Source organism: Streptococcus sp. VTCC 12886 (assembly GCF_049893425.1).
In the GTDB taxonomy this organism is placed as follows: Bacteria; Bacillota; Bacilli; order Lactobacillales; family Streptococcaceae; genus Streptococcus; species Streptococcus suis_AA.
The window spans coordinates 1-47,730 of record NZ_JBMVJB010000017.1 but is presented as its reverse complement, the minus strand read 5'-3'; the positions used below and the strand labels follow the sequence as shown (position 1 = coordinate 47,730).

Here is a 47,730-nt window from a genome sequence, read left to right as displayed (position 1 = left end):
ACATAATAAAACTCCCCTTATAGTTTCTAGTGAAAATTTTTATTTTTTCACTGTCCACTATAAGGGGAGTATATCAGATTAGGCGGTTGTTTGTGTTTGAAATTGAAGCCATTGTCTTTTGGATGTTTCTTGAGACATCAGTTGGCTTTACAAGATAATAATCTTGAGCCAGTTGGTCGGCAATATAGGAGTGGAGGTAGGTTGCTACAAGGATTCTCTCATATAGTTGAACATGGGGAAATTGTACAGCAAATCCTGCAATCATACCTGCAAGAGTATCTCCCATACCTCCTGTTGCTTGGTAGGGACCACCAGCTCCTATTGGAGTGACTTGGTTTGGCTGGGCTTTTAGGATTTGTGTAGCAGAACTTTTAGCTACAAGGATTGTATTTTCTTGAAAAGATTGCAAGGCTTCAAGATTTTTTTGGCTTGTTTGGTCAGCAACCGGAATGGCTGATAACCGTTCCCATTCTTTCTGGTGGGGTGTCAGGATGACTTGTTTACACGGGAAGTTCTTTCTGTTTTGCTTTGCGACTAAGGTAAGGGCTGAGCCGTCAAGAACTAAAATCTGCTGGTCAGATAAATGTTCAAGAACAAAGTCTAATAACTGTTCAGCTCTGCTATTTTCCCCCAAACCTGGACCAATCAATACCAAGTCAGCATTTTCTAAGCTACTTATCAGCAAGGCTTGATCGTCAAATGAAAATGCCATGGCTTCAGGCAGATGACTATATAAGGCTGGTATGTTGTCTTTTTCAGTGGCAACAGTTACCAAGCCTGCTCCACTGTTGACGGTTGCTAGTGCGGCCATGATAATCGCTCCACCATAAGGATACAGTCCACCAATCAGCAAGACTCGACCATAGCTTCTCTTATGGCTATTGCGTGGTCTTGCTTGAATAACCTTTCTACAGAGTTCTTGTAAGTCCATACTTATTCCCCCTTTTCTTCTTATTATATCACGAGGAATGAGGTTTATGACAATCCAGATTTTAGATAAATCCAAGTTTTCATGCTATAATGAATTCATGGTATTATCAAAAAAACGTGCTAGAAAAGTTATTGAAGAAATTATTGCACTCTATCCTGATGCCAAACCTAGTTTGGATTTTCATAATCATTTCGAGCTGTTGTGCGCTGTGTTACTTTCTGCTCAAACGACTGATGCTGCAGTAAATAAAGCTACTCCAGGTTTGTTTGCTGCTTTTCCAACCCCTCAAGCAATGGCAGCTGCGAATGTGGAGGATATTGAACCCTTTATTTCCCGCTTGGGTTTGTATCGAAATAAGGCTAAGTTCTTAAAAGAATGTGCCCAGCAGTTGATGGATTGTCATGATGGGATAGTCCCTCAAACACGTGAGGAATTGGAGGCGCTGACAGGTGTGGGCCGAAAAACTGCTAACGTAGTATTGAGTGTCGGATTTGGGATTCCAGCGTTTGCTGTCGATACCCATGTAGGACGTATCTGCAAACATCATGATATTGTGAAAAAATCTGCAACACCTTTGGAAACAGAAAACCGGGTTATGGAGGTTTTGCCACCTGAACGATGGCTTCCAGCTCATCAGGCGATGATTTATTTTGGAAGAGAAGTATGCCATCCAAAGAATCCTGAGTGTCACAAGTATCCGCAATTATATAAATTTGATTAAAAATCTTCAGTTTTTGGAGATTTTTTTGTTTTTGAGACAGAAATATATGGTAAATTCAGAATATTTATTTGAAAATACTAGAAATCTTTCTTAAATTCTGAACAATCACAATATTTGTTTATCAGAAAAATAAAAAACAATCCAATATACGAATGATTTTATAATATTCTTAATCTTCATTGACAAAAACCTAACAATAAACTATAATAATACATATGAATTCGTTTAATTACGAAAATTTATTGTTTTTTCTGAAAATTATATGAAAATAGAGGTGCGATTATGATTAACGAGACTCCAATTTTTGACTACGAAGATATTCAGCTTATCCCAAATAAATGTATTATCAATAGTCGTTCAGAGGCAGATACAAGTGTAATTCTGGGAAAGTACAGCTTTAAGTTACCTGTAGTTCCGGCCAATATGCAGACGATAATAGATGAAGATGTTGCAGAGATGTTAGCAAAGGATGGTTATTTCTATATTATGCACCGTTTCGATGAAGCCGGCCGTCTTCCATTTATCAAACGCATGCATGAACAAGGTTTGATAGCTTCTATCTCCGTTGGTGTAAAAGAATATGAATATGACTTTGTATCAAGTTTGAAAGCAGATGCTCCTGAGTTTATTACCATTGATATTGCTCATGGTCATGCTGATAGTGTGATAAATATGATTCAGCATATTAAAAAAGAATTGCCAGAAACATTTGTGATTGCTGGAAATGTTGGCACACCAGAAGCGGTCCGTGAATTGGAGAATGCTGGTGCAGATGCCACGAAAGTTGGTATCGGACCAGGGAAAGTATGTATAACTAAAGTAAAAACAGGTTTTGGTACAGGTGGTTGGCAATTGGCTGCGCTACGTTGGTGTGCAAAAGCAGCTCGTAAACCAATCATTGCGGACGGTGGTATCCGTACCCACGGAGATATTGCTAAATCCATTCGTTTCGGGGCAAGCATGGTTATGATTGGTTCGCTTTTTGCAGGACATATTGAAAGCCCAGGAAAAACAGTAGAAGTAGATGGTGAGAAGTTTAAAGAGTACTATGGTTCTGCATCTGAATACCAAAAAGGTGATTATAAAAACGTTGAGGGTAAGAAAATTTTATTGCCTACTAAAGGTCACTTGAAAGATACTCTGATTGAAATGGAGCAAGATTTGCAATCTTCTATTTCTTATGCTGGTGGGCGTGATCTCACAAGCTTAAAACATGTGGATTATGTTGTAGTAAAAAATTCAATTTGGAACGGTGATTCCTTATAATTCCATTGGACTTGCATTGCAGGTCCTTTCTTTGTTTGCAGAATGCTTTCAGTCCTGATACAATAATAGAGGCCCCCTTTGACAGTTAGAAAATAATAGTCAATGAGAATCAAAAGTAGCCTAGCTTCACCTATCTGGGAGATAGTTGAAGGCTGGAAAATATAGAGAATTGTGTTGGCGTCATTTAGCAGAAGACATAACTCTGTTACTTTCTTGTTTCAAGGTAACAGGTTTAAAAGCTTCTGCTGGAGCTTTTCACTCATCAAGGCTCTAGACAACAGATAATTTTGATTTTCCGAGAGTTTAATTCGATTGTTTTCGATAAAAAGGTACCTTAGAATAAAAAGGAATGATTATGTATCCAACTCACACTCGAAAAGAAAAGTTTCTGCTTTTTTTAAAGATTTTTCTCCCCATTCTCATTTATCAATTTGCAAATTTTTCTGCATCTTTTATTGATACAATGATGACTGGTCAATATCGGACCCTTGATTTAGCAGGAGTTTCTATGGCAACAAGTCTTTGGAATCCGTTTTTCTCTTTTCTAACAGGAATTGTTTCCGCTATGATTCCTATTATTGGTCATCATTTAGGGCGGGGAAACCGTGATAAAATCAGAGAGGAATTCCACCAATTTGTTTATCTAGCTCTTGGTTTGGCAGTCATCTTGTTTGTATTGGTAAAGGTTGTTGCGGGCCCGGTCCTTGGTCTGTTGCACTTGGACGCTGAGGTAGAGTCTATAGCAAAATCGTATCTTAACTACATTTCTATTGGAATTTTGCCTCTTTTACTCTTTAGTGTCTGCCGTTCATTTTTCGATGCTTTAGGGATGACACGCTTGTCCATGAATTTAATGTTATTGCTAGTTCCCTTTAATAGCTTATTCAATTATCTATTTATTTATGGTAAGCTGGGATTCCCGACTTTGGGTGGGGCAGGAGCTGGGTTGGGAACTGCTTTAGCCTATTGGGCTGTCCTAGTGGTCATTATCTTAGTCATGCTTAAAAATAAGCGTATCGCCTCGTATCAACTATGGCAATGGAGCCCTGTTCAATTCTCCCTCTTAAAAGCTGGGTTAAAATTGGGCCTTCCAATTGGTTTGCAAGTCTTTGCTGAAGTTGCTATTTTTGCAGTTGTCAGTTTACAAATGGCAAAATTTTCTTCTCAGGTCATTGCTGCTCACCAGTCTGCAATGAATTTTGCTACCTTGTTATATGCTTTCCCAGTTAGCGTTTCTATGGCCTTACCGATTGTGATTTCATATGAAATCGGTGCAAACCGACCTCAAGCGGCGCGTCAGTATGCAATTATCGGCCGTTTGACCGCCATTCTATTTGCTGGTTTAACCCTAACATTTCTCTATTTTAATCGGCAAATGGTGGCGGGTTGGTATGGTCAAAATCCGGTGTTTATCCGTTTGACGGCAGATTTTTTAGTTTTTGCATTATTCTTCCAGTTAGCAGATGCGTTTACAGCTCCGATACAGGGAATCCTACGCGGGTACAAAGACACAACTGTCCCATTTTTACTAGGTCTCATTTCTTTTTGGTCATTGACGTTTCCAATTGCATTTTTATTAGAAGGAACGACAGATTTAGGTCCTAAGGCTTACTGGGTTGGTTTGATTGTTGGTATTTTTGCCTGTGGTATTACCTTAAACATTCGTATGCATATTGTAGAAAAACGAACGGTTCAGTAGGGAAATTTTATCAGTTATTTGTTTGTATCTATCATTGGCACTATTCGAAGAGTATCATAGTAACTGTCGAGAATTTTCTTTCAGGGCCTGAGGCTTTATAACGAACCAAAGTATGTGATAGGTTCAAAACAATAGAAAGTAGGAGAAAATGAGCTTATTTAGAATAGATATAGAAAATTTAGAACCCTATAAATTGCCGGGTCAGGCAAAATACAATTTAGGTGATAATGAGAATCGACTGATTGATTGGTCTTTTCTCTTACAGGAGGCCTTAGAGGCTGTTACAGCTGGCGAGTTATCTTTCTACGGAGATAATCGGTATGCTGAATTGATTGAGACTTATGCGGCCTATCTTGGAGTGCAGCCTCAGCAATTGACGGTTGGGGTTGGATCAGATTTCATCATCCATATGCTAATTACAGGGGTTCTGAAAGTGGATGAAGTCTTTTTAACCATCGATCCTGATTTCTTTATGTACGAAGTATACAATCAGTTACATGGTAGCCGATTCAAACAATATGAATTGCCTAGTGATGGAGAAACACTTCGCCTGAAAGCTGATGATATACTAGCTTATGCGAATCTTGTAGGAGCGAAAATGATTATGTTTTCTAATCCGAATAATCCTTCTTCAGTGGCATTTGATGAAAAAGAGGTCGAAGAACTCATACGCAATTTTGATGGCTTAGTCGTGATCGATGAAGCCTACATAGAATTTTCTGACACAACTAGTTTTGTTAATCAAATCAATCAATATAAGAATCTGATAGTACTGCGAACCTTATCAAAAGCATTTGGTCTAGCTGGTATCCGTCTGGGATTTGCAGTTGCAGACGAGCAACTTATTTTTGAATTAGATCGGGTTATTCCTCCTTACAGTTTGCCAAACCTAACAGCTAAAATAGGGACAATGGCCCTTGGATATACTGACTTGGTTCAAGAAAAAATCCTGGAAATAAAAAGTAGTCGTGCAACATTTGTTGAATTTTTGGAAACAATGCCAAACTGTCGTGTTCTGCCAAGTCAGACTAACTTTGTAACTTTTTCTGCACCATGGGCTCAAGAATTGCATCATTATGCCTTGGAAAAAGACTGGAATTTTAAGTATTATCCAAGTGGAAAATTGTCCAACCATATTCGAATGGCTATTGGCAGAAAAGAAGAGATGGAAATGATGAAAGAAATGATACGTAACATTGCCACTGCCGAATAGTAGATCTTCTGTTTAATATTTAATGGTACAGAGAAAAAGTATAAGACTGATTCATCGTTTGATGGATCGGTTTTTTCGTCATTATAAAATAATAGGAACCATTTATACTCTTCTAAAATGAAAAAATATCCGTTGTCAAGAGCCTTGATGAGTGAAAAGCTCAAGTGGAGCTTTTCATCCTGCCACCTTAAAATGGGAAAGTGAAAAAATTTTAAAATTGAAGTTTTTCGACGGTATTTGATAGAAAATGATTGACAGGATAAATTTTTCGTGTATAATAGATTTTGTAAACGATTGCAGGAGGTGTTGAACATACTCAAATCAGAGCGAAAACAACTCATTTTGGAGCGAATACAGGCACAACAGTATGTTCGTTTAGAAGAGTTAGTTGAGATTCTTGAAACGTCTGAGTCCACTGTTCGTAGGGATTTAGATGAATTAGAAAATGAGGGAAAACTGAAACGTGTGCATGGAGGGGCTGAATCAACAGGCAATTTACAGTTAGAAGAATCGATACTGGAAAAATCTGTCAAAAACGTTCAAGAAAAACGAGAGATTGCTGAACGAGCGAATCAGCTAATTGAAGATGGGGATGTAATCTTTTTAGACGCCGGAACCACTACAGGACTGCTGATTGACTATCTTCATCAAGAGAATCTTACAGTTGTGACAAATTCGGTTCATCACGCGGTTAAGTTGGTTGAACGCAAGATAAAAACCATTATTATTGGTGGGTTTGTCAAGCAATCAACAGATGCTTCCGTTGGTGCGGTAGCAATAGATCAAATACGGCAACTCAATTTTGACAAGGCATTTCTTGGTATGAATGGTATTGATAAACACTACTTGACAACACCAGACGTTGAGGAGGCAACTATAAAAAGGACTGTTATTGATAACGCAAAAGAAAGTTATGTACTTGTGGATGCATCTAAAATTGGACAATTTTCCTTTGTGAAGGTTGCTGCAACCGAAAAAGCCAACATTATCTGCCAAACATCAGAAAGCAGTTTATTGGATATAATAAAAAAGAAAACGAGGGTTATTGAGGTATGATTTATACAGTTACGCTCAATCCAGCTATTGACTATATTGTTCGTTTAGAACATGTCGAAATAGGCAGTGTCAATCGTATGGAGAGCGATGATAAGTATGCTGGTGGTAAAGGAATTAATGTTAGCCGTGTCTTAAAGCGTTTGGGGTATTCCAATACAGCAACTGGCTTTCTTGGAGGCTTTACGGGTCAATTTATTAAGGATGGATTGGTAGCCGAAGGGATTGAAACTGATTTTGTTCAAGTAGATCAAGATACAAGGATAAACGTGAAAATCAAGGCTGATCAAGAAACTGAAATCAATGGATTGGGACCAGTCGTGACGGATTTACAGTTGGCAGAATTAGAGATGATTCTTGCAGGTCTTACCAAAGACAACATTGTTGTATTTGCAGGTTCTGCACCGGCAAGCCTTGGTAACGAAGTTTATAACCGATTAATTCCAGTGGTGAGAGAAACAGGGGCACAGGTTGTCTGTGACTTTGAAGGTAAAACACTTCTTGACTCACTAGCACACCAACCATTATTGGTCAAGCCAAACAACCATGAACTTGAAGCAATCTTCAATGTCGAATTGAATGGCATTGCAGACATCGAGACCTATGCTAAGAAAATCTTAGAAATGGGTGCTCAGAATGTAATCATTTCTATGGCTGGTGATGGTGCTTTGATGGTCACTCCAGCAGCTACTTACTTTGCTAAACCAATCAAGGGTACAGTGAAAAACTCTGTCGGAGCTGGAGATTCCATGGTGGCAGGTTTTACAGGTGAATACGTTCGCTCACAAGACCCAATCGAAGCCCTCAAATGGGGAGTTGCTTGCGGTACGGCAACAGCCTTTTCAGATGATCTGGCAAGTATCGAATTTATTAAGGAAATTTATGAAAAAGTTGAGGTAGAAACACTATGAAAATTCAAGACGTTTTGAAAAAAGATGTCATGTTGCTTGATTTGCAAGCGACAAGCAAGGAAGCAGTCATTGATGAAATGATTACCAGCTTGGTAGATAAGGGATACGTTACTGATTTTGAAGTTTTTAAAACAGGAATCCTCAATCGTGAAGCACAGACTACAACAGGCCTTGGTGACGGGATTGCAATGCCACACGCTAAGAATGCTGCTGTGAAAGAAGCAACTGTTCTCTTTGCAAAATCAAATAAAGGCGTTGACTATGCAAGTCTTGATGGTCAACCTACTGACTTGTTCTTTATGATTGCAGCGCCAGAAGGTGCTAATGATACTCACTTGGCTGCTCTTGCTGAATTGTCAAAATACTTGATGAAACCAGGTTTTGCTGACAAACTTCGTAGTGTATCTAGTCCAGAAGAAGTCATTGCAGTCTTTGACGAAGCCGAAGCAGCAGATAAGGTTGCAGAAGAAGTGGTTGTAGCTCCAAGTGGTGACCGTCCATTTATTGTTGCTGTTACTGCATGTACAACAGGGATTGCACACACATATATGGCGGAAGAAGCCCTGAAGAAGCAAGCAGCAGAAATGGGAGTTGACATCAAAGTTGAAACAAATGGTGCCTCAGGTGTGGGTAATAAATTGACTGCTGAAGATATTAAGAATGCTGCAGGTGTCATCATCGCAGCAGATAAGGCTGTCGATATGTCACGTTTCAATGGTAAGCCATTGGTATCTCGTCCAGTTGCAGCTGGTATCAAACAGCCAGAAGAATTGATTAAACTTATCTTGGAAGGTAAAGCATCAACTTATACAGCGTAAGAAGGAGCAGCTACTGTGGAATCTTCTGAAAAACTTAGTCTTGGTAAAGCTTTCTATAAGCACTTGATGAGCGGTGTATCTCAAATGTTGCCATTCGTTATCGGTGGTGGTATCCTGATTGCTTTAGCCTTTTTAGTCGATAACTTACTTGGTGTTCCTAATGATAGCTTAAGTAGTCTTGGTTCTTACAATGAATTAGCTTCCATGTTTATGAAGATTGGTGGAGCAGCCTTCGGCTTCATGTTGCCACTTCTTGCAGGTTATATTGCTTACTCAATCGCTGAAAAACCAGGTTTGGTTGCGGGTTTCGTAGCTGGTGCTATTGCCAATAGTGGCCTTGCTTTCGGTAAAATTCCTTATGCAGCTGGTGGTGAAGAAACCCTTGCTCTTGCTGGTGTATCATCCGGTTTCTTGGGTGCCCTTGTCGGTGGTTTCCTTGCTGGTGGTGTAGTGCTCGTTCTTCGCAACGCTTTGCGCAACCTTCCAAAATCCCTTCAAGGTTTGAATGCTATCTTGCTCTTGCCACTTTTAGGTACAGCACTCACAGGTTTCTTGATGTTCTTCGTCAATATTCCGATGGCAGCTATCAACACAGGTATGAACAATTTCTTATCTGGTCTTGAAGGTAGTTCAGCTGTTTTACTTGGACTTGTCCTTGGTGGAATGATGGCAGTTGACATGGGTGGACCTGTCAATAAAGCAGCTTATGTTTTCGGTACTGGTACACTTGCAGCAACTGTCGCAAATGGTGGTTCAGTTGCAATGGCTGCCGTTATGGCTGGTGGTATGGTTCCACCATTGGCAGTATTCGTTGCTACCTTGCTTTACAAAAATAAATTTACTCAAGAAGAGCGCAATTCAGGTTTGACTAACATCGTTATGGGGCTTTCATTCATCACTGAAGGTGCAATTCCGTTTGGTGCTGCTGACCCAGCTCGTGCAATTCCAAGCTTTATCGCAGGTTCTGCCCTTGCAGGTGCCTTGGTTGGTTTGTCAGGCATCCAATTGATTGCTCCACACGGTGGTATCTTCGTAATTGCTCTTACATCTAATCCACTTCTCTACCTTGCTTATGTTGCAATCGGTGCAGTAGTTTCAGGTGTCCTTTACGGAGCACTACGTCAACCTAAATAAGAATATAAAAACCTTGTCTGTTGGCAAGGTTTTTTTCATTTTCACCACAAACTATGGTATAATAATTCTATAACTGTGTATTGGAGAAAAAAGATGGAAATTATTCGCGAAAAAGAATTTGTTAATCAATATCATTTTGATGCTCGTAATCACGAATGGGAAAAAGAAAATGGAGTCCCAGTGACAAAATTGAACGTTGATTTTCAATTGCTCAAGCATAGTCGTGAGGAAAATAAAACATCTATGATTACAATTCTCCGATTTATGATTGTATTGAATCAACATGTTATTTCTGGAGCGATGAGCCAGGCTGTTCACTTGCAAAACCGTTTTGTTGAAGAACCAACTGAATTTACAAACGAAGATAAGCGTGTCTTGGCTGAACCACTTCTGGATATCTTAAAGAGAATGACATATGACGTAACCGAGATTGCATTTGATGCACCTGGTGTAAATTTGGAGATTTAAATGAAAATAGCAGTTATTACGGACAGCTCGGCTGTTTTAAGCGAAACGATTATTTCTGATGAGCGTGTCTTTGTTCTACCCATTCCTGTTACGATTGATGGGGAGTCTTATATAGAAGGACAGAATTTAACAGTATCAGAATTCTATCAAAAAATGGCTGCTTCAGCAGAATTACCAAAAACGAGTCAGCCAAGTTTGATGAAATTGGAAGAAATCCTGTCTCAAGTATCGAAACAAGGATTTACTCATGCAATTGGTCTGTTTTTATCGTCAGGAATTTCAGGTTTTTATCAAAATATTCAGTATTTAGTTGATGAATTTGAAAATATAACCATTGCAATCCCAGATTCAAAAATTACTTCTGCACCGCTTGGCATGATGGTAGAGAATGTTCTTAGATGGGCTGATGCAGGTCAGGATTTTGAAACGATTTGTGAAAAACTTAACTGTCAAATTGAACAAACCTCTGCTTTTATTATGGTAGATGATTTAGATCATTTGGTAAAAGGGGGACGCTTGTCGAATGCTGCTGCGATTCTGGGAAACCTTTTGAGTATCAAACCAATTCTTTATTTTACTTCCGAAGGGAAGATTGAAGTATACGAAAAAGTTCGTACAGAGAAAAAAGCTGTGAAACGACTTCTTGAAATTTTACAGGAAAAAACTGCGGATGGACACTATCAATTAGCTATTATTCATGCGAATGCACCTGAAAAAGCAGATAATTTCAAGGATTTGTTGGAAGAAGCTGGGCTTACTAGCGAGTTACCAATCGTCACATTTGGATCTGTAATTGGTACTCATTTAGGCGAAGGTGCCATAGCCTTTGGTATTTCACCCATTATTGAATAGGAGTTCTTATGACAATTAATGTGATTATTGCTGGTTTTAAAGGGAAAATGGGATCAACAGCCGTAGAAATGGTCAATGGTGATACAGACCTCTCGTTGGCTGCCTTAGTGGATCCATTTGCAACCGAGACCGAAGTTGGTGGTGTTCCTGTTTTCAAAAACAAGGAAGAAGTTGCGGGCGTGGAAGCGGATGTTTGGGTTGACTTTACAACACCAAAATTTGCTTACGAAAATACTCGTTTTGCTTTAGAAAATGGGTTCGCACCTGTCGTTGGGACGACTGGATTTACTTCGGAAGAAATTGAAGAATTGACAGCTTTGTCTGCCGAAAAAGGTTTAGGTGGATTGATTGCACCAAACTTTGCGATCGGAGCGATCTTGTTAATGCAATTTGCCGCACAAGCAGCTAAGTATTTCCCTAATCTTGAAATTATTGAACTTCACCATGATAAGAAGAAAGATGCGCCAAGTGGTACAGCTGTAAAAACAGCCGAGCTGATTTCTCAAGTACGGCCAACCCTGCTTCAAGGTGTTGCAGATGAAGAAGAATTAATTGCTGGAGCTCGTGGCGCAGCATTCGATGGGTTCCGCATTCATTCCGTTCGCTTGCCAGGCTTGGTCGCTCACCAAGAGGTCATCTTTGGTGCACAAGGTGAGGGTCTGACAATTCGACATGATTCATATGATCGTATTTCTTTTATGAGTGGTGTTAACCTTGGCATTAAAGAGGTTGTTCATCGCTCACAACTCGTTTATGGTTTGGAACACTTATTATGAAATTAACCAATCTGCCTTCTGAATTTCAGGAGGCTTTGCCGATTTTAGAGAAAATTAAATCAGCTGGATATGAGGCCTATTTTGTAGGAGGGTCTGTTCGTGACGCAATTCTTGGAAGGCAAATTCATGATGTAGATATTGCCACATCCAGTTATCCACAAGAAACCAAGCAAATTTTTCCACGCACATTTGACGTTGGCATTGAACATGGAACAGTCTTGGTTTTGGAAGGACAAAAAGAGTATGAAATTACCACCTTTCGGACGGAAGAGGACTATGTTGACTTCCGACGACCGAGTCAGGTTTCTTTTGTGCGCTCCCTGGAAGAAGATTTGAAACGACGTGATTTCACAGTGAATGCGTTTGCACTTGATGAGGAGTCAACAATCATTGACCTATTTCAAGGGCTTTCTGACCTAGAAAATCATACACTTCGGGCTGTTGGTATTCCGTCCGAACGTTTTAATGAGGATGCCTTACGAATCATGCGGGGCTTTCGTTTTGCAGCAACATTGAACTTTAAAATCGAGGAAGTGACTTTTAAAGCAATGGCAGATACTGCACCGCTCTTGGAAAAAATATCTGTAGAACGGAGTTTTATAGAATTTGATAAGCTCCTGGTCGCTGAATATTGGCAAAATGGCTTGCGTGCGATGATAGATTCTAAGGCTTATCAGTTCTTGCCTGATTTGGCAGGAAAAGGTGAACAGTTAGAGACCATGTTGACTCGTTTAGATGAGGCTTTCCGATTTTCAACTTCTGAACAAGCTTGGGCCATGCTTGTTGTTTGCCTGGAAATTGAAAATATCAAATCTTTCCTGAAAAAATGGAAGACCAGTAATGATTTTCAACGGACGGTTATTCAATTAGTAGAAATATACCATATGCGGCATGCAGGAACTGTCACAAAACAAATTTGTTTCAAGTATGGCAAAGAATTGCTCTATTTGGTTGAGGAATTGCGTCAAGCTCAAGGTTTCTCTACAGATTTCAAAGCAATAGAAAGAGTTGATCAATCTTTAACAATACATGATAGACACGAAATTGTTGCTAATGGTGGTCATCTCATGCAAGCCTTTGGTCTTAAACCAGGGCCAGTTCTAGGTGAATTATTAAAAGAAATTGAATTCCAGATTGTTGAGGGGACCTTGGCTAATTCATCTGTAGAAATTATGAAATTTGTGAAAGGAATCTTAGATAATGAGTGATTTTATCGTTGAGCATCTTACCAAGTCAGTAGGAGATAAGACGGTCTTTTCTGACCTTTCTTTCATTATTCACCAAGGAGATCGCATTGGGATAATCGGTGTCAATGGAACGGGAAAAACAACTCTCTTGGATGTTTTATCAGGTCGAATTGGATTTGATGGGGATGTATCTCCATTTCGTACAAAAAATACATATAAAATTTCATATTTGACTCAGGAGCCTGTTTTTGATGAGAGTAAAACAGTTTTAGATACGGTTTTATCTTCGGATTTACGCGAAATGCAGTTGATTCGTGAGTACGAGTTGCTCATGTCGAATTATGATGAAGCAAGTCAATCAAAGTTAGAAACTATAATGACTGAAATGGATGCATTAAATGCTTGGGAAATCGAAAGTCAGGTCAAAACGGTTCTTTCAAAGCTAGGCCTTACTGAGTTAAATATGACTGTTTCTGAACTCTCAGGTGGTTTGCGTAGACGTGTTCAATTGGCCCAGGTCCTTCTTGGTCATGCAGACCTTTTATTACTCGATGAACCTACCAACCACTTAGATATTGATACGATTGAATGGTTGACAACGTTTTTAAAAAATACTAAAAAGTCTGTCCTCTTTATTACCCATGATCGCTATTTCTTGGACAATGTTGCAACACGGATTTTTGAGCTAGACCGTGCAAATTTAACTGAATATCAGGGAAATTACCAAGATTATGTGCGCTTAAAAGCTGATCAGGATGAGCGCGATGCAGCTCTTCGTCATAAGAAAGAGCAATTGTACAAGCAGGAACTTGCATGGATGCGAAGACAGCCACAAGCGCGTGCAACAAAGCAACAAGCTCGTATCAATCGTTTTCATGACCTAAAGGGTGACTTAGCTCAGTCAATAGATGACAGTGAGCTGGAAATAAATTTTGAAACCTCACGTATTGGTAAAAAAGTCATCAAGTTTGATCACGTCAGCTTTTCGTATCCAGATAAGCCCATTTTATCAGATTTTAATTTACTCATTCAAAATAAGGATCGCATTGGGATTGTCGGAGAAAATGGTAAAGGAAAATCCACCCTTTTGAATCTGATTGCTGGTGAGTTACAAGCAGATAGCGGAAAAGTGGACATTGGGGAAACTATCCGAATCGGCTATTTCTCGCAAACTATCAAAGGATTAGATGAAAGCAAGCGTGTTATCAATTTCTTACAAGAAGTGGCTGATGAAGCTAAGACAAGTTCTGGCATGGTCTCAATTGCGGAGTTATTAGAACAATTTCTCTTTCCGCGGAATATGCATGGCACGCTGATCGAAAAGTTGTCAGGCGGGGAGAAGAAGCGGCTTTATTTACTCAAAATTCTTTTGCAACGACCAAATGTACTTCTCTTAGATGAGCCAACAAATGATTTGGATATTGCAACCTTGACAGTACTCGAACATTTCTTACAAGGTTTTTCTGGTCCAGTGATTATCGTTAGCCATGATCGGTATTTCCTAGATAAGGTAGCAAATAAAATTTTGGCATTCGAAGATAGCGGTATCGAGACCTTCTTTGGCAACTACACAGACTATTTGGATGAGAAGGCCTTTCTAGCTTCCAGATCTGCTATTTCGCTAGAAATGCCAAAGGAAAAAACAGAAAAGATCAAGGCAAGCAAGAAGCGGATGTCCTATTTTGAGAAGCAGGAATGGGCAAGTATTGAAGATGAAATCACTAGTTTAGAAGATCGAATTCAGGTGATTGAATCGGAAATGCTCACTTGCGGAAGTGATTTTACAAAGTTGTCCGACTTGCAAAAGGAGTTGGAAGAGAAAAATAAATCTCTATTGGAAAAATATGAGCGTTATGAATACTTAAGCGAATTGGAGGGCTAGATGAAAATTCTTGTCATTTCCTATATGGTCATTTATCTGCTAGTTACGTTGGTTTCAGCCTTATTTAGTTATTTTAAAACAAGAAGGATGAATGGACTCAGACTTGTTTTGACAGTCTTGTCTATGATATTACTAGCCATAACCCTTTATTTTTATGCTCAATCCTATCATGATTTGCAAATGCTCGGGTTTGCATTAGGATTTACCTTTATCTCGACCTTATTTTTATATAATGGTACCAAAGAAGGCAGTCAATTTGCGACTGTGATGCTATTTTCCGTGGGTCGATTTATTTTGCATATTCAATTTATTATCTTGCTCTATCTTTTTCGATAGGGCTCCTTATTTTTAGAATATTTTAAATACGGTTCTTTGGAATAAAAGCTATTGTAAAAAATGATAATCTTGAACAAAGGATTATTTTATCTATGAAAAGGCTTTACGCAAATGTTTGCATTGTGGTATAATTGTAAAAAAAGATTTTAGGAGTATCTTATGTCTAAAAAAATCATCGGAATTGACCTTGGGGGAACTTCTGTTAAATTAGCGATTTTGACTACCGAAGGTGAAATTCAAGAAAAGTGGTCTATCAAAACAAATATTTTAGATGAGGGAAGCCATATTGTTCCTGATATCATTGACAGCATCAAACATCGTTTTGAAACATATGGTTTAACGAAAGAAGATTTTCTTGGTATTGGCATGGGGTCTCCAGGTGTCGTTGATAGCGAAGCTGGTACTGTTATCGGTGCCTATAACCTCAATTGGAAAACCTTACAATTGGTTAAAGATCAGTTTGAATCTGCCCTCGGCTTACCTTTTTTCATTGACAATGATGCCAACGTAGCGGCTCTTGGTGAACAATGGGTTGGTGCAGGTAATAACAATCCGAATGTTGTCTTCATGACTCTTGGTACAGGTGTCGGTGGCGGTGTCATTGCTGCAGGAAACTTGATTCGTGGAGTCAAAGGTGCTGGTGGTGAATTGGGCCATATCACAGTTGACTTTGATGCACCATTTGCATGTACTTGTGGTAAAAAAGGTTGTTTGGAAACTGTTGCTTCAGCAACAGGTATTGTGAATTTGACACGTCGTTATGCTGAAGAATACGCAGGTGATGCCAAACTGAAACAACTGATTGACGATGGAGAAGAGCTTACTGCAAAAGATGTGTTCGACTTAGCTAAAGAAGGTGACGATTTGGCACTAATTGTTTACCGTCATTTTTCAAATTACCTTGGTATTGCTTGTGCAAATATTGCAGCAGTTTTAAATCCAGCCTACATTGTTCTTGGTGGTGGTGTTTCAGCTGCAGGTGAATTCCTATTAGATGGTGTTCGTAATGTATTTGCCGACAATAGCTTCCCACAAATTAAGGAAAGTACACAAATCGTCTTGGCAACACGTGGCAATGATGCAGGTGTATTAGGCGCAGCATCACTTGTATTAAAATAATTGTTAGAAGCAGGGGAAACTCTGCTTTTTTTAATCTGCTGTGACAATTTCCTTATATACATATATTATATACATATATTGAAAAACGTAGTATTTAAGCGTACAATGAAAGTGTAAAGAGAAAGGAGTGTCACCTTATGAAACAGGTAAATATGTCTAAAATAATCAACTATCTGACTATTCTTGGTTTATTGATTTTGTTATCTGCCTTTTTCCTTGATAACTGGATTCGAGACTGGTTATTCCTGTCTAGCTGGGGAAACGTAGCAACCATGTTGATTCTCCCTCTGCTGGGTACTCTAATTCTTATACTATCTATCTACTATAAAATTTACACTAAAAATATTCGCAAGATATTATTGAGTACCGTCTTGGTTGTTTTGTATTTTATATTGTTCAGTCTAGTAACTGCCCTTTCTGGTCTATTTCAGCTCAATCTCTACCCCTTGCTGTATAAATGAGGACTCCTGTTCAAAACTGGAGTTTTTTGTTAAGATTTGCTATACTAAAACTATGACAAAAGCAGATAGTATTTTTAAAGAAAACATTCGTAAGATTATGGAAGAGGGCGTTTTTTCAGAAAATGCTCGCCCCCGTTACAAGGATGGAAATGTAGCCAATTCCAAATACATTACTGGTTGCTTTGCAGAGTATGACTTGGCCAAGGGCGAGTTCCCTATTACTACATTAAGACCTATCCCAATCAAGTCAGCCATTAAAGAAATTCTCTGGATTTACCAAGACCAGACCAATGACTTGTCTGTTTTACAAGAAAAGTACGGTGTCCAGTATTGGAATGACTGGGAAGTGGAAGGAACTGGCACGATTGGCGAACGCTATGGTGCTATTGTTAAGAAGCATGACATCATTTCCAAGATTCTCAAACAATTGGAAGAAAATCCTTGGAATCGCCGCAATGTCATTTCGTTATGGGACTATGAGGCTTTTGACCAATCTGCAGGTCTGTTGCCATGTGCCTTTCAGACCATGTTTGACGTTCGACGAGTGGATGGGGACATTTATCTGGACGCAACCCTTACTCAACGTTCAAATGATATGTTGGTTGCCCATCATATCAATGCGATGCAGTATGTAGCCCTTCAGATGATGATTGCTAAACATTTCGGCTGGAAGGTTGGGAAGTTTTTCTATTTCATCAACAATCTTCATATCTATGACAACCAGTTTAAACAAGCTGAAGAATTGCTACGTCGGACTCCTTCAGAAGTTGAGCCTCGTTTAGTACTCAACGTCCCAGACGGAACAAATTTTTTCGATATTAAAGCAGAAGATTTTGAGTTGGTGGACTATAATCCAGTTAAACCGCAGTTAAAATTCGATTTAGCAATTTAACGGGATTAGCAGTGAAGACTTCGATCTTTACCTCGCTTCTTTATTTTTAGACTCGGGCTGAAACAGTCTATACTCAGACTGTTTCACTCTCCAAGTATTCTTTGAGTACTGCTACATTTTTAGAGCTATAAAAATTTGCACTAGACTTACTTGGAAAGTGCATTTTTTGTGAATTTTTGATAGAATGATAGGACGGAAAGTGAGAGAAAATGACAAAAAAGATTGTTGCTATTTGGGCTCAAGATGAAAATGGATTGATTGGAAAAGGCGATAAACTACCTTGGTCCTTGCCCGCTGACTTAGCTCATTTTAAAGAAACGACTACTGGTCACACGATGGCGATGGGACGTATAACTTTTGATGGTATGGGCAAGCGTGCACTTCCTAATCGTCACACTATCGTTTTGACAAAGGATCAATCATATGTAGCGGAAAATGATCGGGTTACAGTTGTTCATAGTGTGGAGGAAGTGTTGGATTGGTATGCACATCAAGAGCGGACTTTATTTGTAATTGGTGGGAGTCAGATTTTTATGGCATTTGCGGCATATATCGACCAATTGATTGTGACAGATATTCATGGTCAATTTGATGGAGATACTTTCTTTCCGAAAGATTTTCCGATGGAACAATTTTGCCTGCAGAAGAAAACACTCCGATTAAAAGATGAGGAAAATCCATTTGATTTTACTATAAAAACCTACGAAAGAAGAGAAAGTTAGGCATGGAGAGAAGTTTATTCGGTTTATTTACAGCGTTTCTCTGCGGAATATGCGTTCTTTGTGCTGTTCAAGCCTGTAGAAAGAAACGTTTTGGTCTGGCTATTTTATTTTTACTGAATGCTTTTACCAATTTGGTTAATAGTATTCATGCAATTTATGGCTTTTTATTCAGATAAGATATATGAAAGAGGAAACACATGGCTATCAAGCATACACAAGAGCTTATCTATTGCTCATTTTGTGGTAAAAACCAAGAAGAAGTTAAAAAAATTATTGCAGGAAATAATGTTTTCATTTGTAATGAGTGTGTTGAGTTAGCTCAAGAAATCATTCGTGAAGAATTGGCTGAAGAAGTACTGACAGATTTGGCAGACACACCAAAGCCACAAGAATTACTCAATATTTTAAACAATTATGTCATTGGACAAGATCGTGCTAAACGTGCGTTGGCAGTGGCTGTTTATAATCACTACAAACGTATTAATTTCCAAGATAGTCGCGATGAAAATGATGTTGATTTGCAAAAATCTAACATCTTGATGATTGGCCCGACTGGTTCAGGAAAAACCTTCCTAGCTCAGACCTTGGCTAAAAGTTTGAATGTCCCGTTTGCTATTGCTGATGCGACCGCTCTTACTGAGGCTGGTTATGTGGGTGAAGATGTTGAAAATATTTTACTTAAATTATTGCAGGCAGCAGATTTTAACATTGACCGTGCTGAAAGAGGTATCATCTATGTGGATGAAATTGATAAAATTGCCAAAAAAGGTGAAAATGTGTCCATTACCCGTGACGTCTCGGGTGAAGGTGTCCAACAAGCTCTCTTAAAAATTATTGAAGGAACCGTTGCCAGTGTACCTCCACAAGGTGGACGAAAACACCCTAATCAAGAAATGATTCAAGTCGATACGAAAAACATTCTTTTCATCGTTGGCGGTGCGTTTGATGGTATCGAGGAAATTGTTAAGCAACGATTAGGAGAGAAAATCATTGGTTTTGGTCAAAACAATCGTGCTATTGATGAAAAAGAATCATATATGCAACATATCATTGCTGATGATATTCAAAAATTTGGTATTATTCCTGAGTTGATTGGACGATTACCTGTTTTGGCAGCCTTAGATCAATTAACGACAGAGGATTTGATTCGTATTTTGACTGAGCCGAAGAATGCTTTGGTAAAACAGTACCAAACTCTTTTATCCTACGATAATGTGGAGTTAGAATTTGACCAGGATGCCTTGGAGGAAATTGCCAAAAAGGCTATTGAACGGAAAACAGGTGCACGGGGACTTCGTTCGATTATTGAAGAAACCATGATGGATGTGATGTTTGAAGTTCCTAGTCAAGAGAATGTAAAACGGGTTCGTGTTACAAAAGATGCAGTAGATGGTAAGGAAAAACCTTTGCTAGAAACTGCTTAAATAAGTACAATAAGGGGTGATAGGTTTTGACTTTCTCCCCTTCTTTATGAAAGGTACAAAATGGAAATCAATACACATAATGCTGAAATTCTGCTTAGTGCGGTTTCGAAAGCCCAGTATCCAGAAGACGACCTTCCGGAAATCGCCCTTGCTGGACGATCAAACGTTGGGAAGTCTTCCTTTATTAATACCCTCTTAGGTAGAAAAAATCTTGCTCGTACATCAGGAAAGCCTGGAAAAACTCAACAACTTAATTTTTATAACATAGATGATAAAATTCGTTTTGTGGATGTTCCAGGTTATGGTTATGCAAAAGTTTCAAAAACGGAGCGTGCCAAGTGGGGCAAAATGATTGAAGAATATTTGACAACAAGAGAGAATTTACGGGTTGTTGTTAGCTTAGTGGATATGCGCCATGAACCTTCAGCTGATGACGTTCAGATGTATGATTTCTTGAAATATTATGACATTCCTGTTATTATTGTGGCAACGAAGGCTGATAAAATACCGCGTGGCAAGTGGAACAAACACGAATCAATGATCAAGAAAAAGTTGGACTTTGATATGAAGGATCAATTTATTGTGTTCTCTTCTGAAACTCGTCATGGCTATGATCAGGCTTGGGATGCAATCTTGAAAAATATCTAATTTATAGACAGGAGAAAAGCCATGGAACGTACATTCTTCATTATCAAACCGGATGCTCTTGAGCGAGGATTGGTAGGACAAATTCTTACACGAATTGAACGTAGAGGATTCAAGATTCGTGATTTGAAGATGCTGACTGCAACAGAAGCATTAATTGCGAAACATTATGATCATTTGACTGACAAACCTTTCTTTCCGCAATTGGTTCAATATATGACTAGTGGTCCTGTCATTGCTGGGGTTTTGGAAGGTCCAGAAGTGATCAAATCATGGAGAGATATGATGGGTGCTACTAATCCGGTCAATGCACTTCCAGGAACTATTCGTGGGGATTTTGCAACGGCACCAGTTGGTGGAATGGTAGAGAATGTTGTACATGGATCAGATTGCTCAGAAGCAGCTGAACGTGAAATTTCTTTATGGTTAGGACAATAGCAGAGTAGGCACCTATATTTCTAGGTGTTTTTCTTATGGAAAGTTCTAGCCAAATCTGATATAATGAAGAGTATTATACCCTTGTAAAGGATGAAACATGAATTTAGAAGAATTAAAAAAACGACAGGAGAAAATCCGTAATTTCTCCATTATTGCCCACATTGACCATGGGAAATCAACCTTGGCTGACCGCATACTCGAAAAGACAGAAACAGTTTCTAGTCGTGAAATGCAGGCTCAATTGTTAGATAGCATGGATTTAGAGCGTGAACGTGGCATAACCATTAAGCTAAATGCTATTGAGCTTAACTATACTGCCAAAGATGGAGAAACCTATATCTTCCATTTGATAGACACTCCAGGACACGTTGACTTTACCTATGAAGTTTCTCGTTCGCTTGCTGCCTGTGAAGGAGCAATTCTGGTAGTTGATGCAGCCCAAGGCATTGAAGCACAAACACTTGCAAATGTTTATTTGGCTCTGGATAATGACCTTGAAATCTTGCCAGTCATTAATAAGATTGATCTACCAGCTGCAGATCCTGAGCGTGTTCGTCAAGAAATTGAAGATGTCATTGGTTTGGACGCTTCGGAAGCGGTTCCGGCTTCAGCTAAATCAGGAATTGGTATTGAGGAGATTCTTGAACAAATCGTAGAGAAAGTTCCCGCTCCAACAGGTGATGTTGAAGCCCCATTGCAGGCCTTAATTTTTGACTCTGTCTATGATCCCTATCGTGGGGTCATCCTCCAAGTCCGTATTGTTAATGGGGTTGTAAAGCCCGGTGATACCATCCAAATGATGAGCAATGGCAAGACCTTCGATGTTACGGAAGTCGGAATTTTTGCACCAAAAGCTATTGGCCGTGATTTCCTAGCAGTTGGAGATGTTGGTTATATCGCAGCTTCTATCAAGACCGTGGCAGATACCCGTGTCGGTGATACGGTGACCTTAGCGGAAAATCCTGCTAGCGAACCACTAGCAGGCTACAAGCAGATGAACCCAATGGTCTTCGCTGGGATCTATCCAATTGACTCCAACAAGTACAACGACCTCCGTGAAGCCCTGGAAAAGCTCCAGCTCAACGATGCCAGCTTGCAGTTCGAACCTGAAACATCGCAGGCTCTCGGATTTGGTTTCCGTTGTGGCTTCTTAGGTCTCTTGCACATGGATGTTATTCAAGAACGGATAGAGCGTGAATTTAACATTGACCTCATCATGACAGCACCGTCGGTAGTTTATCATGTTAACATGACGGACGGTGAAACGATTGATGTAGCCAACCCCTCAGAATTCCCAGATCCTACAAAAATTGCAAGTATTGAGGAGCCTTATGTTAAGGCACAAATCATGGTGCCACAGGAATATGTCGGTGCGGTCATGGAATTGACCCAACGCAAACGTGGTGACTTTGTGACAATGGATTATATCGATGATAACCGTGTAAATGTCATCTACCAAATTCCACTTGCGGAGATTGTCTTTGATTTCTTTGATAAACTCAAGTCATCTACTCGTGGATACGCTAGCTTTGACTATGAAATTTCTGAATATCGTACATCTAAGTTAGTGAAAATGGATATTCTCTTGAACGGTGACAAGGTAGATGCCCTCAGCTTTATCGTCCACAAGGAATTTGCTTACGAACGTGGGAAAATCATCGTGGACAAACTCAAGAAAATCATCCCTCGTCAACAGTTTGAAGTGCCAATCCAAGCTGCAATCGGTCAAAAAATTGTTGCCCGTAGCGACATCAAGGCTCTTCGGAAGAACGTTTTGGCCAAGTGTTATGGTGGTGACGTTTCCCGTAAACGCAAACTCCTAGAAAAACAAAAAGCCGGTAAAAAACGGATGAAAGCCATCGGCTCTGTCGAAGTTCCACAAGAAGCCTTCCTCAGTGTTCTCAGTATGGATGAAGACGATAAGAGATAATCTTGATATAAAGAAACACTCCTGCATTTTGTTGCAAGAGTGTTTTCTCTTATTTACGTTTCATTTCACCTTGTGGGTAGTAAGTCCCTTCAGGCATATCATTGATGAAAACATGAATGGCTTCTTTTGGTGCGTTGGTATTACGAGATACAACCTCAGTTACTTCACGTGCAAGAGCAATTTTTTGTTCTTCTGTGCGTCCTTCAAACAAATCAATACGAACAAATGGCATATATTTCCTCCTTTATTTTTCGTTTATTGTACCATAGTTTTTAGGATTCTCCAAAGATATTTCTACAAATTATTGTAAATAAGTTTGCTAATTTTATATAATATCATTAGGAATATTCATGGAGAAGGAGTATGTCTAAGAGTAAAAATTTACAAGCAAGTATTGATTTTACAACAAACAAAAAACGTAAATTTTTTAATCGTAAAACAGGTGCCATTTTAGGTGGTGTAGTCGTGACACCCTTAGGAGGATCATACCTTACAACTGCCAAACTTCCAACTAAAGAACAGATTTTTGAAAAAAATATTGAAACTGTTTTGCAAGAATATAGTGATGCTGGTTTTGAAAATGTTCAAACTGTGTAGATAAGCGATATAGAGTATGGAGAAGTTTCTGAAAAAACTTTTGTTGAAACCGTATCAGTCGATGGCGAGGAATGGAAAGAAGGAAGTGTAGCAAAAGATACTCCGATTGAAATTAATTACCATAGTGCTATGAAAGATGCTATGGAACCTCAGCTTACTGAAAATGGTAATATAAAGGATGTTGAAAAAGAATTTATTCAACTAGGATTTGAAAATATCACATTAACACCAATATTATTGGTTGCTGAAGGAAACGAAAAAAAGAAAGATATTGTGGATAGTATCAAGATTGGCTCATATGACTATCAGCTTGGCTATTTTTATTCAAAGAGTTTACCAGTCACTTTAACATACTTTGATGTGAGCAATGACAATGTAAAAATACCTGAAAATATGTCAAAAGGATCTAGTAAATCAGAAATTGAAAAACAGTTAAAATCAGCAGGATTTGTTAATATAACCCTAACACCGAAAGCTGATAAAGATAAAACCATGCACGAGAAGATCCAGTCAATCTTGTTAGTTGGAAAGGAATTAAAGCTAGATACAGAACAAGAAATTGTGGTTAAGAAAAATGTCCCTATCACAGTGGCTTACTCTGATTTTTCTAGTTTTGCAGAACTTCAAAATGCTATTTCAACCACGACAGTCTCTGATACTAAGAAATTATTTACAGATGGTGGTTTTTCACAGGTTTCTGAACAAGCAACTGAAACAAATGATATTTCTAAAAATGGGCAAATGATTGCAGTTGAAATTGATGGGAAAGATTTTAATAGCATTAACGATAAAGTAATAACAAAAAACAGTAAGGTAATCATAAAATAATGGAATGCAGAAAAAGCAATTGCTGAGAAGGCTCGTAAGGAAGAGGAAGCTCGGCTTGCTGTCGAAGCCCAAAAAGCAGCTGAAGTGTAAAGAATACTAGAATCACAGGCACAAGCACAAAGTCAAATACAGCAGTTTGCTGGAACAACATCTGGAAGTGTATACTATAAAAATTGCACTGAAGCTCGGAATGCAGGAGCAGCCCCAGTACAAATTGGTGATCCGGGGTATGCCCACATTTGGACCGTGATGGTGGCGGCAATGGATGTGAGTAAGTTTTTTTCAAAGTAAAAATTAGGTAGTATTCATGGATTAGACAAGCTCAATTGAGCTTGTTTTTCTATTTCCCATAAACTCCAATTTATGATAGAATGAAAGGAGTGAAATTTTAAGATTGGAATGAGAAAAGTGGCTCAATTATATTATAAATATGGGACAATGAACTCAGGTAAGACTATTGAAATTCTCAAGGTTGCCCACAACTATGAAGAACAAGGAAAACCTGTTGTTATCATGACATCTGCGCTTGATACTCGTGATGCCTTTGGTGTTGTATCCAGTCGAATTGGCATGCGACGTGAAGCGGTAGCTATTGACGATGAGATGGATATTTTTGCTTTTATCGAAAAAATGGAACCCCGACCTTATTGTGTTCTGATTGATGAAGCTCAATTTCTTCGACGTCATCATGTATATGCTCTTGCGCGTGTTGTAGATGAATTAGATGTACCTGTTATGGCTTTCGGTCTTAAAAATGATTTTCGAAATGAACTGTTTGAAGGTTCCCAACATTTGCTCTTATTAGCTGATAAATTAGATGAAATCAAAACAATCTGCCAATATTGTTCTAAAAAAGCGACAATGGTTTTGAGAACACAGGATGGAAAACCTACTTATGAAGGAGAACAAATCCAAATTGGTGGCAATGAAACCTACATTCCTGTCTGTCGCAAACATTATTTTTCACCAGAAATAAAATAATCATTTAGTTAATGGACTGAATGTACGTAAAAGAATTTTTAGCGTGAGTTTCATTCCAAACAATTTTTAGAAAAAACTGAATACGGGCTACGAACTGTGCCTGTTTCATGACCTACATATTACAGAAAGGAATTGAACACGCCCTACAAGCTAACTGGAAGTGTGTTCGGTCAAATATTTAGAAAGGAATCGAATACGGGCTACGAACTGTGCAAAAAAGATAGTTTTTTCTAGGACGCTTTCGTCCTTCGTCAAAACTCCTATTTTTGCTTTGTTCGTTTAACGCCCTTAATATCTTAAAATTATGAACATCTACGATAAATTACAGGCGGTGGAAGACCGCTACGAGGAACTTGGTGAATTGTTGTCTGACCCAGATGTAGTCAGCGATACCAAGCGTTTTATGGAGTTATCTAAGGAAGAATCTGCAACTCGTGATACGGTTACAGCTTACCGTGAATATAAGACTGTACTTCAAAATATTGTCGATGCAGAAGAGATGATTAAGGAATCTTCTGGTGATGCTGACCTGGAGGAAATGGCTAAGGAAGAACTTAAACAAGCTAAGGCTGATAAAGAGGCTTACGAAGAAAAGCTCAAAATTCTTCTTTTACCAAAAGACCCTAACGATGACAAAAATATCATCTTGGAAATCCGTGGTGCCGCAGGTGGTGATGAAGCTGCCCTCTTTGCTGGAGACCTTTTGACCATGTATCAAAAGTATGCAGAAAGTCAAGGCTGGCGTTTTGAAGTCATGGAGGCTTCTTATAATGGTGTCGGCGGTATCAAGGAAGTGGTTGCCATGGTCTCTGGTCAATCCGTTTATTCAAAACTCAAGTATGAATCAGGAGCTCACCGTGTCCAACGTGTCCCTGTGACAGAAAGCCAAGGTCGTGTCCACACCTCAACAGCAACAGTTCTCATCATGCCAGAAGTTGAAGAAGTGGAATATGACATCGATCCAAAAGATCTTCGTGTCGATATTTACCACGCATCTGGTGCTGGTGGACAGAACGTCAACAAGGTTGCAACTGCCGTGCGTATCGTTCACTTGCCAACCAACATCAAGGTAGAAATGCAGGAAGAACGGACCCAGCAGAAAAACCGTGAAAAGGCAATGAAAATTATCCGTGCCCGTGTTGCGGACCACTTTGCACAGATTGCCCAAGATGAGCAGGATGCAGAGCGTAAATCAACTATCGGTACAGGTGACCGTTCAGAGCGTATCCGTACCTATAACTTTCCACAAAACCGTGTGACAGACCACCGTATCGGCTTGACATTGCAAAAGCTGGATACTATCTTGTCAGGTAAGATGGATGAAATTATAGATGCCCTTGTTCTCTACGATCAAACGCAAAAACTAGAAGAGCTTAACAAATAATGAATTACGCTCAATTATTTGCAACATACGAAGAACAATTAGTCGCAATCGGTGAAGAGGCAGAATCCCTGTCCTTCACCTTTCGTGGCTTAAAGGGATTGAACTTTACGGAATTTCTCCTTCTGCTCCGTCAGGAAGTCACACCGACTGACAAAGAAGAGATTGATGCGATTTTTCAGCAACTTTCCCAGCACCGACCTGCCCAATACATTATCAGAAAGGCTGATTTTCATGGCTTGGAGTTCGTGGTAGATGAGAGAGTCTTGATTCCAAGACCTGAAACGGAAGAATTAGTCGATTTGATTTTGCAGGAAAATATTGGAGCAGATTTGCGTATCTTAGACATCGGTACAGGAAGCGGTGCCATAGCTATTTCCCTTGCAAAAGCTAGACCTGATTGGGAAGTGGTAGCGGTGGATATTTCTGAGGATGCCTTAGCAGTGGCTCAGGAAAATGCAAGAAATAACAAAGTCTCTGTCCACTTTCTAGAATCGGATGTCTTGCAAGCTGTGACAGGAAAATTTGACATCATTGTTTCCAACCCACCATATATCTCGCAAGATGACACAGATGAAGTTGGGCTCAATGTATTGACTTCTGAGCCCCATCTGGCCTTATTTGCGGAAGAAAACGGTATGGCTATTTATAGACAAATTGCGGAGCAAGCAGGGGCATTCTTGAAGAAAAATGGAAAACTCTACTTTGAAATTGGCTATAAACAAGGCCAAGACCTAACCGACTTACTTACTCTGCATTTCCCCAAAAAGCGAATTCGAGTCCTCAAAGACCAATTTGGACAGGATAGAAAGGTTGTAGCGGATGATAATGGATAAACTCCGAAAAATTCTAACTAGTGGAGGGGCTGTCGTTCTTCCCACTGAAACAGTCTATGGACTGTTTGCCCAAGCTTTAAATGAAGAGGCGGTCAATAGTGTGTATCAGTTGAAACAGCGCCCTAGGGACAAGGCAATGAACTTAAATGTCTCAAATCTGAACGATATTATTTTTTTCAGTCAAAATACACCCTTTTTTCTGGAAAAACTGTATAATAGGTTTATGCCAGGACCGCTAACGATTATCCTAAAAGCGAATGACAATGTTCCTTTTTGGGTTAATTCTGGACTGGATACTGTTGGATTCCGTGTACCTAATCACGTAAAAACCTTACAATTGATTTCTGAGACTGGTCCACTTATTGGACCGTCCGCCAATATTTCAGGAAATGAAAGTGGCAAGAAGTTTTCGGACATCCAGGCACAATTTTCAGTTGATTTGCCTGGCATTGAGGACGACCAAGCCTTGACAGGCATTGATTCAACGATTTTGGACCTTTCTGGACAGAAAGCGCGGATTTTGCGTCAAGGTGCAATAAGTCGTGAGCTCATTCAAAAAGAAATACCTGAAATTGAATTCGAGGATTAAAGAATGTTCGAGGATTAAAGAATGTTTCGAGTAGATGAATAGCTCCATTCACATATTTAAACCATCATTTATATCTAAGAAATTCAAATATAAGTTTTTTGCTAACACTAGGGATGCCAATCTGACAAGTCGCATAACCATTACATCAAGCACTAATAAAGGAGAAACGCATATGATTTTTGATAAAGTTGACTTTAAAAACTTCGATAAAGAGGTTTGGGATGCTATTCAAGCTGAAGAAAAACGCCAACAAAATAATATCGAATTGATCGCGTCTGAAAACGTTGTTTCTAAAGCTGTTATGGCAGCTCAAGGTTCTATTTTGACCAATAAGTATGCTGAAGGCTATCCAGGCCGTCGTTACTATGGCGGTACGGAATGCGTTGACGTAGTTGAAAGTTTAGCTATTGAACGTGCTAAAGAAATTTTCGGTGCAAAATTTGCTAACGTTCAGCCACACTCAGGAAGCCAGGCCAATTGTGCTGCCTACATGGCCTTGATTGAGCCAGGAGACACTGTTATGGGAATGGACTTAGCAGCAGGTGGTCACTTGACTCACGGTGCATCAGTTAGCTTCTCAGGACAAACTTACAACTTTGTCGCTTACAATGTTGACGAAGAAACTGGCTTGCTTGATTACGCTGCCATTTTAAAACAAGCAAAAGAAGTACAGCCAAAATTGATTGTAGCAGGTGCTTCAGCCTATGCTCGTACGATTGACTTTGCTAAATTCCGTGAGATTGCTAATGCAGTTGGTGCAAAATTGATGGTGGATATGGCACATATTGCTGGACTAGTAGCTGCTGGCCTCCATCCAAACCCAGTTCCGCATGCTCATATCACTACTACAACAACACATAAAACTCTTCGTGGTCCTCGTGGTGGATTGATTTTGACGAATGACGAAGAACTTATTAAGAAAATCAACTCAGCCATTTTCCCTGGAATTCAAGGTGGTCCATTAGAGCATGTTATTGCTGCAAAAGCCGTATCTTTCAAAGAAGTTTTGGACCCAGCTTTCAAAGACTATGCTCAAAAAGTGATTGAAAACAGCAAGGCCATGGCTGAAGTCTTCCTTGCAAACCCTAACTTTAAAGTCATCACAGGAGGAACAGACAATCATCTCTTCCTAGTTGACGTGACAAAAGTCGTTGAAAACGGTAAGGTTGCTCAGCATCTCCTCGATGAAGTAAATATAACACTTAATAAAAATTCAATTCCTTATGAAAAACTTTCACCATTCAAGACAAGTGGTATCCGCATCGGCTCAGCAGCTATTACAGCCCGTGGTTTTGGTGTTGAAGAAGCTCGTAAGGTTGCTCAATTAACAATTAAAGCACTTGAAAATGCTGAGAATGATGCAGTTCTTGAAGAAGTTCGCCAAGAAGTTCGTGCTTTAACAGATCAATTCCCTCTTTACGAAAATTAAAATATGGATATATTTGTAAAAAAAGCTATTATACATCAATTTAGTCCCGATGATACAGAGCTGGTCCTTGCCGACCAGCTTTTGACTGTTAGTCCCAAAATAGAAGAATATTTGCGCAAAAAAATTGAACGTGTTTTTTCTGATGAGGCTAAAACAGGTCAATTCAATTCTGACAATCCCTTTCTAGATCATCTAAAGGGTGATTTGTTGTCGAATTCAGTAAAGATTGCTAATTTCTGGAAAGAAGAATTTTCAATTTCTGAGAATTTAAAAACCAATGACCTCATTTTTATCGAGTTTGAACGAAATGGTGTTGAACATTTTGCCTTTTTGAGAATCTCACTGCGTGAAAATCTCGCCCACATTGGTCTGGAAAGCGGAAGTCCTTTAAGAATCACCCAGAATAATTTACCTGGAGCAGGTTCAGCACCTGATGAAGCTTTGATTGTCAATCTTCAAACGCGGAAGTATCATTTGATTGAGAAAAGAATCAAACACAATGGAACCTTCCTCAATTATTTCTCAGATAATCTTCTGCAAGTCACACCAGCTATTTCTGCAAAGAAATCAATCAAAGCAGTAGAGCAAACTGCACAGAAGATTGCTGACAATTTCCATCAAGTTGATTTTCAATTTCAATCGAAAGTCAAATCAGTTATTTTCAACAATTTGGAGGAAGATAATGAGCTTTCTCCAGAAAAATTGGCTGATCAGTTATTCGATAACAACCTGACTGCTCGTTTAAATTTCGTCGATCAACTGAAAGAGGTCATACCTGATAAGATTTCATTTGATGAGATTGATAGTAGTCGTCAACTCAAGAAATTTGAAAACCAAAAGCTTTCTTTATCAAATGGCATTGAATTGATTGTACCTAACGCAATCTATGAGGATGCTGAATCTGTTCAGTTTATTCAAAATGAAAACGGAACCTATTCGATCCTCATCAAAAATATTGAAGATATAAAGAGTAAGTAAATGAAAAAACTGAGACGCATTCTAGTGATGCTTTTATTGATTTTTCTTGGCTATAAAGGTTTCCAGACCTATCACGCTGTCAAACAAGTAATGGCCTATCAAACAATGGTACAAGAAGTACTAGCTGAAAATGATACACCTGCTAACGAAGAATTGGTTTTGGCCATGATTTATACAGAAACAAAAGGATTAGAAGCTGATGTCATGCAATCTAGTGAGTCCGTAACAGGTTATACGAATACGATCACAGATAGCAAAGAAAGTATTCGCCAAGGTGTAATCTATCTCACTGAAAATTTGCAACTGGCAGAAGAAAAAGGGGTAGAAGTTTGGACAGCAGTTCAAGCCTATAATTTTGGGCCAGCCTATATTGACTATACCGCAGAACATGGTGGAGAACATACGCTAGCCTTGGCAAAAGAATATTCTAAGACTGTCGTTGCTCCTAGTTTAGGTAATACAACAGGGGAAACTTATACCTATTATCATCCTTTAGCATTGCTCAGTGGTGGAAAATTATATGTAAATGGCGGCAATATTTATTATGCAAGACAGGTTCAGTTCAATATGCGACTCATGCAATTCTTAAATTTTTTCTGATGACATACAAAAACTCGTTGAAGTTCAATGAGTTTTTTAGTTAGTCCAAAATAGTTAACGGTAACAAAATTTTCCCTGAAGTAGCATAAATTGACAGTAAAACCTGATACAGAGCGGTTTTTCATGATCTTTTAGCTGTTTGAAATCAACCGACAAATATGATATTATCATTTTGCAACCGTTTGCATTTGGCGAATGATTTAATTTTGAAAGAAAGGAGAGTACTTATTCCTCTACAGTTGATTGCTAGGTTCAAGGTCATCAACTGTAGATATATTTTTTCAAGAAAATGCGAACGTTTTCATATTATTTTTTAGGAGGTTTATATGGCTTATCAAAGTCAAAGTAAGAGAATACTATCCAAACTGGTAAAAAAAGCGGTTAGTGTTACCCTGATTTTATCCATGTTTGCTGGAATTGAACAGGCATTCACAATCACTTCAGTAAATGGTGAAACAATCGTTGCCAGCTCCAACCAGCAGGTTTCAATGAAAGATGGGACTGTTTTGCATGCTTGGTGTTGGTCGTTTAATGCTATCAAAGAAAATATGGCGGCCATTAAAGAAGCAGGCTATACAAGTGTTCAAACATCCCCAATTAATGCTGTAGTTGTTGGGAATGGTGGTGATAAGAAATTTACAAATCAATGGTACTATCATTATCAACCAACTGCCTATACGATTGGTAACTATCAGCTTGGGACTGAAGCTGAATTTGTCGAGATGAATCGTGTCGCAGAGCAGTATGGTATAAAAATTATAGTTGATGCAGTACTGAATCATACTACTTCTGATTATAATAAGATCTCTTCAGAAATTAAATCCATTACAAAATGGTCTCATGGAAATACTAAAATTGAAAACTGGAGGAGTCGTGAGGAAGTAACTCAAAAGTCTCTGCTTCAGCTCTGGGAATGGAATACACAAAATCCAGAAGTACAACAGTATTTATTGAAATTCTTAAAAAATGCAGTTGCTGATGGAGCGGATGGATTTCGTTATGATGCTGCAAAACATATCGAATTACCAGGAGAATATCCTAACGAATTTGGTAGTAATTTCTGGAATGTTATATTAAATAATGGTTCTGAGTTCCAATATGGTGAAGTGTTACAAGACAATATTTCACGTGATGCAGATTATGCGAACTTGATGAGCATTACTGCATCCCAATATGGGCACTCTATCCGAGACATGCTCCGCAATCGAAATGTCAATGCTGGAAATCTTGGCAACTACCAAGCAGGAGTAGATCCTTCTAAACTTGTACTTTGGGTCGAATCTCACGATACATATGCAAACGGAAAGACGGATAGTGAATCTGAATCAGCTTGGATGAGCGATGAAGATTTGAAACTTGGCTGGGCAATGATTACTGCACGCGCCAAAGGTACACCTCTATTCTTCTCACGTCCAGTTGGTGGCGGTAATGGTGTCCGTTTCCCTGAAAAAACTAAAATCGGTGATGCAGGTAGCAATCTTTATAAAGATCCTACGATTGTAGCAGTAAACAAATTCCATAATGCCATGGTTGGTCAATCAGAATATATTCGGAACCCGAATGGTGATACAAACGTTGCCATGATTGAACGAGGCACTCAAGGCGCAGTAATTGCAAACCTTTCCGACAGTGAGAAAAGCTTAAATACTGAGACAAAATTGGCGAATGGAACCTATAAAGACCAAATTTCTGGTAAAACCTACACTGTTTCGAACGGACGATTAAGTGGTTCCATTGCGAGACGATCAGTATTAGTATTAACAAAAGGTGAGAGTTTTGATAATCTAGCATCCTTGTCAGTTCAAGGATATCAAGGAGGCAGCCATACTTTCTTGACAGATACATTAAATCTTACATTACAAACTTCTAATACTAGTGAGGCTACCTATTCTGTCAATAATGGCGCTCCAATTAAATTTGAAAATGGAAAAGTCATTACAATCGGAAGTCAAGTGCAATTTGGTGAAACAGTAACGGTTACATTATCTGCCAAAAACGCTAAAGGTGAGACAGTTCAATCCGTTTATCGCTTTACAAAAGAAGATCCGAATGCCAATACAACCATTCGCTTTGAAAATCCAGATAAATGGACAGATGTCTTTGTATATATGTATAATGCCAAAGGTGAAAAATTGTTGGGCGCATGGCCAGGAACTAAAATGGAAAAAGATGGTACAGGTCTTTTCGCCATCACTCTTCCAACATCATACGAGACTGATGGCGTAAAAGTACTCTTTTCTAACAACAAAGGAGCACAGTATCCACAATCCCATGGTTTTGAATTTAAATCAGGCGGAACATATTCTAAAGATGGTTTAGTTGCCGAAAAACCTGAAAGCGAGTTCAAAGAAGAAAATGAAGAGCTTCCAATTCCATTTGAAACAGAGTATGTAGACAATCCTGAACTTGAAAAAGGACAGAAAGTAACTCGCGTTGAAGGTCAAGACGGAGTGAAGACAATAACTTACCGTTCAGAGTACATTGGTGATCAACTTGTTTCTAAGATAAAAATCAGTGAAACAGTTAGCAAAGAGCCAGTAACACAAGTAGTTGAAGTCGGTACAAAAGTCCCAGACATCGAGCAACAAATTGCCCACCGTGTTTACTTCAACAATTCACAAGGTTGGTCTAAGGTCTACGCCTATGTTTATGATAATAAAGGTGTACCACTCGTTGGAAATTGGCCAGGTAAAGAAATGAGTCAAGATGAGTACGGATATTATATTGAGCTTGGTGAAGAATTTGCAGGTGGTAAAGTAATTTTCAATAATCCTGATACGAAAGTTCAATTCCCAGCTCAAAATAAACCTGGCTATGATTTGGAACTTGGACAAGTCTATGAACTAGACGGTAGCCATAGAGCCGTTTTACCAGAACCAGTTGCCGAAGGCCTTACCCGTATTACCTTTGAAAATCCTGGTGGATGGGGTGCTGCAAATGTCTATGCCTATTATGGTAATCCAATTCAAATGCCTTTGGGAGCTTGGCCTGGTCAAGCTATGCTGAAAGATAGCAAAGGACATTTCTATATCGATTTACCAGAAGAATATGCAAATTCTAATGTAAAATTATTATTTAATAAACCAAATTCTACTATTCAATTCCCGGTCTCAGTTGGTTTTGATTTTAAAGTAGATGGCCATTATACCAAAGATGGTCTAAAATAAGTGTGTTTCTTTCCTAAAAAATAAGGTCCCCAGTCGATAGGGGATCTTATTTTGTGCTCTGTGATTTTCTCTTCTATTCAAAAAAGTAGTATAATATAGAAATAGGAGAAAAAATAATGAAACGAAATGTATTGATTACAGGTGCAAGTAGCGGAATCGGTAAAGCAATCGCTTACGCCTTTGCAGAAAATGGTGATAATCTCGTTATTACGGGTCGCAGATTTGATAAACTAGAAGAAATTAAACATGATATTGAAAAGCAATTCCATGTCCAAGTATCCATTTATTCATTTGATATTACGAATATGGAGCAAACAATCATAAATTGTCAAAAAATCATAGAAGAAGTTGGACGAATTCATATTTTGGTAAACAATGCTGGCCTGGCATTGGGATTGGACAAATTTCAAGACTATGATTTGACTGACATGATGACAATGATTGATACTAATATTAAAGGATTACTAACTGTGACACGTCAGTTATTGCCACAAATGGTTGAAAATAATGAAGGTCATATTATCAATATTGGATCAACGGCCGGTATTTACGCCTATGCAGGAGCTGCTGTCTACGCTGCAACCAAATCAGCTGTCAAGGTGCTTTCAGACGGTATTCGTATTGATACGATTGATAAAAATATCAAGGTAACTACCTTACAACCCGGTATTGTTGAGACTGACTTTAGCCAAGTTCGTTTTCATGGAGATAAGGAGAGAGCAGCGACAGTTTATCAAGGGATTGATGCTTTGCAAGCTAGCGATATTGCACAATGTACTCTTTTCGTTGCAAATCGACCTGCACACGTTCAGATTTCTGATATGACTATTATGGCAACCAAACAGGCAACTGGATTTACTATTCATAGAGAATAGGAGAAAGGCATGTCAAAGAGAATTTTATGTATTATTCTGGGTGTGATTACAGTTTTTGTACTTCCAGCTTGCAATGCCAATAAGACGTCTACGACATCGTCAAACACTACTTCATCAACAAGTCAATTCTCAAGCACGAGTACCTCATCTACCAGTCAGAAAGACATTCTTCCAATTTCAATAGATATAGATGCTTTGATGCAGGGAAATTACGACAGTATTCTTGCTACTTGGCAGAATACCCAGGGAGATTCCTTGATATTTAATAGCAAGGGCTTGGTCACAGAGGATCGTGCATTGCTTGGACGCGGGAAAATTATGGACGGGGTATTTGAAACAGGCTATGTAGATGCAAAAATTGGAGATGTAACATTACTGATGGTTCCGGGAGGAACTCAATTGAGCGCAACCTACCTAACAACTGGTACAGATACATCTGACTCCACACGTGATAGAATGATAGTGATTAGCCCGGCGTCTGCAGATTCAATGGAAGTCTATTATCGTCTATCTCAATCAGCTGATAGTGGTATTGATCCGCTAAAGAATACTGAAACTGGGATTCAGCTGGAAAGTGGTCCCAAGACGATTGAATACGCAAACGCTATTTTAGGTGAAAATAACTGGCATGTGATTGGGGGAAATTACACCCGCACAGAATCTATCCCATACAATGTTATAGAGGGGAATGACGAAAGTCTGTATACTGTCTATCAGAATGGGGTTATTATCAATGCTAATTATCAAATCGTCTACCAACCATAAGAAAATTTTGGAGGTTAACACATGACTTATACTTCTTTTTAACCAACACGCAATGTGCAACATTTTCATTTGGCTGTATTTGCCTATTATGATGGGCTTTATGTGATTGATTAACTAAAACCAGGAACACCAGTAGAATTAGTAAGGGAATCTTCTAACCCACACGATTCTGAAGCGGTAGCAATCTTTTATCAGGGTACCAAATTAGGCTATATTCCATCTGATAAAACTCTTTGATCAGCCGATTGATTTACTTTGGACATGGAGATATTCTTGAGGCTCGTATTCAAATGTCTAACAGAGAGAACCATCCAGATCGCCAATTTCGCGTAGTTGTGAAATTAAAAGACAATCGTCGGAAATAAGAGGTGTCCACCGATACCTTATCTCAAACGGAGCTGCGCTTTTTGTTTTTGATTTTCAATGATACTTATAAAGGCTGCAAACTCGTCGTCTAGACGTTGTTGGTAAGCCTTATTTTTTATTGTTAGCTGGTCTAGAAAAACTGGATATGAGCCTTTCTTGTACAATTCACCTTGGAAGAAGTAGCGGTCCGACAGTTTATCAACAGAAAGAAGTGAGGAACGCCATCGACTTTTTCTTGTATGAGATGGCTTCCAAGATATTTTCAGTTGTTTTTCATAAAAATACCATCCCATGATATAAATCTTAGTCACTTGCTTTCGTTTTATGTCTTGATAGAGGCAGGGAACAGCATAAACATTTCCATGTCTTATTTTCAAAAAGGGATGAAAATCTTTTATTTTTTCATATTCTTTTCTAGGAATGATTTTTAATTGATTGTCTATAATAGCAGATTTCTCTTCAACAGTGTAGGAGTAGCGGTAGGGATCATAAACTGTTTCTTGTTCACGTGCTCGATAATGCTCTGCTATTGACTTAAAAATAGGTAATTGTCCGTGGCTTTCCATCAAATGTGAGAGACTGACTCCTCGTTGATTAGTATTTTTCCTTACTTCAAGGACTTGACAGGTAGACCACGCAGAAACAGGAATTGTTCCCAAACCGATTAACAGATGATCGTTCTGAAAATGACTAGCAAATCTAGCTTCCTGAGTCTTTCCGGTCTCACTTTCTAAGTCGACAAAAACAAGTTCTTTATCCTGTTTAAAAACAAGTATATAATTGTCTGCGGTGTGCTCAAGTCTCTTCACAGGAACCGAATAAAAATGATGAAAATTTGGTAATCCTAATAGTTTTCCAAGTGTTAATGTTTTCATACAATCAGTATAACAAAAATGAATTTTCAAATCTACTAAAAAGTTTAATGCGTTAAACTAAAGTATGGTGTTCAAGATTCTACCAGTATTTTGGGATGTTAGATTTCCTTTGCTTGGGAAGTGTGACGCTGGTTTCAATTGTTGTTTAGTCGAATGAAGAGCTTTCAGACCTGGACTTTGGTGCAGGTAGCTCGAGCAGCCTTGAGGCTTTTCTAGGTTGGAAATATGACTTGCGAAACAAGTCACTCTCGTAGAGCATTAATTCAGATGACTATGTTTTTCCATAACAAAACCCTTACTAGGTCGAGGGTCCTAATAAGGGTGTAAGGGGCATTTGATTAGGCTATTTTTTCTTTTGTTTCGTTAGGTTCAATCCAAAGGGGACCAAATTTTCTTCTTTGCGAAGAATTCGTTTGATATTTTCTTTATGACGGATAATAACAAAGAGTCCGAGAAAGACAATAATCAGTGTAAATATCCAATCATATTCATTAATTAGGAATCCAAATGCTGGAAACACTAAGACTCCCAAAATGCCTAAGCCGGCTGAAAAGACACTGGAGAAAGAGACCATAGACGTCAAATAAAGGGATACTGCGAAAACGATTACTAGATAGAGGCAAAATGCAGGTGCAACTCCCAAAAGCATTCCTGCAGACGTAGCAACAGCCTTCCCACCCTTAAATTGAGCAAAAATTGGGAAGGTATGTCCTAGAACAGCCAGAAGACCGAAAACGATTGGTGAAATGTCTTGCACATGGAAGAGAACAGGTAAAAGGGCTGCTATGGTTCCTTTTAAGAAATCAACAATAAATACAACTGTCCCTGCTTTTGGTCCCAGAATCCGAAATGTATTAGTTGTTCCCGTATTGCCAGATCCATGGTCACGAATATTGATATTAAAAAACGCTTGTCCAATCCAAAGACCAGATGGTATTGAGCCTAATAAGTAGGCAGTAATGAATAGTAATACAATCTTTAACATAGTTTCATTATAGCATATTTTTTATCAAGAATTTTGAAATGGATAATAATTATCTTGTTGCACCGGAAAAGAACAGAAATATTTTGCAAAAATACAAAAAAACTTGTAATATAGAAAAGATGATAGGTATGGAGGTCAAATTTGGCTAAGAAAGAGATTGATATTAATAATTATAACGATGACGCCATTCAGGTCTTGGAAGGATTAGATGCTGTTCGTAAACGTCCCGGGATGTATATCGGATCAACAGATGGCAACGGTCTACACCATATGGTCTGGGAGATTGTCGATAATGCAGTAGATGAAGCATTGTCTGGATTCGGGAATAGAATTGAAGTAACGATTCTTAAAGATGGGAGTTTATCCGTAACAGACTGTGGTCGCGGTATGCCAGTTGGTATGCATGCTACAGGCAAGCCAACAGTTGAAGTCATCTTCACCGTTCTCCATGCAGGTGGTAAGTTTGGCCAGGGTGGGTATAAAACGTCAGGTGGTCTACATGGGGTTGGTTCTTCGGTGGTTAATGCCCTATCTAGTTGGTTAGAAGTGGAAATTACCCGTGAAGGTGCAGTTTATAAACAACGCTTTGAGCAGGGGGGTAAGCCTGTTACTACCTTAAAAAAAATTGGTAGAGCACCAAAATCAAAAACAGGTACCAAAGTTACCTTTATGCCTGACGATACCATTTTCTCTACAATTGATTTTAAATTTAATACCATTGCAGAGAGGTTGAAGGAATCTGCCTTCTTGCTCAAGCAAGTGACGATGACCTTGACAGATGAGCGAACTGGTGAACAAGAAGAGTATCACTACGAAAATGGTGTTCAGGATTTTGTATCTTATTTAAATGAAGACAAGGAAACTCTGACACCAGTCCTCTATTTTGAAGGTGAAGAATCTGGTTTTCAAGTACAAGTTGCCATGCAGTACAATGATGGCTATTCAGATAACATACTCTCATTTGTAAACAATGTTCGCACCAAGGATGGTGGTACTCATGAGACAGGATTGAAACTAGCTATTACCAAGGCATTGAATGACTATGCGCGCAAGACAGGTTTGTTAAAAGAAAAAGATAAAAACCTGGAAGGCTCTGATTACCGTGAAGGCTTGTCAGCTGTCTTGTCAGTTCTCATTCCGGAAGAACATCTTCAATTTGAAGGTCAAACTAAAGATAAACTTGGAAGCCCGCTTGCCCGTCCGATTGTAGATGGAATTGTTTCAGAGAAATTAACGTTCTTTCTCTTAGAAAATGGCGATTTAGCATCAAACTTAGTGCGTAAGGCTATAAAAGCCCGTGATGCCCGTGAAGCAGCACGTAAAGCCCGTGATGAATCTCGAAATGGTAAGAAAAATAAGAAGGACAAGGGGCTATTATCTGGGAAATTAACCCCGGCGCAATCAAAAAATCCTGCTAAAAACGAACTCTTTCTGGTCGAGGGGGACTCAGCCGGTGGGTCTGCCAAGCAGGGGCGTGACCGCAAGTTCCAAGCCATTTTACCATTGCGTGGTAAGGTTATCAACACAGCCAAGGCAAAAATGGCGGACATCCTCAAAAACGAAGAAATCAACACCATGATTTATACAATTGGTGCAGGTGTTGGATCAGACTTTACGCTGGAAGATGTCAACTATGACAAGATTATTATCATGACCGATGCGGATACAGATGGTGCCCATATTCAGACGCTATTGTTAACATTCTTTTATCGCTATATGAGACCCTTAGTAGAAGCAGGGCGAGTTTATATTGCATTGCCTCCTTTATATAAGATGTCTAAAGGAAAAGGGAAGACAGAAAAGATTGCCTACGCTTGGTCTGATGGAGAGCTAGAAGATCTCCGCAAGGATTTTGGCAAAGGCTCTACTCTCCAACGCTATAAAGGTCTTGGTGAAATGAATGCTGATCAGCTCTGGGAAACGACTATGAGCCCTGAGACTCGAACATTGATTCGTGTGACGATTGAAGATTTGGCGCGTGCGGAACGCCGTGTATCTGTCCTTATGGGGGACAAGGTAGAGCCACGCCGTAAGTGGATAGAGGATAATGTAACCTTTACTTTGGAAGAAGCAACTGCATTTACCAAATAATATATGGAAGATGAGGTGCGATATGGTTTTAAAAAATAAATTGGGGATTGAAAATTCGGCTGAATCAGCTCGTCTTGAAGAACAAATCAGCAAGAAGAAAGCAGCTCAACTGTTAAAAAATAGTCAGTTATTCCAGATAGAAGTTGGGGCTTTTGCAGGTTTAGCACACATTCATCAGGCTTTTTTTGAGGATATTTACGACTTTTCAAGGAAAATTCGTGATGTCAATATTGCCAAAGATAATTTTCAATTCGTCCCACGAATCTTTCTTGAGCAGTCCTTGGCCTATATTGACAAGCCGCCTCATGAAACCTTTGACGAATTCGTTGAAAATATGCAGATATGAACATAACACATCAATTCGGAGAAGTAAATGAACGCAGTATTCGTATCTGGTAGGATTTTATGCTACGGGATAGTTTGGGCAAGGTGGTTGATTGGAATAGTATTGATGAAGATGAATATTTCAATGCGATGATTAGAAGTCATGTATCAACAGGTGAACTCAAATACCTCTTGCTACATTCTTTGACTGACGATCTTGGTCAGGCTACTAATTTCAAAGGCATCGACCATTCTTATTACTATAAGGGTTATAACCTTTATCGTACTGAGGACTTGTAAAATGTAACGATAAATAAAGTGAGGTGACTTATGCCATTACGAGTAACAATAAAAAAACAACTAACTGACCGATTGCAGCAATGGTCAACAATACACAAGCCTTTTAAGAATAAAAAAGAACTGGAAGAAAAATTCGATCAGGCTATAGAAAGTTGGAATTCATCTAAAACAAAACAACGAGCAGAGAATTTACTATCGGATGAGGGAAAATTAGAACATTTCTTACAAAATACTGAACGAAAATTGGCTCGTTTACCTTTTGGTGGGGACAAATTCGCAGCAATTCCAGGTTTCATTTCTTTATTACGTAGTTTTATAAAGCGTGAATATACTGCTATACCAAAAAGTACCTTACTAGCGATTACTGGAGCCTTGATTTATTTCTTTAGTCCGCTAGATGTCCTTCCGGATTTTCTATTTGGACCTGGACTCTTAGATGATGCCTTTGTCTTAAATGCCTGTTTGAAACTAGTTAAGTCAGATGTTGATGATTTTAGAAACTGGCAAGCAAGTCAACGGAAAATGAGTGAGTAGCTTTGCTATTTACCAAAAAAGAAGGTAGTATTAATGAAACTAATACCTTATGAAAGTCGTTATAAAATCAAGTGATTGCCTTGATTTTGTATCTGCAAAATTATGGTAATCAGGTGGACTTGTCCTTGGAAGAGCAATCAGATATGAATGCTATTGAGGACTATTATATTGTGGACAGGTGGTAACTTTTGGCTGGTCGTGACCGATGACGATATGGTGGTTGGTAGGATTGGACTACTTGTCAAAGACCATGTCGGCGTTTAAAAAAATTCTTTGTTCACCAAGACTTTCGTGGTCGTGAAAAGGATGTTTCGGCCGTGCTTTACTAAGCTTTGGTTGCTGACTGACAGGCAAAGGGTGTAACAAGTATTGTCTTGGACACTCCATCCAAGTGCTATGCTGCCCACAGCTTTTATGAGAAGCAAGGATTCCAGCGGGTTGAATAAGAAGAACTGCCCATTCGCTATGACTTCCCTGATCGAGATTCTCTGATTTTTATGTTGAGGTTGGATAAATAAATCTTGAAAATGATCTCGTTGAGTTCAAAAGGAGAAAGAAGATATTAGAGAAAGTTGAACGCTTAATAAGTGAAATTAACCGTATTCATCTGGAGTATTCAAAGGACTATTTTGAAACTGGTAAGGTTGAAAAATCAATCTTAAGCATACCATTACCAAAGCGCCTATTCAGCCTTATCGGCTTAACTTACACGAGGCTATTAATGACTATTTGATGCGTGCTGATGTCAAAGATATTGCTTATTTTTATCGTGTCAAAACATCGGAATCGATTTTGGATAAGATTGAGCGTTTTAAAGAGAGAAGAGAGGGGTACCCTGTTAATTCCATTCTCAATGATATCTTCGGTGCCCGTATGATTCTGACTTTTGAAGAAATTGCAGATCATGGAGCGTCTGAACGACTGGTAAGTACGATATGGTCTGAAAAACTGGTATCTGCGAGATATGGACGGCTATGTCGGCATTCATATCTATTTCAAAAATAAGAGCAATTTCTACTATCCATGGGAATTACAACTGTGGGATGAGAATGATTTAGAGGGCAATATTGCCAGTCATATTAAGTATATGAGGAAGTTTGTGGGGTAAGTCGAGGTAAATTTTTATCTTTTCAAAACAATGTGAAAGAAAGGAATGTTCAGTTAGTAGAAATAACTGAACACGCCCTAAAGACTTTGTCAAAAAGATAAATCGTCTAGAAAATCAGGATTTTCTGGAGATTTCCTATTTTGACTTTGTCTTTTACGGGCTTTGTATCTTAATTTATGTCAAACATTCAAAACATGTCCCTAGAGGACATCATGGGAGAGCGCTTTGGTCGCTACTCCAAATACATTATTCAGGAGCGGGCTTTGCCGGACATTCGTGACGGTCTAAAGCCCGTGCAACGTCGGATTCTTTATTCCATGAATAAGGACGGCAACACTTTTGACAAGGGCTACCGTAAGTCTGCCAAGTCAGTCGGGAATATCATGGGGAATTTCCACCCGCACGGTGACTCCTCTATTTATGATGCCATGGTCCGTATGAGTCAGGAGTGGAAAAATCGCGAGATTTTGGTGGAGATGCACGGAAACAACGGTTCCATGGACGGCGATCCCCCTGCGGCGATGCGTTACACCGAGGCTCGTCTGTCGGAAATAGCAGGTTATTTGCTGGCCGACATCGAGAAAAATACAGTACCATTTGCCTGGAACTTTGACGATACGGAAAAAGAACCCACGGTGCTACCAGCTGCCTTTCCTAATCTATTGGTCAATGGAGCGACAGGAATTTCAGCAGGGTACGCGACTGACATCCCGCCACATAATTTAGCGGAGGTAATCGATGCTGTCGTTTACATGATTGATCATCCTACTGCTAAGTTAGAAAAGCTAATGGAGTTCTTGCCTGGACCAGACTTCCCAACAGGTGCCATTATCCAAGGGGCTGACGAAATCAAGAAAGCTTATGAAACTGGAAAGGGCCGTGTCGTAGTCCGTAGCCGTTGTGACATTGAACAACTTAAGGGTGGAAAGAAACAGATCATTGTGACGGAGATTCCGTACGAAGTAAATAAGGCTGTACTGGTTAAAAAGATTGATGATGTCCGTGTCAACAACAAGGTGCCTGGAATTGCTGAGGTACGTGACGAGTCAGACCGTACAGGTCTGCGGATTGCCATTGAGCTGAAAAAAGACAGCGACGAGCAAACCATTCTCAACTATCTCTACAAATACACCGATCTGCAAATCAATTACAATTTCAACATGGTGGCGATTGATGATTTTACACCGCGTCAGGTCGGCTTGCAGAAGATTCTTTCTAGCTATATTGCCCACCGCCGTGAGATTATCATTGCTCGTTCTAAGTTCGACAAGGAAAAGGCAGAGAAACGTCTTCACATCGTTGAGGGTTTAATCCGTGTCATTTCCATCTTAGATGAAGTTATTGCTCTTATCCGTGCATCTGAAAACAAGTCTGATGCCAAGCAAAATCTGAAAATCAGCTATGATTTCAGCGAAGAGCAGGCAGAGGCAATCGTAACCTTGCAACTTTACCGCTTAACCAATACCGACATTGTGACCTTGGAAAATGAAGAAGCAGCCCTACGCGAGCAGATTCAGACCTTGGCAGCTATTATCGGTGATGAGCGGACCATGTTTAATCTTATGAAGAAGGAATTGCGTGAGGTCAAAAAGCAGTTTGGCAACCCTCGTTTGAGTGAATTGCAGGTTCAGGCAGAAACGATTGAGATTGATACTGCCAGCCTGATTGTCGAAGAAGAAACCTTTGTCAGCGTGACCAAGGCAGGTTATATCAAACGGACAAGTCCTCGTTCTTTCAATGCCTCAACGCTAGAAGAAATGGGCAAGCGAGATGATGATCAGCTGATTTTCTTGCAGAATGCAAAGACAACTCAGCACCTTTTGCTCTTTACTAATCTTGGAAATGTCATCTACCGACCTGTTCATGAGTTGACAGATATTCGTTGGAAGGACATTGGCGAACACCTGAGTCAGACCTTGATGAACTTTGATACCAATGAAGAGGTTATCTTTGCTGAATTGGTTGAGAATTTTGATGAGGGAACTTATTTCGCGGTGACTAAATTTGGCCAAATTAAACGTGTAGAGCGCAAGGAGTTTGCTCCATGGCGGACTTACAAGTCTAAGTCAACCAAGTATGCCAAACTCAAAGATGACGAAGATGTGGTTATTACTGTATCACCTGTAGTTTTGGACGACATCATGCTCATCACTGAGCAGGGCTACGCTCTGCGATTTAACATCGAAGAAGTGCCAGTCATCGGTGCTAAGGCAGCTGGTGTCAAGGCGGTCAACCTCAAGGATGACGATGTGGTGGTTGCTGCTTTCATCAGTAATACCAGCTCATTCTATCTTCTGACCCAGCGTGGTAGCTTGAAGCGGATGGCGACGGAGGAAATCCCTGTGACCAGTCGTGCCAAGCGTGGTTTACAGGTGCTTCGCGAACTCAAGGCTAAACCTCACCGTGTCTTTGTGGCAGGACCAGTCTTGACAGTTCAGGGGGATTTTGATTTGTTTACTAGTCAGGTTGAGGAACAAACTAATGGGCAAGTGCTCCATGTCCTGTCTAATACAGGCAAAAGTTATGATATAGATGTGACTCAGCTAAGTTTCTCTGAAAGGACTAGCAATGGTAGTTTCATTTCGGATACTATTTCTAATGAGGAGGTATTCCATGCTTGGGTGGATTAAAAAAATGTCATCTGTTACAAAGCTGGCACTTACTATTGGATTTGTAGTTATTCTAGTATTTATTGCTATTAAACTCATCCCAGCATTTGAATCTTTTCTTCACGATTTTTTAGGTTGGTATTAAGTAGGATTTAGATGATATCAATTATGTTACGAAGAAGTTTGATAACATAATCATGTATATATTTATATCAAACTGTCTTTCCTCAAAATAGATAGTATATTGGAACCTAGCTATAGATTGAAGTTTACCTATCAAAGATTGTCTTCGGACAATCTTTTTTGTTATACTATAGTGTAGAGAGGAATGGGATACAATATGAAAAAAATTATTTGGTGGATAATTGCTCTGCTTTGCACTGGCTCTTTACTCTATTATGGATATTCTCTATATACCGGGACAAAATTTAAAGAGGAGAACGGTACAAATACCAACTCAGCAAGCAAAGATTTAGAAGAGTTCTATAATGAATTAGAAGAATATTACCCAGAATTCTATAAAAACATTGCAACCTCCATTCGGGCAACCTATGTCATACCAGGATTAGTGCAAGCTGAAACAATACAATCAACAGGTGAGGAAGAAGGAGATTCAGATCAGACTGAAGATATGACACCTCAAGGTTTAAGCTTTCTAGAGGATTATGTCGTTATATCGGCCTATAGTAATGGTGGTGGTTTTAATTCTGTTCTTTGGGTATTAGATAAGAAAACTGGTAAATACATCAAAACAATTGTTCTTCCAACAACAAGTCACGTTGGGGGGATTGCGTACGACCATCTAAATAATCGTTTGTGGATCACAACGACTGAAGGTGATGATACTTCTCAAATATCAGCCTTGAATTTGAACACAATAAAAACAGATCAATTTAGTAAAACTAAAGAACCTGTGGAGTTTGATTTTCAGGTTAGTCTTGGTCAGATAGAACGGTCTTCCTACATGGCTTATGACCAAGAAAAGTTACTAGTTGGATATTTTGATAAAGATGACCATGGGCATTTGGGAATTTTCCAGTTGGATTCTGAGGGTTATCCAACTGGAAAAAATCTTGATTCAGAAGCTTTTCAACCAACGACAATCATCGATACTCCTGACCAAATTCAAGGAATTGCAGTTCATGGACATCAGATACTTCTTTCTCAATCATATGGAAATGAAGACTCAAAGATTCTCTGGTTCGATTTTTCAGGTTACAATGCTTTGACTGATTTATTAGAGCCAAAAAAGGAACTGGTAGCACCACCATACATGCAGCAAATTCAAGTTGAAGGTGATTTACTGTATCTACTCTTTGAATCTTCAGCTTTTAAATATCGAATAAATCCAACAGTGACATCAATGGATAGAGTCGTTGCTCTATCACTTGAGGATGTAGAGTAAGTCCAAAAAAATAAGAGTTTAGCACTAAGAAAAACCAAACATACAAAATTTTCTGAATTTTTAATTGAAAATCATTTTCAAAAGTAGTAAAATAGTAAAAAATATATTTGGAGTAAACTTATGCCAGTAACTATTGATTGGGAAAATCTTGGTTTTTCTTATATGAAATTGCCTTATCGCTTTATTGCTTATTATAAAGATGGACAATGGAGCAGTGGTGCTCTTACCGAAGATGCAGAATTACATATTTCTGAGAGTTCACCTGCCCTTCACTATGGCCAACAGGCTTTTGAGGGTCTTAAAGCATATCGTACAAAAGATGGAAAATTGCAACTTTTCCGTCCCGATCAAAATGCTAAACGCTTACAAAGGACTGCAGACCGTCTATTGATGCCTAAAGTTCCAACAGATTTATTTATTGAGGCTTGTAAGCAGGTCGTAAAAGCTAATGCTGATTATGTTCCACCATATGGAACTGGTGGCACCCTTTATCTGCGTCCACTCTTGATAGGTGTCGGTGATATTATTGGTGTAAAACCTGCGGAGGAATATATTTTTACAGTCTTTGCTATGCCAGTTGGAAACTACTTTAAAGGTGGATTAGCTCCAACCAATTTCCTTGTTCAAGATGAATATGACCGTGCTGCTCCAAACGGTACTGGTGCAGCTAAAGTTGGTGGTAACTACGCAGCATCATTATTACCAGGTAAACATGCTAAAAATAAAGGTTTTTCGGACGTGATTTATCTTGATCCAGCTACTCACACGAAAATTGAAGAAGTTGGGTCAGCTAACTTCTTTGGTATCACAGCTGAAAATGAATTTGTTACGCCAGTTTCACCATCTATCTTACCTTCAATTACCAAGTATTCTCTTCTTTACTTAGCAGAAAAACGATTGGGATTAAAAGCAATTGAAAGGGAAGTCTTTGTGGATGAACTAGATGAGTTTGTTGAAGCAGGAGCCTGTGGAACAGCTGCAGTGATTTCACCAATCGGTGGTATTCAAATTGGTGATACATTCCATGTGTTCCATAGCGAAACAGAGGTTGGTCCTGTGACCCGCAAACTTTATGATGAATTAACAGGTATCCAATTTGGTGATATTGAAGCACCAGTAGGCTGGATTGTAGAGATTGAATAATTTCGGAAGGGTAAGTGTCTAGAGTTTTGAGAAATAGAAAATTGTACCAAGAGAACGGAGAAATCCGTTCTCTTTTTCTGTTGTTT

Annotated in this window: 43 protein-coding genes and 4 pseudogenes; 43 read left to right on the top strand and 4 right to left on the bottom strand. The window is 39.1% G+C overall.

Annotated features, from left to right (window positions below):
- Positions 1-73 precede the first annotated feature (73 nt).
- On the bottom strand, positions 74-931 hold the full coding sequence (locus ACPC57_RS06695) for an NAD(P)H-hydrate dehydratase (protein WP_277837239.1): 858 nt from the start codon (positions 929-931) through the stop codon (positions 74-76).
- 97 nt (positions 932-1,028) lie between these two features.
- Between ACPC57_RS06695 and nth the strand changes: the two genes are divergently transcribed.
- The 21 genes and pseudogenes from nth (at position 1,029) to lepA (ending at position 22,878) form a co-directional block, all read left to right on the top strand.
- Positions 1,029-1,652 carry an endonuclease III gene (gene nth / locus ACPC57_RS06690; RefSeq protein WP_434065345.1) on the top strand — a complete coding sequence of 208 codons (624 nt, stop codon included), beginning with the start codon at positions 1,029-1,031 and terminating at the stop codon, positions 1,650-1,652.
- A 282-nt stretch (positions 1,653-1,934) separates the two neighbouring features.
- The gene (gene guaC, locus ACPC57_RS06685) at positions 1,935-2,918 is read left to right on the top strand and encodes a GMP reductase (RefSeq protein ID WP_277837238.1); all 984 of its coding nucleotides are present in this window, start codon (positions 1,935-1,937) and stop codon (positions 2,916-2,918) included.
- A gap of 355 nt (positions 2,919-3,273) precedes the next feature.
- Positions 3,274-4,617, top strand: coding sequence for an MATE family efflux transporter (locus ACPC57_RS06680; RefSeq protein WP_434066547.1), 1,344 nt, complete (start codon positions 3,274-3,276; stop codon positions 4,615-4,617).
- Between the two features lie 148 nt (positions 4,618-4,765).
- Positions 4,766-5,830: an aminotransferase class I/II-fold pyridoxal phosphate-dependent enzyme gene (locus ACPC57_RS06675; RefSeq protein ID WP_434066546.1), complete on the top strand. Its 1,065-nt coding sequence runs from the start codon at positions 4,766-4,768 to the stop codon at positions 5,828-5,830.
- 306 nt (positions 5,831-6,136) lie between these two features.
- A complete protein-coding gene (locus ACPC57_RS06670; protein WP_434066545.1) occupies positions 6,137-6,886 on the top strand; it encodes a DeoR/GlpR family DNA-binding transcription regulator in 750 nt (249 codons plus the stop codon).
- Entirely contained in the window at positions 6,883-7,794 is a 912-nt protein-coding gene (pfkB, locus tag ACPC57_RS06665) for a 1-phosphofructokinase (protein WP_434065304.1), read from the top strand. The genes ACPC57_RS06670 and pfkB overlap by 4 nt, the downstream gene beginning before the upstream one ends.
- Positions 7,791-9,746 (top strand): annotated as a pseudogene (locus tag ACPC57_RS06660) (PTS fructose transporter subunit IIABC). Before pfkB ends, ACPC57_RS06660 begins: the two are co-directional and overlap by 4 nt.
- 93 nt (positions 9,747-9,839) lie before the next feature.
- Positions 9,840-10,214, top strand: a complete 375-nt coding sequence (locus tag ACPC57_RS06655) for a DUF1149 family protein (protein WP_130555322.1) — start codon at positions 9,840-9,842, stop codon at positions 10,212-10,214.
- The gene (locus ACPC57_RS06650) at positions 10,215-11,066 is read left to right on the top strand and encodes a DegV family protein (RefSeq protein ID WP_434066544.1); all 852 of its coding nucleotides are present in this window, start codon (positions 10,215-10,217) and stop codon (positions 11,064-11,066) included.
- An 8-nt stretch (positions 11,067-11,074) separates the two neighbouring features.
- Positions 11,075-11,842 carry a 4-hydroxy-tetrahydrodipicolinate reductase gene (gene dapB / locus ACPC57_RS06645; RefSeq protein WP_434065307.1) on the top strand — a complete coding sequence of 256 codons (768 nt, stop codon included), beginning with the start codon at positions 11,075-11,077 and terminating at the stop codon, positions 11,840-11,842.
- Positions 11,839-13,050 (top strand): CCA tRNA nucleotidyltransferase, encoded by a 1,212-nt coding sequence (locus ACPC57_RS06640; RefSeq protein ID WP_434065308.1) that lies wholly within the window; start codon positions 11,839-11,841, stop codon positions 13,048-13,050. The genes dapB and ACPC57_RS06640 overlap by 4 nt, the downstream gene beginning before the upstream one ends.
- Positions 13,043-14,911, top strand: coding sequence for an ABC-F family ATP-binding cassette domain-containing protein (locus ACPC57_RS06635; protein WP_434066543.1), 1,869 nt, complete (start codon positions 13,043-13,045; stop codon positions 14,909-14,911). Before ACPC57_RS06640 ends, ACPC57_RS06635 begins: the two co-directional genes overlap by 8 nt.
- A complete protein-coding gene (locus ACPC57_RS06630) occupies positions 14,912-15,247 on the top strand; it encodes a hypothetical protein (RefSeq protein WP_171989804.1) in 336 nt (111 codons plus the stop codon).
- 159 nt (positions 15,248-15,406) lie between these two features.
- Positions 15,407-16,366 carry an ROK family glucokinase gene (locus tag ACPC57_RS06625; RefSeq protein WP_217373806.1) on the top strand — a complete coding sequence of 320 codons (960 nt, stop codon included), beginning with the start codon at positions 15,407-15,409 and terminating at the stop codon, positions 16,364-16,366.
- A 137-nt stretch (positions 16,367-16,503) separates the two neighbouring features.
- A complete protein-coding gene (locus ACPC57_RS06620; RefSeq protein ID WP_217373805.1) occupies positions 16,504-16,827 on the top strand; it encodes a hypothetical protein in 324 nt (107 codons plus the stop codon).
- Positions 16,828-16,879: 52 nt separating this feature from the next.
- Positions 16,880-17,719, top strand: a complete 840-nt coding sequence (locus ACPC57_RS06615) for a thymidylate synthase (protein WP_130555330.1) — start codon at positions 16,880-16,882, stop codon at positions 17,717-17,719.
- A gap of 209 nt (positions 17,720-17,928) precedes the next feature.
- A complete protein-coding gene (locus ACPC57_RS06610) occupies positions 17,929-18,441 on the top strand; it encodes a dihydrofolate reductase (protein ID WP_217373803.1) in 513 nt (170 codons plus the stop codon).
- A 197-nt stretch (positions 18,442-18,638) separates the two neighbouring features.
- Complete coding sequence (gene clpX / locus ACPC57_RS06605; protein ID WP_130555333.1) at positions 18,639-19,865, top strand: ATP-dependent Clp protease ATP-binding subunit ClpX; 1,227 nt, start codon at positions 18,639-18,641, stop codon at positions 19,863-19,865.
- A gap of 60 nt (positions 19,866-19,925) precedes the next feature.
- The gene (gene yihA, locus ACPC57_RS06600) at positions 19,926-20,513 is read left to right on the top strand and encodes a ribosome biogenesis GTP-binding protein YihA/YsxC (RefSeq protein WP_434066542.1); all 588 of its coding nucleotides are present in this window, start codon (positions 19,926-19,928) and stop codon (positions 20,511-20,513) included.
- Between the two features lie 21 nt (positions 20,514-20,534).
- Positions 20,535-20,948, top strand: a complete 414-nt coding sequence (ndk, locus tag ACPC57_RS06595; RefSeq protein WP_277837226.1) for a nucleoside-diphosphate kinase — start codon at positions 20,535-20,537, stop codon at positions 20,946-20,948.
- Between the two features lie 97 nt (positions 20,949-21,045).
- Positions 21,046-22,878, top strand: a complete 1,833-nt coding sequence (gene lepA / locus ACPC57_RS06590; protein WP_217373802.1) for a translation elongation factor 4 — start codon at positions 21,046-21,048, stop codon at positions 22,876-22,878.
- 49 nt (positions 22,879-22,927) lie between these two features.
- Here lepA and ACPC57_RS06585 read toward each other — a convergent pair whose 3' ends face one another.
- Entirely contained in the window at positions 22,928-23,110 is a 183-nt protein-coding gene (locus ACPC57_RS06585; protein WP_002934978.1) for a 4-oxalocrotonate tautomerase, read from the bottom strand.
- 131 nt (positions 23,111-23,241) lie between these two features.
- Between ACPC57_RS06585 and ACPC57_RS06580 the strand changes: the two genes are divergently transcribed.
- From ACPC57_RS06580 to ACPC57_RS06515, 14 genes and pseudogenes are all read left to right on the top strand, one after another.
- Positions 23,242-23,475 (top strand): hypothetical protein, encoded by a 234-nt coding sequence (locus ACPC57_RS06580; protein ID WP_254451575.1) that lies wholly within the window; start codon positions 23,242-23,244, stop codon positions 23,473-23,475.
- Positions 23,476-23,604: 129 nt separating this feature from the next.
- Positions 23,605-24,303 carry a hypothetical protein gene (locus ACPC57_RS06575; protein ID WP_434066541.1) on the top strand — a complete coding sequence of 233 codons (699 nt, stop codon included), beginning with the start codon at positions 23,605-23,607 and terminating at the stop codon, positions 24,301-24,303.
- A gap of 93 nt (positions 24,304-24,396) precedes the next feature.
- Positions 24,397-24,594 carry an excalibur calcium-binding domain-containing protein gene (locus tag ACPC57_RS06570; RefSeq protein ID WP_337999545.1) on the top strand — a complete coding sequence of 66 codons (198 nt, stop codon included), beginning with the start codon at positions 24,397-24,399 and terminating at the stop codon, positions 24,592-24,594.
- Between the two features lie 117 nt (positions 24,595-24,711).
- Positions 24,712-25,284 (top strand): thymidine kinase, encoded by a 573-nt coding sequence (locus ACPC57_RS06565; protein WP_024392197.1) that lies wholly within the window; start codon positions 24,712-24,714, stop codon positions 25,282-25,284.
- Between the two features lie 304 nt (positions 25,285-25,588).
- On the top strand, positions 25,589-26,668 hold the full coding sequence (gene prfA / locus ACPC57_RS06560) for a peptide chain release factor 1 (RefSeq protein ID WP_434066540.1): 1,080 nt from the start codon (positions 25,589-25,591) through the stop codon (positions 26,666-26,668).
- A complete protein-coding gene (prmC, locus tag ACPC57_RS06555) occupies positions 26,668-27,501 on the top strand; it encodes a peptide chain release factor N(5)-glutamine methyltransferase (protein ID WP_434066539.1) in 834 nt (277 codons plus the stop codon). Before prfA ends, prmC begins: the two co-directional genes overlap by 1 nt.
- Complete coding sequence (locus ACPC57_RS06550) at positions 27,488-28,090, top strand: L-threonylcarbamoyladenylate synthase (RefSeq protein ID WP_274503836.1); 603 nt, start codon at positions 27,488-27,490, stop codon at positions 28,088-28,090. The genes prmC and ACPC57_RS06550 overlap by 14 nt, the downstream gene beginning before the upstream one ends.
- Positions 28,091-28,262: 172 nt before the next feature.
- Positions 28,263-29,519, top strand: a complete 1,257-nt coding sequence (gene glyA / locus ACPC57_RS06545; protein WP_434066538.1) for a serine hydroxymethyltransferase — start codon at positions 28,263-28,265, stop codon at positions 29,517-29,519.
- 3 nt (positions 29,520-29,522) lie between these two features.
- Positions 29,523-30,497 carry a nucleoid-associated protein gene (locus ACPC57_RS06540; protein ID WP_434066537.1) on the top strand — a complete coding sequence of 325 codons (975 nt, stop codon included), beginning with the start codon at positions 29,523-29,525 and terminating at the stop codon, positions 30,495-30,497.
- Positions 30,498-31,097: a lysozyme family protein gene (locus tag ACPC57_RS06535; RefSeq protein WP_277843739.1), complete on the top strand. Its 600-nt coding sequence runs from the start codon at positions 30,498-30,500 to the stop codon at positions 31,095-31,097.
- A 326-nt stretch (positions 31,098-31,423) separates the two neighbouring features.
- On the top strand, positions 31,424-34,264 hold the full coding sequence (locus ACPC57_RS06530) for a starch-binding protein (protein WP_434066536.1): 2,841 nt from the start codon (positions 31,424-31,426) through the stop codon (positions 34,262-34,264).
- 116 nt (positions 34,265-34,380) lie between these two features.
- A complete protein-coding gene (locus tag ACPC57_RS06525; protein WP_434066535.1) occupies positions 34,381-35,139 on the top strand; it encodes an SDR family NAD(P)-dependent oxidoreductase in 759 nt (252 codons plus the stop codon).
- Positions 35,140-35,148: 9 nt separating this feature from the next.
- Positions 35,149-35,904 carry a DUF6287 domain-containing protein gene (locus tag ACPC57_RS06520; protein ID WP_217373793.1) on the top strand — a complete coding sequence of 252 codons (756 nt, stop codon included), beginning with the start codon at positions 35,149-35,151 and terminating at the stop codon, positions 35,902-35,904.
- 54 nt (positions 35,905-35,958) lie between these two features.
- Positions 35,959-36,269: pseudogene (locus ACPC57_RS06515) on the top strand (HIRAN domain-containing protein).
- A gap of 18 nt (positions 36,270-36,287) precedes the next feature.
- Here the strand turns inward: ACPC57_RS06515 and ACPC57_RS06510 are convergent.
- Both ACPC57_RS06510 and plsY read right to left on the bottom strand, forming a co-directional pair.
- Positions 36,288-37,145, bottom strand: a complete 858-nt coding sequence (locus ACPC57_RS06510; RefSeq protein WP_434066534.1) for a hypothetical protein — start codon at positions 37,143-37,145, stop codon at positions 36,288-36,290.
- Between the two features lie 343 nt (positions 37,146-37,488).
- Positions 37,489-38,130: a glycerol-3-phosphate 1-O-acyltransferase PlsY gene (gene plsY, locus ACPC57_RS06505; protein ID WP_274503824.1), complete on the bottom strand. Its 642-nt coding sequence runs from the start codon at positions 38,128-38,130 to the stop codon at positions 37,489-37,491.
- A gap of 141 nt (positions 38,131-38,271) precedes the next feature.
- On the opposite strand from plsY, the gene parE reads away from it, so the two are divergent.
- From parE to ACPC57_RS06465, 8 genes and pseudogenes are all read left to right on the top strand, one after another.
- A complete protein-coding gene (parE, locus tag ACPC57_RS06500; RefSeq protein WP_434066533.1) occupies positions 38,272-40,221 on the top strand; it encodes a DNA topoisomerase IV subunit B in 1,950 nt (649 codons plus the stop codon).
- Positions 40,222-40,243: 22 nt separating this feature from the next.
- Positions 40,244-40,845 (top strand): annotated as a pseudogene (locus tag ACPC57_RS06495) (Fic/DOC family protein).
- Between the two features lie 30 nt (positions 40,846-40,875).
- Complete coding sequence (locus tag ACPC57_RS06490; protein ID WP_217373790.1) at positions 40,876-41,379, top strand: YkvA family protein; 504 nt, start codon at positions 40,876-40,878, stop codon at positions 41,377-41,379.
- 559 nt (positions 41,380-41,938) lie between these two features.
- Positions 41,939-42,487, top strand: a pseudogene (locus ACPC57_RS06485) (GTP pyrophosphokinase).
- Between the two features lie 176 nt (positions 42,488-42,663).
- Positions 42,664-45,117, top strand: coding sequence for a DNA topoisomerase IV subunit A (parC, locus tag ACPC57_RS06480; RefSeq protein ID WP_434066532.1), 2,454 nt, complete (start codon positions 42,664-42,666; stop codon positions 45,115-45,117).
- Entirely contained in the window at positions 45,101-45,241 is a 141-nt protein-coding gene (locus ACPC57_RS06475) for a hypothetical protein (RefSeq protein WP_289648813.1), read from the top strand. The genes parC and ACPC57_RS06475 overlap by 17 nt, the downstream gene beginning before the upstream one ends.
- Before the next feature lie 195 nt (positions 45,242-45,436).
- Positions 45,437-46,501, top strand: coding sequence for a YncE family protein (locus ACPC57_RS06470; RefSeq protein ID WP_434066531.1), 1,065 nt, complete (start codon positions 45,437-45,439; stop codon positions 46,499-46,501).
- Between the two features lie 120 nt (positions 46,502-46,621).
- Positions 46,622-47,644, top strand: coding sequence for a branched-chain amino acid aminotransferase (locus ACPC57_RS06465; RefSeq protein WP_434066530.1), 1,023 nt, complete (start codon positions 46,622-46,624; stop codon positions 47,642-47,644).
- The last annotated feature ends 86 nt before the right edge of the window (positions 47,645-47,730 follow it).

Excerpts from the sequence above, each read along its gene's own strand:
- ACPC57_RS06675 (WP_434066546.1), top strand. The coding sequence starts at position 4,766 with ATGAGCTTATTTAGAATAGATATAGAAAATTTAGAACCCTATAAATTG.
- yihA (WP_434066542.1), top strand. The coding sequence starts at position 19,926 with ATGGAAATCAATACACATAATGCTGAAATTCTGCTTAGTGCGGTTTCG.
- nth (WP_434065345.1), top strand. The coding sequence starts at position 1,029 with ATGGTATTATCAAAAAAACGTGCTAGAAAAGTTATTGAAGAAATTATT.
- prmC (WP_434066539.1), top strand. The coding sequence starts at position 26,668 with ATGAATTACGCTCAATTATTTGCAACATACGAAGAACAATTAGTCGCA.
- ACPC57_RS06525 (WP_434066535.1), top strand. The coding sequence starts at position 34,381 with ATGAAACGAAATGTATTGATTACAGGTGCAAGTAGCGGAATCGGTAAA.
- ACPC57_RS06680 (WP_434066547.1), top strand. The coding sequence starts at position 3,274 with ATGTATCCAACTCACACTCGAAAAGAAAAGTTTCTGCTTTTTTTAAAG.
- ACPC57_RS06695 (WP_277837239.1), bottom strand. The coding sequence starts at position 931 with ATGGACTTACAAGAACTCTGTAGAAAGGTTATTCAAGCAAGACCACGC.
- ACPC57_RS06625 (WP_217373806.1), top strand. The coding sequence starts at position 15,407 with ATGTCTAAAAAAATCATCGGAATTGACCTTGGGGGAACTTCTGTTAAA.
- ACPC57_RS06530 (WP_434066536.1), top strand. The coding sequence starts at position 31,424 with ATGGCTTATCAAAGTCAAAGTAAGAGAATACTATCCAAACTGGTAAAA.
- ACPC57_RS06610 (WP_217373803.1), top strand. The coding sequence starts at position 17,929 with ATGACAAAAAAGATTGTTGCTATTTGGGCTCAAGATGAAAATGGATTG.
- ndk (WP_277837226.1), top strand. The coding sequence starts at position 20,535 with ATGGAACGTACATTCTTCATTATCAAACCGGATGCTCTTGAGCGAGGA.
- ACPC57_RS06475 (WP_289648813.1), top strand. The coding sequence starts at position 45,101 with ATGCTTGGGTGGATTAAAAAAATGTCATCTGTTACAAAGCTGGCACTT.
- ACPC57_RS06615 (WP_130555330.1), top strand. The coding sequence starts at position 16,880 with ATGACAAAAGCAGATAGTATTTTTAAAGAAAACATTCGTAAGATTATG.
- prfA (WP_434066540.1), top strand. The coding sequence starts at position 25,589 with ATGAACATCTACGATAAATTACAGGCGGTGGAAGACCGCTACGAGGAA.
- dapB (WP_434065307.1), top strand. The coding sequence starts at position 11,075 with ATGACAATTAATGTGATTATTGCTGGTTTTAAAGGGAAAATGGGATCA.
- ACPC57_RS06650 (WP_434066544.1), top strand. The coding sequence starts at position 10,215 with ATGAAAATAGCAGTTATTACGGACAGCTCGGCTGTTTTAAGCGAAACG.
- lepA (WP_217373802.1), top strand. The coding sequence starts at position 21,046 with ATGAATTTAGAAGAATTAAAAAAACGACAGGAGAAAATCCGTAATTTC.
- ACPC57_RS06620 (WP_217373805.1), top strand. The coding sequence starts at position 16,504 with ATGAAACAGGTAAATATGTCTAAAATAATCAACTATCTGACTATTCTT.
- plsY (WP_274503824.1), bottom strand. The coding sequence starts at position 38,130 with ATGTTAAAGATTGTATTACTATTCATTACTGCCTACTTATTAGGCTCA.
- ACPC57_RS06550 (WP_274503836.1), top strand. The coding sequence starts at position 27,488 with ATGATAATGGATAAACTCCGAAAAATTCTAACTAGTGGAGGGGCTGTC.
- ACPC57_RS06655 (WP_130555322.1), top strand. The coding sequence starts at position 9,840 with ATGGAAATTATTCGCGAAAAAGAATTTGTTAATCAATATCATTTTGAT.
- ACPC57_RS06540 (WP_434066537.1), top strand. The coding sequence starts at position 29,523 with ATGGATATATTTGTAAAAAAAGCTATTATACATCAATTTAGTCCCGAT.
- glyA (WP_434066538.1), top strand. The coding sequence starts at position 28,263 with ATGATTTTTGATAAAGTTGACTTTAAAAACTTCGATAAAGAGGTTTGG.
- ACPC57_RS06470 (WP_434066531.1), top strand. The coding sequence starts at position 45,437 with ATGAAAAAAATTATTTGGTGGATAATTGCTCTGCTTTGCACTGGCTCT.
- ACPC57_RS06520 (WP_217373793.1), top strand. The coding sequence starts at position 35,149 with ATGTCAAAGAGAATTTTATGTATTATTCTGGGTGTGATTACAGTTTTT.
- pfkB (WP_434065304.1), top strand. The coding sequence starts at position 6,883 with ATGATTTATACAGTTACGCTCAATCCAGCTATTGACTATATTGTTCGT.
- ACPC57_RS06535 (WP_277843739.1), top strand. The coding sequence starts at position 30,498 with ATGAAAAAACTGAGACGCATTCTAGTGATGCTTTTATTGATTTTTCTT.
- guaC (WP_277837238.1), top strand. The coding sequence starts at position 1,935 with ATGATTAACGAGACTCCAATTTTTGACTACGAAGATATTCAGCTTATC.
- ACPC57_RS06575 (WP_434066541.1), top strand. The coding sequence starts at position 23,605 with ATGAAAGATGCTATGGAACCTCAGCTTACTGAAAATGGTAATATAAAG.
- ACPC57_RS06630 (WP_171989804.1), top strand. The coding sequence starts at position 14,912 with ATGAAAATTCTTGTCATTTCCTATATGGTCATTTATCTGCTAGTTACG.
- ACPC57_RS06490 (WP_217373790.1), top strand. The coding sequence starts at position 40,876 with ATGCCATTACGAGTAACAATAAAAAAACAACTAACTGACCGATTGCAG.
- ACPC57_RS06510 (WP_434066534.1), bottom strand. The coding sequence starts at position 37,145 with ATGAAAACATTAACACTTGGAAAACTATTAGGATTACCAAATTTTCAT.
- ACPC57_RS06640 (WP_434065308.1), top strand. The coding sequence starts at position 11,839 with ATGAAATTAACCAATCTGCCTTCTGAATTTCAGGAGGCTTTGCCGATT.
- ACPC57_RS06585 (WP_002934978.1), bottom strand. The coding sequence starts at position 23,110 with ATGCCATTTGTTCGTATTGATTTGTTTGAAGGACGCACAGAAGAACAA.
- parC (WP_434066532.1), top strand. The coding sequence starts at position 42,664 with ATGTCAAACATTCAAAACATGTCCCTAGAGGACATCATGGGAGAGCGC.
- ACPC57_RS06465 (WP_434066530.1), top strand. The coding sequence starts at position 46,622 with ATGCCAGTAACTATTGATTGGGAAAATCTTGGTTTTTCTTATATGAAA.
- ACPC57_RS06635 (WP_434066543.1), top strand. The coding sequence starts at position 13,043 with ATGAGTGATTTTATCGTTGAGCATCTTACCAAGTCAGTAGGAGATAAG.
- clpX (WP_130555333.1), top strand. The coding sequence starts at position 18,639 with ATGGCTATCAAGCATACACAAGAGCTTATCTATTGCTCATTTTGTGGT.
- ACPC57_RS06580 (WP_254451575.1), top strand. The coding sequence starts at position 23,242 with ATGTCTAAGAGTAAAAATTTACAAGCAAGTATTGATTTTACAACAAAC.